Source organism: Terriglobia bacterium (assembly GCA_032252755.1).
In the GTDB taxonomy this organism is placed as follows: domain Bacteria; phylum Acidobacteriota; class Terriglobia; order Terriglobales; family Acidobacteriaceae; genus JAVUPY01.
In genome coordinates this window covers 57,672-115,342 of sequence record JAVUPY010000073.1, presented here as the reverse complement: position 1 = coordinate 115,342, position 57,671 = coordinate 57,672, and the positions used below count along the sequence as shown (strand labels likewise).

The window sequence follows — 57,671 nt, the reverse complement described above, 5'->3', positions numbered from 1 at the left end:
GGCGGGAGCTACGAAATCTGGTTCGCTCCCGGCCACGCCAATGCCATCTGGGATGCGTTGGTCTCCGGAGGCGCAACTCCGGTCGGATACGAAGCCCTCGAGTGGCTCCGTATCCTTCGTGGAATTCCGCGCTACGGCGTCGACATGACGGAACGTTATCTCCCCCAGGAAACCGGGCAGGACCGCGCCTTGCACTTCGCCAAAGGCTGCTATCTTGGACAGGAAATCGTCGAGCGCATCCGTTCCCGCGCCCTGCTCCACCGCGGCCTTGCAGGATTCATCGTCGAAGGCCCCGCACCTGCACCCGAAACCGCCATTATGGCCGGAGACAAAAAGGTTGGGGAAATCACCAGCAGTGCGGAAATTCTCATGGGCGGCTCAAAGAAGACTTTGGGACTCGGTTACATCCGAACCGAATCGAGTACCCCCGGAACCGAAGTTCGCATCAACGAAGCACGCGCCATCGTAAGCGCGCTTCCATTTACAGTTAAGGATTGACGCAGTCTATGGCAGAACAAAAGAAAAACGACTTTGTTGTAAGCGATCGTCGCAAATTTACCAGCGAAGGCGACCTCCGTCCTGAGGCAAGCGACGAATCTCCGGCAGAGACTCGCGACGCTGCCTCACCTCTGCCCCAGTCAGAGCATGCGCGTTCACAAACCGCTCAGGAATCTTCTGGTGTCAAACATTCGCCCCAGTCAGCGGCTGTGGATACTCCCACTGCTGATGATCAGCCCCTCTCCCCATCCGCCGACGAGCAGCGCGAACAGGCCGCGGCCTACAAGTCGCAGACCGCCGACATCGATGCGCGCATCCAGAAGGAACTTGATCAACGCAGCCCGGGCCGCAAGGCCTCCGATTTCGAGATGACCTTCGACAAATTCGTCGCCTCGCTCTACATGACCGCGCTCATGCAACTCGGCCTCGTACAGGAGCAGGGCATGCAGGCTCGCCCCGATATTATGGCCGCGCGCCAGACGATCGACACCATATCCATTCTGGCTGAGAAGACAAAGGGCAATCTCACCGCCGCCGAAGACACCCTGATGCAGAACGTGCTGTATGAACTGCGCATGGCTTACATCGAGGTCACGAACGCCTTTGCCCGTGCCCCGCAAGGCCCCGTTGATCCAAACGCCGGACTGAAGTAGCTCGCGTAGCGCCGGCCCGGTCCGGCCACGCTTGGCAAATGCGCAGGAGCTTGAACTTTTTTCGGGACTTTCAATGAATGCGACTCTGACCGTGCTCGGAAGCGGTACCTCGATGGGAGTGCCTACCATTGGCTGCTCCTGCCGCGTCTGCCGCTCCACCGATCCCCACGACCGCCGTACCCGCCCATCCATCATGGTCGAGTGGGACGGTCATCAAATTCTCGTCGACACTACGCCAGACTTCCGCGAGCAGGCCCTGCGCGAGCACATCACCCGCGTTGACGCCGTGCTCTACACCCACGGCCATGCCGATCACATCCTCGGTCTCGACGATCTCCGCCCGCTCAGTTTCCCGCGTATCACCGGCGGCCCGAAAATTCCGCTATACGCAAACGAAAAGACCGCCTCTGTCCTGCGCAGCGTCTTCAAGTACATCTTCCAGGACGATTACAAGTTCGGCGGCATCGCCCAGGTCGAACTCCGTGATATCAGTGGCCCCATCGATTTATTCGGAAAGACCTTCGCACCCATCCCGGTAGTTCACGGCGAAGCCGAAATCCTTGCCTACCGTTTTGGAGATGCCGCCTACATTACCGATTTCAGCTCAATCCCCGAATCTTCGATGTCTCAGTTGCAAGATCTGGACATTCTTTTCCTCGATGCCCTGCGCCACACGCCGCACCCGACGCACTCCACTGTCGCGAATTCGCTCAGCATCGTCGAAAAGCTCAAACCTAAACGCGCTTTCTTCACGCACATCTGCCACGACCTGCCCGACGCCGAGACAAACGCTTCGCTGCCCGACGGCGTGCGGCTCGCCTACGATGGCCTGCGCCTGCAATTCCAACTCTGACCATGCAGATCTTCCGTAAATTCCAGGATATTCCCGCCGATTTCGGCCCAACCGTTCTCAGTGTCGGCAATTTTGATGGCATCCATCGCGGCCACCAGCACGTGCTGAACCGCATGACCGAACGCGCGAAAGAACTCAACGCGAAGAGCCTCGTCGTCACCTTCGATCCTCACCCAATCCGCATTCTCCGCCCCGACCACGCGCCGCCGCTCCTGACGCCGCTTCCGCAAAAACTCAAGCTGCTCGAGAAAACCGGCATCGACGCCGTCCTCGTTCTGCCCTTTTCGCGCGATCTCTCCATGACGCCGCCCTTCGAATTCGCCGAGGAGATCCTCGCCTCCGCACTTCACGCCGTTGAAGTCCACGAGGGTTTCAACTTCCACTTCGGCCATAAGAAAGAAGGCAACGTCGAGCGCCTCAAGGAATATGGCCACCGCCTCGGCTTTGAAGTCGTCATCTACCAGGCCATGCACTGCCGAGGTCACATCCTCTCCAGCAGTGATGTCCGCCGCCTGGTCCAGGCCGGCAACATGGCCCGTGCGCGCCATCTCCTCGGACGCCCATTCAGCATCGTCGCCAATCCCGGCCGCGGCCGCGGCTACGGGCGCAAGTACACCGTGCCAACCATTAACCTCAGCCGCTACGATGAGCTCATCCCCAAAATCGGCGTCTACATCACGCAGATCGCCGTCAGCGGCGAAACTTTTGATGCAGTCACCAACGTCGGCGTACGCCCAACCTTCGGTCCCGACTCCTTCGCCATCGAAACACACATCCTCAACTTCCACCCCATAGACCTCGAACCCGAGACGCAGGTTGAACTCACTTTTCTCAAGCGTCTCCGCGACGAAAAGAAATTCCCTGACCCCCAGGCCCTCAAAGAACAGATTGGCAAGGACATACGCAAGGCCCAACGTTACCTGCGGCTCATGCACAGTCTGCAACGTTAGTGTTATGCACCGAAACATGGTATTCTCCGCCGGTTTGTATTACGGTAGGTACCCGGCTCACTAATGCGGGTCTGTTTAGACCGACATGGAGGAAGAAATGAGAAGTATCCGTATCGTATTTTTGCTTGCCGTTGTCCTCGGCCTTTTGATCCCCACCGTCGCTTTCGCACAGAGCGGCGCGGATACCTATAAGGCGAAGTGCGCGATGTGCCATGGCCCCGACGGGAAGAAGGAAATGCCGGCCATGGGCGTAAAACCGCTCACCAGCCCCGAGGTTCAGAAGATGACCGAAGCCGAATTGGCAACCGTCATCACCAATGGCAAGGGCAAAATGCCGTCTTACAAAGGCAAACTGACGGACGACCAGATCAAGGCCGTCGCCGCCTTCGTCAAGACCCTGAAATAATCTGCGTCCGAAGGTTTTACCGGCCCCATCCGGCGTCTCCGGTGGGGCTCTTCATTTGGAGTGGTAAGTTCCCGCGCCCTCCACATCTGCCGCATTGACCACGATGCAGGTCTTTCCTGGTTGGGATTTGCGAATCGCCGCTGGTGCCATTACCATCGTCGCAGAGAAACTTTATGCTCAAACGAACTCTTCTTCTCTGCGCAATCCTGTTCGCTTTCGGAGTTCTAACTGCCTCTGCCCAGAGCGACTCGAAGACGCTCTACGTTCGCAACTGTTCGCTCTGTCACGGAATGGACGGCCACGCCCAAACATCGATGGGCAAAGCCCTCAAAGCCGCCGATCTTACCTCGCCAGTTGTCCAGTCGAAGACTGACGCCCAGCTCAACACCCAGATCGCCAACGGTAAGGGCAAAATGGCTGGCTATGAAAATATCCTCGGCAAGAAGGGCGTCGAAGACATGGTGAAGTACGTGCGAACCCTCGCCCCGAAGAAGCAGTAGAAGCGGCACAAGGCACAAGGCACAAGGCGTCGAAACCATCGCTTTTTCTTGCACCTTGTACCTTGTACCTGTGCACCTCACTCCATCATTTCCAGCGGAATCGCTTCTGCCTTCGTCTTCTTATCCGGCACTTGTATAAGCACCGTCGCCGACAGCGTCACCACGATTCCGACGATCTGCGCTGCCGTCAGCGTCTCACCTAGCGCCAGCGCCGCGATCACGATAGCGAAAACCGGTTCGAGGCAGCACGTCACAATCGCCTTCGTAGCGTCGAGGTACTGTAGTCCCGTGAAGTAAAACGAATACGGAACCAGCATCGACCCTACCGCAAACGTCAACAGGAACACCCACTGTCCCGGCGTATAGTGCGCCGCCACAATCTTCCATGGCGGATTCACAATCAGCCACAACGCTCCGGCACCCATCATCGAATAAAGGAAGACGCGCCACCGATCGGTCTCTTCCACCAGCGTCCGCCCAAATACGTTCGTGAACGCGAACGCGAATGCCGCAGTCAGCCCCGCCGCCACGCCGATCACGTTAAAGCGCAGATCGTGCGTTCGTAGTCCGAGAAATGGCGGCGCGCTGCTCCACCGCGTCAATCCGATCGCCAGCACCGACCCCACCAGCGCCATTGCAACCCCCGAAAGCCGCTGTATTGTCGGTGGTTGCAACCGTCGCGCCAGCATGTAGATCAGCACCATCGCCGGCGCGAGATACTGAAGAATAATCGCCGTCGCCACCGTCGTCTTTTCCAGTGCCAGGTAGTAGAAGTAATTCGATCCCGCGATCCCCGCCGCCCCCAGCAGCATCGCCCGCCACAGTTCCCCGCGCGTCAGTCGGACCCCCTTCGTCCCACGCCGCACCAGCAAAATCGGCAGGAGCAGAAGAAAAGTAAACGTAGTACGGGTCTGCGAAAGAATGACGGGATCAATCGGCTGCAGCGTCGCTCCGCCCAGGTGAAATCTGCCCGTGAAGATCGCCCGCCCAAGCGTAGCGCTCGACCCCCACGAAAGTGTGGCCAGTGCAATAAAGAGATACCCACGGAGACTTCCATGGGATGGCGAGTTGGCAGGTGCGAGCGCGGCGCTAGTCTGCGAGGAGCTTTTCAATTCGGTCCGGGTCAAAGCCGATCAAAACCTCGTCGCCGATGACTATCGTCGGCGTACCCCGGCTATTGTATTTCCTGACCAGTTCGAAAACCGCCGCCTGGTCGGCGCTTACGTCCTTCTCTACAAACTGAATTCCTCGATCCTCGAGGAACGCCTTTGCGGCATAGCAGGGCGGTCAGCCGGGCTGCGAGAAGAGTATCACTTTTTTCGCTTCGCTCATGACTCCTCAATTCGATGCTCAATCCCCTGCGAACGATCTTCAAAAACATAGATGAACTGGGTGCCCATCTTTGCCTTCTTTTGCTTCTGCGGTTCCCTTCACGCGCGCCAGTGCCGCGCGATCATCGCCGGCCGACCTCCGCGGTTTCCTCCGCGTACTCGATCTCGTACGTGATCTTCGCCGTCTTCTGCAGCATGCCGGAAACCGAGCAATACTTTTCTTCTGAGAGTCCCACCGCGTCCTCAATTGCCTTCCGCGACACCTTCCCGCCGACGCGATAAATCAGCTTGATCTCTGTGTACACCATCGGCACCGTCGATGCCCGCTCCGCCTCCGCCCGCACCTCAAGGCTCGTGAAGGGCTCCCGCTTCTTCCGCAGAATGTTCACGATGTCCGACGCCGTGCAACTGCACAGCCCGATCAGCACCAACTCCATCGGGCTGTTCCCCGTCTTGTGACCGCCCGCGTCGACCACAATCGCATGTCCGCTCGATGCCATCCCTACAAACCGTTCGTTATCCGTCCACTGTGCGCTCGCGCTTGTCATCTACTCCTCCTGAAATTTGTTTTGAAGGGGCACCGCTTCAGCCGTTGCGTTTATTTGCCTGCCGCACCCCACCCCTGCGAATCCATGCCTCACGTCTGCTTACCGTGCCCCGCGTCTGCTTACCGTGCCTCGCGTCTGCCGCAGTCAGCAGACGTGGGTCTTTTCTCAGTGTATTCCATCCGTCATTCGACGTTCCTCATTCCCTCTCACTCGTCAGTGAAGGAACCGTAAATCCTCAATCTCCTGACCCGCCACTCTCTCCCGCCACCCTCGAATCGCGAGTGCCGAATGCAACACCCCCACCTCCTCATCCTTTCTAACTAGGGAAATGGCTTCCGGAAAGCCGCTTCGTGCGCTCTCAAGGGATGGCAAGGAGGTAACAAATGAAAGCTCTGCTCTGGCTCGCAATTCTGCTGTTCATCGCCTGGATCGTCTTCTGGGCCGTCGTGAAGGTCATCGGCGCCGTGTTCTGGATTCTCCTCGGTCTCGCCGTCGCCTTCTTCATCTTCCACCTGATCACCCGGGCCAGCACCGCCGCGCGAACCTGACCACCTCAGTTGCCCACTCAAGGGTCTGCTTCGAGGACCGGCTCTAGTCTCCCTGCCCCGCGTCGGCCGCAGCCGGCAGACGTGGGCACTCACCGGCTAAGCGGGTCTCCGGCTATAGCCCAGCGCTTCAGCCGATGTTGGAGGAGTACGAGCGGATTACGGGCTTTCACGAAACGAATCCGATGGCGATCTTTCATCATCGCCTCTCGCTATATGGGCCGCCTTGCGCACATTGCGGCAAGCCGCTGAGAACTCCAGCAGCAAAGGTGTGTGGTGCTTGTATGACTCCCGTTGCTCGTGGATAGGTTACGGTAAGACGAGTGCCTGTTGAAAAACTCACTTCGGTCGGGAGCACCTGAAAACCGATCGCGTCAGGATGTCCTATAAACGACGTTCCCGATTTTCGAGACATTTCTGGTCACCAAAATTGGTATCGATTTTCGATATCTGGGACGAAAAAGGACTTTTTCAACAGACACAGGCCTTCCCGTAACCTATCCAGCAACCCCGGATTGTTTATGAGAAGCCGATTTCCCGCCATCAATCACGTCGTGCTTCCACGGGAGAAGCCGCCCGTAAAAGCTCTTCGTCGCTGAAGGCCAGTTGAACAGCATGAAGTGTCAGCCAAATTTCTGCGATGTCAATTGGGAAATTCGGGGACGGGAAATTCGGGGACAGAAATTCGGGGACAGACGGGAAATTCCCCAATTTCTGCCCAACCCATCGCAATCTCACCGTGTCGCGTTCTTTGCCGGTAGAACGTGATTGTGCAGACGCAAGCATGAGAAACAAAATCGTATCCAATTACCTCTTGAGATTCACCACATTGTTTTCTGCACCCATCCACCAATTTTTCCCATTTTGAAACTCCCCGGAAATTTCCTCGCCCCAAACCGCCGAAACCCTTGACCTCACCATTTACAATAGTGCTGGACACAGTCCATCCAGCGGCGCCCCCAGTGGGCGCCGTAAGTTTTAGCTGTCGAAGTCCGTTTTCGGGTTACCCGATCATCGGTTCGCCGTGGATGTTTTTGTTGGTTTTCTACCCGATCTTCGGTTCTTCGGTTGCCGTTTCGCTCTTTTACATCCCGACATCGTCGCTGCGGTACACGGCCGCGCCGACGCTCCGCACAAGACCAAAATCTTGGGCCCACCGCCATCCGTCTTTGTTTCAGACGGATTCGCCCTTGCCTTGCTGCGGGCGACTCGGCCTTAGTTTCACTGAGAACCGCGAACCGAGAACTCGTTTTTTCGCGACTTGGGACCTGCGACTTGCGACCGATTTACGTCCGATAACAAGCAGCCCAATCGCACATTTTCCGCGCCCAAAATCCTGAAAACAAAGACCTTCATCGGCTTTTCAGATTTAAGTTCTTCCCTCTCAATATTTTACGGCCAAATTTTCCGTAACTCGTTGAAAACAGGAGGAGCGAAAACAGGGGGGTGGGTAGATCAACCGGCAACAATATCCGCAATCCGCTCCGACGCCTTCCCATCCCAAAGCGGCGGAATCCGATGCGGCTTGCGCTGACCATCGAGAACCTTGTCGAGTTCCCTGCGCAGCAGTTCGAGGTCGTGTCCGACGAGCACGTTCGTCCCGCACGTCACGGTGATCGGTCGCTCCGTGTTCTCCCGCACCGTGATGCACGGAACGCCGAGATAAGTCGTCTCCTCCTGGATGCCGCCCGAGTCGGTAAGCACCACCGCCGCTCGCCGCTGCAGCGCAAGGAAGTCAATGTAAGGTTTCGGCTCCAGCAGCAGTAACCGATCCGAAGCCGGAAGCGTCAGCCCAAGGTCGTGGATCCGCTGCCGCGTTCGCGGATGCACCGGAAACACCACCGCGATCCGCGCGCTGATCTTGCCCAGCGCCTCGAGCAGCGCCCGCAGCGACTCCGGATCGTCTGCGTTCGACGGCCGATGCAGCGTGACCAGGACGTACGCGGATGGAATGCCGTCCACCGACACTCGCTCCGCCGCCGGAAGCAGGCGGATCAGCGTATCGATCATCACGTTTCCGACCAGGAAGACTTTTTCCTTCGCGATCCCTTCCCGTTCGAGGTTGCGATCGCCATCGTCGGAAGGAGTGAACAGCAGATCCGAAAGCTGGTCCGTAACCAGCCGATTGATCTCCTCCGGCATCGTCCGGTCGAACGATCTCAGTCCAGCTTCGACGTGACCGATGCGAATCCCGAGCTTCGCGCACACCAGCGCAGCAGCAGCCGTAGAGTTGACGTCGCCGTAGACCAGCACGAGATCAGGTCGCTGCTTCTGCACCAGCGCCTCGAACCCGATCATGATCTCCGCCGTCTGCTTCCCATGTGGTCCCGACCCAACCCCAAGGTTGACGTCCGGAGCCGGAATGGACAACTGCTGGAAGAACACATCCGACATGTTGACGTCGTAATGCTGTCCGGTGTGCACCAGTACCTGCGTGACCCCGCGGCGCGCCGCCAGCGCGCGGTGAACAGGCGCAACCTTCATGAAGTTCGGACGAGCGCCCACAACATGCAGAATTTGCATAAGATTCTTTGTTTGCCAGCTCTCTTGGGATTCGTCTCAGCCTAGCACAGCACGCACGCTTCAGTGGCTGATGTCTTCGGTACGCACCACTTTGAACACGGTCATGAACAGGATCTTCAGGTCGAGCCAGAACGAGCAGTGCTGCAGATACCACGCATCAAGTTCCACCTTCTGCGGAATCGGAATCGTGTCGCGACCGTTGATCTGCGCCCATCCCGTCAATCCGGGAATGAGCTTGTCGACTCCTCGTTCGGTTCGCAGAGCAACCAGATCATCCTGGTTGAACAGCGCCGGACGCGGTCCGACAAAGCTTATGTCTCCCTTCAGAATGGAGAACAATTGCGGAAATTCATCCAGGCTGGAGCAGCGGAGAAACCCGCCGATCGGCGTAAGGTAAGCGTCAGGATCACGGAACAAGTGTGTCGCAAGTTGCGGCGCGTCGATTCGCATCGATCGGAACTTCGGCATCCGGAAAATGCGGTTATTAATGCCAACTCGCTCGCTCCAGTACAACGCAGGTCCCCTGTTGGTGAGCCGAATCAGAATGGCGATCACAATCATGGGAATTCCCATGATCAGCAACAACACCGTGGCAGCGACGATATCGAACACGCGCTTCGCGGCAAGATAGCCGCGAGTCGGCAATCGGAGATCGGCTACGGCACGGGCGGGTTGGGAGACAGTACTCATTTGCTTGCCAGGTACGCTTTCACCATCTCCTCTCGCGCTTGATCACCGTTGTCGGGCCAGACGAATCCTGCAGTCGCCAGTTTATCCGTATTCAGAGAAAACGAGTTGGTAAGTTTGCGCAGGGATTCAAGGTTGAGAGGTCCGTTAATCCCGAGCTTGGCGGCAGCGCTGAACGCAACTGCGCCGGTCCAAAGAACAGCGAACGGAATGTGCTTTGGGCGAGGACGTTTCATCCGATCAGCCAAGTCGTTGGTGAAGTCCTCAAGTAGCATCGGCGCACGATCCGCGATGTTATAGGCTTCACCCGGAATCCCTTTCTCGGCCAAGTAGACGAACGCCGCAGCTGCGGAACGAACCGACGCGAAGCTGCGCTCCACTTTGCGAGATCCAGCATGGAAGTAAATGCCGCGATCAATCGCCTTCATCAGGCTGAGCAGGTTGAACCGGACGTTCGCCCCGTAGGTGAGACATGGACGACCAATGAGGACCTCAAGTCCTCGACCGGCGAATTCATGGGCAAGATTCTCGACCTCGATCTTGGTTTCCGCGTAGAGGTTCTCGGGCGCTTGCGGCGCATCCTCTCGGACGCCGCAGCCTCGCTGGCCGTCGTAAACGTGTGCGCTCGAAGCGAGCACGACGCGACGAACCCCGAGGCGAGCAGCCGCTTCCAGCACGTTGCGCGTTCCGCCAGCATTCACGGCTCGCGCGCGCGTATGTTCCTCTTTGCTCGTAAGTGTCGTGTGCGCGACTCCGGCGAGATGGATCGCAATCTCCGAGCCGCGAAGCGCCCGCTCGACGGCGGCGGAATCGGTGACCTCGCCGGGAGCAGCGCAGACGCGGGATGGAAGCGTCCGTTCGTTGCCATTGCGCACCAGCGCTCGGACGGAGTGTCCCCGATCAAGCAGCAGTGGAACGACGTGTCGTCCGATGAAACCTGTTCCGCCGGTGACTGCAACGACCGCCATCAGAGAGCCTCGCCGGAGCGCGCCGGATTCGCTGCGAGCGGTCGGGCAACCGCACTCTTACCAGTGAGGTTCGCAAGTACATCGAGATACTGTCGTGCGGTTTGCTCACGCGACATCTTGGTGAGAATGTACGCCCGTCCATTCCGCCCGCAGCGCGCCCGCAGTTCCGGATTCGCGTACATCTCGCGGATTGCCTGAGCGATCGCCTCCGGATTCTCGGCTTCGACCGAGATCCCAGCTTCCGCGTCGCGAACAATCCTCTCTGCTTGTCCGCCAACAGCCAGCACAACCGGACGCCCGCACGACATGAATTCCAGCATTTTGGTTGGAATGACCGTCTTGAACACTTCCTGGTTCTTGAGCAATGCCAGGCAAACATCGGAGCTGTTGATGATGGCGGGGATGTTTTCACGTGGCTGCTGTCCGGTGAAGATGATGTTCGTCAGTTGCCGCTCTCGCGCACGCCGAACCAACTCTTCACGATTGCCGCCCTCGCCTACAAGTAGAAGCAGTAGCTTTGGAGAGGTCGACTGCAGTAACTGCGCGACCTCAAGAAGAGTCTCAAGTCCATGAGCCATTCCTATGGTCCCGATGTAGGAGACTACGAACTTGCCTTCAGTAACCCCGAACTTGCGCAGGATTTCGGAAGAACCCTGCGCGGGCGAGAAGCGATCGGTCTCTACGCCGTTGAGGACGATCGACATCTTCTCCACTGGAACACCCCAGACGGAGTTCAAGTAATCCTTAAAGGCGGGCGTAACAACTACTATGTGATCGCTGTGCTTGTAGAGGAAGCGAACGATCGAAGCTACTACCTTATATATGCGCGAATGTTCCGCGCCGAGTCCGACACCTTCCAGCGATTCTGGCCAGAGATCGCGCACCTCGAAGATGAATGGCACTCGCTTCAGGCGCGCGACGTTGTAACCAGCAATCGCAATCGGCAGCGGAGGCGAAGTTCCGATGACGACATCGGGGCGCTCCAGGAAAGCTCCGCGCATGGTCGCCGACACGCAGAACGAGCCGTAATTCAGAACGCGCTCGATTGGTCGGCGATTTGGATAAGGCAGCAGCCAGGTGCGGACGACATCCACACCATCCACCTGCTCGCGATAAAAGAGACGCTTGAACTTGTCGCGGTACTCGGGGATAACCACGCCGGTTGGGTGATTGGGAAACGCGGTGAGCACCGAAGCCTTATGTCCAAGCATTGCCCAGTGCCGGCTGAGTTCGGCGGCGCGGCCGGCGAGGGCGCCCATCTCGGGCGGGTAATGCTGGGACACGTAAAGAATCTTCATCTCAGTAGTAGCAAAGCTTGAACACGCTCTTGTACACCAGTGCGCGACTGCGCTTTACCCTGCTCTCCTGATAACGCTCCCAGCGCTCGGCAAATTCTTCGAAAAATGAGTCGCCGCTGAGCTTCGCCATGACGCGCAATTGAACGATGTGCAACCGGTGGTAGAACGGGCTGGCCATCATTTTCATGCGAGTGCCGGATTGTTCATAGAGCGACCAGTAACCGGTATCGTAACGAGCGAGGTTCGCCCTCAATGTCGCCAGCGAAGCTTCCCACAACTTCCGCGCTCGCTCATCGTTTGTAGCGACTACGAGGTCGTACACTCCCCAACTCGCCCACATGAAGCCGTTCAGAATGTGTGTCGGCGGCGAGACGATGTATTCCTCGATCCACCTGTGCCCTTCAGCATCGGTAAAAATGACTCCACTTTCTGCGACATCGGCAGTCATGGATTCGAACGCGCGGTTCGCAGCCTCGAGATATGCCATATTGCCAGTCTCGGCGTGTGCACGAACCAGCAGAGAAATTCCCTGTCCCTGCGCAAGACCGGAGTACCAGGGCGCGCGCAGAGGCGTCCGGTACTCGAAATCGAAATGATGGTTCCAGACCCAGAAACCCCCGGGGTTCGTCTCGAGGTTGGCGCCGAGCCAATCGGCAGCCCTGAGGAAGCGCTCGCGACGGCGGGGCTCGCCCGACTTCAAGTACAAGTTGAAGTTGCCCAGTCCATATTGCGCAATCGCAATCGGGTTGTACTGTGGACCAATTGCCCCCAAGTAGTCGAGCATGGGGATGCCGACGCGATCAAAAGTTCCGGCGTAGTCCGCCTTCTGCTCGAACACCATGTAATAGGGACCCAGGCGCGAGGGATCGAAGTTGTTGATGGCGGGGCGTTCGTGCCAGAAAGTCAACTGGCTCTGCGCTGGCGTGAGGTATGCGCCGAAGATTCGCCGGTAATAGTTCAGCCGTTTCTGCAAAATGCTCATGAGACTACGAGTAGGAAGCGACCCCTGATTTGCGCGCCTCCGTCTTTGTCGTGAGTAACTCGCGATAGATTTCTAAGATTCTGGATGCGTTGTGACGCCAAGTCAAATGCCCACAGACAAATGAACGTCCGGCGTCGGCGATTTTGTTCCGCTCATCCAGATGCCGCACTGCCCAGCGCAAGGCTTCGGCAACTGCGGTCGCAGTTCGCGGCGCGACCAGGTACCCGGTCTCCAGGTGGCGAATAAAATCCGACGGCCCCTGACCGTCACAGCCGACAGTGAACTTTCCCAACGACATCGCTTCGGCATACATGATGCCAAAGGCTTCGCGCCAACTCGGGAGACAGAAGATGTCGGCCGCCAACAGCTCGGACATTACCGATTCATGCGCGAGAGGTCCGAGGTAATGAAGATGCGAGGTTAGTCCGAGTTCGCCGACCCTAGATAGCAGTTGCGCGAATTCCGAGCCACCGCCGACGAGAACAGTCTCGATCTGTTCACGAATATCCGATTCGAGCGAAGCAATTGCTTCAATCAGCAACTCGAAACCCTTACTCGGCTCATAGTTGGAAACGGCTATGACACGGGCAGGGCGCATCCGGGGAATTCGAGTCGACGGTACGAGCTCTTGATATGCAACAAACCCGTTGTTAATGACCACGCAATGATCCGATCTGGTTGTGTATCGGCGGATGTACTCCAAGAGCGGTGAGCCTACGAGCACGACCTTGTCGGTCTCTTCCAGCATCCGCCCAATCTGGTCGCGCTTGGCTTGGCTGTCATCGAATCGCGGCGCGGTTTCGATGCCATGAATCGTGAGAAGGGATGGAATCCCCAGTTCCTCAGCGGCGGCCACAGCGACATACCCGAGTGGAATTCCGTGCGCGTGGATGACGTCTATTCTCGATTGCTCATGGATCGTTCGAACGTCGTTCACAAGCTGCGTAATGAAATGAGCGGCGTGAGTTCCCAACACGTACCGGGGCAGACTGAAGAATCTGGCGTTTGCAACCTGAAAACGTTCTGCAGCGTAAACGCTCGGATCAACCGGGCGCTTGCTGGTTCCTGCGATGGAGTTCAGAAAGCCGGGCAGCCACGGACGAGCGACCATCACAGTGACATCGCAGCCTTGTGCCGCCAGTTCGCGTACCTGGTCGAGCACGAATTTTCCCTGCTTATCGCCAGGATGCGACGGAAACAACGAAGTGAGTACGAGGACGCGTATGCCTGTGCTCGTCATTGTCGGGGCGCAGCGGCAAAGGCATGGAAGTCGAGTGCGACTGGCTTTCCGGTGCGGAGGCTTTCAGTGATGGCGAGCGTGGCCTCCGTTCCCGCGACAATCTCTCGAAACGGAATTGGCGACGCGCCGCCTTGACGGATAGACCTACTGAACGCCTGCCATTCCGCGATGTGTCCCTTATCCTGCCGCAGCGTCGATTTTTTTGTAGTTCTTCGTCCGTCCTTCACGAGCTCAAGCGTACGGAAATCGTCGAGTACAGCGACGCGACCGCCGCCGAAAGCTTCGACACGTTCTTTCCCGAATGCCTTATCACCTTCGGCGATGTAGGAAATGGATCCAATCGAGCCATTTTCAAATGTGAGGTTCACGACCACGCTGTCTGATGGATTCCCGGGCGAGGGTAATGCAGCGGCAAAAAGAGTTCGCGGCAATGAGCCAGTCAGGAAGATCAGGAAATCCATGAAATGGCAAACCTCACCGAGAATGCGTCCGCCGCCCTGCGAGGGGTCGTGTACCCAGTGATTCGCGGGAATCGCTCCCGCGTTGACGCGGTAATTGGCCGCGATTGGTCCGTGCACGGCGGAAAAAAATTGCTTCATGGCGACCGCCATTGGGGCGAACCGCCGGTTATAGCCGAGCATCAGCAGTTCTTCCCGAGCCGCTGAGTTTGCTTGCACAACCTCGGCTAGTTCCTCTCTTGTAAGACACAACGGTTTTTCGCAGAAGACGTGCTTGCCCGCATTCAGAGCCGCGACAACCTGCTGTGCGTGCAGGTGATGGCGCGTCGCAACCAGAACCGTATTGATAGACGAGTCACGAAGAATTTCGTTTTGATCGGTAGTGCAATAGCGGAATCCAAAGCGAGTCGCAGCATGCCGTCCGGTAGCACCAGTGGCGGTGCACACCCCGACAAACTCAATTCCTCCGGCTTTCTGCATCGCCGGCAACAACACTTGACCGCCAAAAAGTCCCGCGCCGAGAACACCTATTCGAATCGCTTCCTTCTTGCTGCTCGTGGATTCCGGAATCAGGTCTATTCGTCGCCGCTCATCAACGTTTTCGCGATAACGAATGAGCACGCCCATGAAACGCTCATTCTTCTTTCCAGTAATCAGGTCGTATGCTTGCGCGGCCTGCTCGATCTCGAATCGATGAGTGATGAGCGAGGACAGGGTGATCCTCGAATCGGCAACAAGTTGCAGGAACGCTTCCATGTTGCGCGACTCGGTCCAGCGCACGTACGACACCGGATAATCGTGCCCCTTTTCTTCATACTCGGGATCGTACCGTCCCGGGCCGTAGGAGCGCGAGATGCGGAAATCGAGTTCCTTCTCGTAATAAGATTTCCGCGGAAGCTCTGTCCCGACCGCGCCAACAGCGACGACGACCGCCCTGGATCGCGCGATGGTTCCGGCCACTTCAACCGGTTCGCTGCTCGTAGATGCAGCGGTGATGATGACAGCATCGGCCCCTCGATCTTTCGTACGAGAGGCAACGAGCGATTTGAATCCCTCCGCCTTGTTCGCGGTATCGTCACACCCGTTCTGTTCGGCGAGGTGACAGCGCTCGGTGTCGAGATCCATTCCGAGCACGATGCATCCGGCAGCCTTCAGCATCTGCACCGTGAGTTGACCAATCAGGCCAAGGCCGATCACGGCGACGGTTTCGCCGAGTTTCACCTCGGCCAGCCGAATCCCGTGGAGAGCGATGGCGCCGACGGTCGTGAAGGCTGCATCTTCAAAGCTGAACTTCGTCGACGGAAGCGGTGTCACCAGCATTCGCGGCACGGAAATGATTTCGGCGTGGCTCGCGTAGTTCATGCCGGAGCACGCGACACGATCGCCGACCGCGATGTCGGTGATACCTTCACCCACAGCGATGACAGTTCCGGCGCTGCTGTAACCCAGGCTGAGAGGCTGATCGAGACGGCTACTTACAGCATCGAGCGCGTTCAGCACACCTTCCCGTCGCGCCTTGTCCATGACTTGCCGGACGAGATCGGGACGCGCCTTTGCCTTTTGCAGCATGTTCTTCTCGGCGAACTCGATTACCATTCGCTCGGTGCCGGCTGAGACGAGCGACGCCGCATTTCGGACGAGCACATGTCCGGGTGTAAGGGCCGGGGCGGGAACTTCCTCGACGGTGCTTGCACCGGAGCGGACGGATTGGAACATCTGCTTCAGGACGGTTCCTCTTTAACGTATGGCGTTCTGCAATTGATTTTCTCGCATTTCGGAGATTACGAAACGCAATTTACCGGACCGGGTTCGCGCTAATCGGTCAACGTACTCTAAGTCGATGTGCATGTCAGTCCCGAGGCGCTGGGCGAATTCGCGGCGCAGTTGCTTTTCGTCGGCTTCACCATAATCGGTTCCACGTACTACTCGCAACGTAATCCTGCCTGGTTCCTGCTGCACGATTTGCGCCTCGCGGATGCGAACCATATCCTTAAATATGTGATCTAACCTTCCGATTCGCGCCCCGTTCTTCAGCACAACATAATCTTCCTGGCGCCCATCGATGGAGTCGACAATACGACCGGGCAACCCACAATCGCAGCTTCGGTCGCTCAAGGTCGCCATGTCTTGTGAATCATAGCGAAGCAGCGGGGTGGCGTAGTTGCTGAGATTGGTTCCAATCACTTTGCGCTCTCTGTGATCGCCGAGGAACTCCACGCACGCAAAATCGTCGTCTAGATGCAGGTTGCCGCGAGGGCATTCGGATATATTTGCAACGGCCTCGGCCATACCGTAGTGCTGGATCGGGCGCACGCCAAACGCTCGATGCATGGTCTCAGCCTGTTGTGGCAGCAGATTCTCCGCTCCAATCGTGACCCAGGTGGGCTGATACCCAAGATCAAAGCCAGTATCGGCGATAAATGCCGCCACCATTGCCAGCAATGACGGGTACCCGTGCAACCATGGCAGACGCCCTGAGCGTAGCTTTTCTGCGTAGAGTTTCAGATTCCCCGGCGTGAGGTGGTAGGCACTGAAGAACAACTGGTGTCCGGCGAAATTCGTCCGCCAGAATGGTGGACCGGACTGCTCGGCCGGCACCAGTGAACGCCCGCCGAAATATGCACACCAGATCCCGGGCTGAATTCCGTGCCATCGGCGGTACCGCCACCAGACCGCCCACTGCTCCTGGACGGCTTCCTGTGTGGCGAGAAAGTGCAACCCGCCGCCGGTGGTTCCACTGGTGTGGACCATCTCGCACGAATAATTCTTCGCAAGATCAGAGACAAAATCGGAACCTTGTTCCTGGACCGTTGACTTATTCAGCACCGGGAGAATCTTCAGATCATCGAGACCCCGGATGTCTTGCGGGCGAAGGCCAAGCTCACGGAACAGCTTTCGATAATACGGAACGGTACTGGCGCAGTGTGCGACGAATGTACGTAACCGGCGGTCGCGAAACTCGCGAACCTGCTCGTCAGAAAACGAGCTGCGCGTTTCGGCCTCGGCCAGTGCGCGGCGAAAACCGGAGCCGTATCGCTTCCGCTGAATCCGCAAACCCTCAATTGAACAGCCGAGATTTTGAAGGGGAATCGGGAGGCGCAGGTAGAGGCGCTCAAGATTCATCGCGCGAGAACCTCGGCTGGTTGTCGCTCCACTTGGCCTTTCCACCCGAAGTGCGGTTCGAAATGGAAAGTCGCGTCGTCAGGTACATCAACCAATGGCCCGCTCCACGCCTCGACATTGCTGATCAACTCAACATCGCGCCAGTCGTGATCGACCAGGGGGCATTGCTTAACCTGGAATGCCCGTCGGACGATCGGTATCTTTTCCGGGTCAAAGCCCATCAGCCACGCGCAAGCGGCGTCGACACTCGCCGGATTGATGCCGAAGAGCATCGTGCCCGCAGGCACAGGGTCGGGATTCAGCGGTCCTCTGCCTTCACCGGCGATGATACCGTCCACTAGAACATAGTGACGCTTGCGGTTTTCCGGCAGAGGTTCGCGCAGTCTTCCGTCAGCAATGCCATACAAAACCAACTTGTTCAGGTCGAGGCACATCCGCCAAATGGTGTCGTTTCCGAACCAGTTGCCACTCCGAATGACCTTCTGACTGTCACCGAATATCGGTATACCGAACCGGCGTGCCCTTTGCCAGAGCCACGGACCGATTCCCGGAAAACGCACTGCGATGGCGCGAAGAAGTGATGCAGTCCGACGCTCCAGGCGGTGCTTTCCGCCGGGGTGAGGATGCTCATCCCCACCATCCTTCGGGTCGCCTTCGGTGTGATGGGGCAACCAGTTCTTATCTGCATTCACTCCGACCAGGTTCTTAAGACTTACCGTGATACCGGCTTTCTTGTGCGTTTTGAGTTTGGGCAAGCTGAATACTACATCAGCCTTGATGACCGTTCCCGCGATCATGTATTCGTGGTGCCCGCCCGAGTGGTGCCGATTGACCTCGCCGGAATCGTAATCCGCTCCGTAGTAATGGCCGGTGCCGTTATGACCAACGAATTCACTTGCGTCCTTGAGATCAAGGACGGCTGTTCCATTGGGATCTCCCTGGAGCCTTCTTCGCTCGACAATGACATCGTCTTTGCTGGTCCACTCCTCACGACGGAGATCAACGAGTTCGAAGAGGAACCCCTGCCGGCGATAAAACTCTTGAATAGACTCGAGACCCAGAACGCGAACCAATCCAGTCCACGACGAATCCGTCTGCGGAGCATCAGCGAGATATAACTTGCCTGGCGAGCCAATGGCTTTCCAGATGTAGTCCGCCGCCGCACGGATCACGCTGCCATGAGTGAGGACATACTGCCAGCCCTTAGGATCACGGGGATGGGTTTCCTTCACCATGTTGGGCTTGAGAACAACCGTCTCGCCGGGATGCATCAACTCTCCGAGGGGATTCCATTCGGGTGTTCCGAAATGCGTGGCGTCGAGGCCAGCGAGTCGAAAGCATTCGCGGACGGCAGCATAGGCATGGTTCGCCGAAGCCTCAAACTCGCCAAAGGCGTATTCCGGATAGCGTTCAGAGGGGTGGAACGGTGGCAGATCGGGATACTGGGCGAATCGGCTTCGGAACGCTACGACCTGTTTGGGCATTATCGCCATAATACTGTAAGGACCAGAAGCGCCCGGACCGGATCGTCCGCCGGATGTCCTACGTCATAGTGGAGCTCTTCTCGACTATAACGGGAGGTGGCGCCTCGCCATCAGCATGAGGTCTGAGCTCGTGCAGATGCATTTTCTCCCACTCCATCACGACCCTGAATTCCACAAAGATGGCATGCATGATGCAGAAGACCAGTCCTTTGGGACCGTCCAGGAACCCGAACCGGAAGAAATAGCGATATAGAAAGTAGAAGAAAGCACGCGCGGGGAGATGGCGGAACACTTTCTCCTTAAGGAACCGACGCCGTTGGGCTTGCGATCCGAACAGGCGGGGCCGAATGCGCTCGTCGGCCCCTATGTTTCTATCGAGTTGCTCATAAGCAACGGTGTTCAGTTGCGCATAGCGAATATGCTTTGCGATCCAGTACGACATGTCGTGCAAGTCACGATGAATGATGTCATGTTTGCACTCGCTGAGCTTGCCCTCCAGGATCAGGTGCTCATCGACGGGACGGTTTTCATAACGTCCGAGGCGGTGCCTGAAGAACCGCAGCCCCCATGCCGGATACCACCCGCAATGGCGTATCCACTTGCCGTAAAAAATGAGACGCCATTTGACGTAAAAGCCGTCGAAGCCGCGGCCGTCCTCCGCCAGGATTTGTTCGACTTCCCGTTTCAGGCCGTCGGACAAGAACTCGTCGGCGTCCAGCATGAAGACCCATTCATTGCGGAACGGGAGATGATCTAGCGCCCAATTTTTCTGGGCAGAATACCCGGGCCACGGGTTCTGAACGACTTCCGCTCCCATATCGCGCGCGATTTCGATCGTCCGGTCTGTACTGAAACTGTCCACAACAAAGACCTGGTCAGCCCAACCGCAGACATTCTCCAGCACCTGCCGGATATTGATCTCTTCGTTTCCGGTGATGATAAGAACGGAAATGGGCACGCTCATCGCGACACGCCCCTAACGAATGATCCGACGCCCGTGTTGTCTATTGGAGCGAGAGCCCGGCGAAACAATGCAACATTCGCTTCGAGATTGCTCTTGCTGTTCATTACCGATCGGCCGAACTCGGAAGCCTTTTGCGACATGATGCGGTATTCCGCCTCGGGCATATGGACACACGCCTGCAGGACTCGCCGCCACTCCGCCGTGTTTTCCAATGGAATATCCCAGCCGACACACTGACTGCTCAATCCCAACCACTGGGTGCGATTGCTGATGATGATCGGACACCCGGCAGCCGCCCCTTCAATGATTACGTGACCGTAATTCTCACCCAGGGTGGGGAGAATAAAGAAGTGCCTTTCTGACAACTCTTCGAGAACACCCTGAGGGGAAACCGAGCCATGCCAACGCACGGTCACATTGGCCGGCAGCGATGCGATCTTCTGTTCGCACTCCTTCCAAAGCTCGGGGTCCTGCAACGGCCCGAAAATATCCAAACTTACTTCGCCCTGCAGTTCGCTCAATCTCTCGAGCGTGAACAGGGGATTCTTCATTCTCACGATGCGTCCTAATGTAACGAACCGTGCGGAACCGGGATGCTTTTCAGGTCTACGAATTTCGCTCAGCTTATAACCGAAACCCAGGTCAGGCGCCACGTGAACAATCTCAGGCGAGACGCCGAACGGCTCCAACTGGCTCAGTATTTCCGACTTCTCGCGATCCGAAGAGGCGTGCCAATGTAATCCGGAGTAAAGGCTGAACCCGCGAGCGACTTTCATGTACCCGCGCTTCTTCAGGATTTTGAGCCCCAGCGCACCCCCCGCGAGATCGCCGCGCGTCGCCAGCACAACGGGTACCTGCGGAAGCATTCCGCGCTTCCGCGCGAGCAGGGCGCAAATGCTCGATGTCGAGAAGAAACCGTTCAGGTAAATGATGTCAGGCTGCACTTCGTGCGCGATCCGCTGAACCGTACGCGCGTTCCACTTTGGAATGTAGAACACATCGCCGCTGCCAACTCGGTTCCATTCGCCGGTTCGGACAGTGCTGTAGATCTCCGTACTCCCCGAATCATGGTTTAGCGTAACCAGCTTCCAGTCGAAAAACGGTGCGAGTGCTTCGACCATGCAGGAGACGGTCCGCACCGGCCCGCCCGAGTTGAATCCCGGCAGATAGCAGCCGAGCAGCGCGAGAATCTTCGGCCTGGCAGCGGAAATTGATGAATTCTGTTCCGACACTGGGCACAGTGTAGCAGTATTTCAGTCGCCGGAATTCCGCAAGTACAACCTATGGCAAGTGGCGAGAAAGGGGCTAATATGAACGCCGGAACCGCTGGATGTAACCGAGAAAATCCCAGTCACCTTGCACGACACTCTCGAAATCATCGAGCGTGTACGCCCGCCGAACATCCGTCCTCGGTATCCGGTATCGGTCCGGCGGATGATCGCTGGCCCAACGATCCTGGATCGTAATCACGGCGTTTTCATAGCCAGCGCGTTGAACTGCGTCCACGGTACGGTCATTGTGGCGTCCCCAGGGATAACAGAAGCTGCTGCACGCTACTCCGAGGCGGTTTTCGATATCCTGCTTTGATCGGCGAAGTTGGTCGGCACCTTCAGGATCGGGGAGGGTGGTTAAGTCATGGTGTCGGAGCAGATGCGACCCGAATCGAACTCCGCCAGCCTGCATTTCCCTGACTTCAGTCCAAGTCAGCATCTCTTCGTTAGGATAGAGACCGTCGAATTCGTTGGACGACTTTCGGACGCCATCGCCGATGGCCTCGACGAGAAGATAGACGCTGGCGGAAAGACGCAGTCGCCGCAGGATCGGAAAGGCGCTTCGAAATACGCTCGCGTAACCGTCATCAAATGTAATCGCGCAGACGAGGCCGGAAGGAGAAGGAATCCATTCGCCCTTTATGACGGAATCGAGCTCGAGTACCGCGGCGTAGTTGCTGAGCCAGAACATCTGCTGCCGGAAATTCTCTTCCGTTACACCGCGCTCGGTTCCAATCGAGTGATATGTCAATACAAATGCCAGCGGCCGTTTGGGCGATGGCGCCGGATGAAATACCGAATAGCCCTTGCCGATCAGCCGTTTCCAACGTAGAGAGTTGTTCATGATTACGCGCGTGCGGCCGTCAGTTTCGGCGCAACTTGTACCGGCGTCCCCACCACGGCCCCCGTACGGTTCAGTGCTCCGATCGCGAGTCCAAGCGTCGCCCAGTACACGGAAACGTCGGGTCCGAATGAAAGGAACCAAGCCTCAAATTGGCCATGGAATAACGCCGCGCACAGATAACCCATGGCGATCAACGCGATCAAGCGTCGGCCGGCATCGGCACTTCGGGATGATTTCCGAAATGTGAAGAATAGCGTCAGCAAAACCCAGGAATAGAAGAATAGTCCGACGACGCCGGTCTCTTCCATGATGCCGAAGATGCTGTTCCCCTTCTCTCGTGAAGCGCTGGAGAAAGTTTCCCCTTCCTGCCAATAACGAGACATACCGACGCTGACACCAAATCCGGCTCCATACACCCCGCCCAGCTTTGCCGCATCCCAGGAAACGTCCATCTGATCTTCGCGAGACGAAAAGATCGCACTTCTCTTCTTCTCGATAAACGTGTAGTAGAACCTGTCAAAGAGTCCGGCGCCCGTAATCGCGTACGTCAGGACCAGCACCGTAACCGTCAAATAGACCAGTTTCGTTCTTCCGGTCCCGCTCACATATCGACTTGCAATGAGGCAAAGAATCAGCAGTGCAACCAGCGCCGCTCGACTGTGCGTCTCGAACATAACCAGTACCAGCGCGCCCGCCAGAAAATATATCCAGCGGCGATGCCTGGAAGAAGCGCGTGGAAGTAATTTCAATTCGTAGATTAACCAGGGCGCGGTCAGCATAAGGCTGGCGCCGAGCGCATTGGAGTTTCCGGAGTAAGAGCGAAAATTACCTTCGACCCATCCCCGCCCGGTGGCGAGCGCGAACAGAGACGTAAGCACCAGCGGAATGACGCTCCATTCCAGGGGTTCGAAAGGATTCTCGGTTCCGCCGCTCTGCCCGATTATTGCTCCCGATAACAGCAGTGCGAGCACTGTTGACCCGTAAAGCACCCATTTCGTCAGACTCAACACCAGGTTTTCGGTCCAGAAAGTAGTGATAAAGCTGTAGGTGAGGAAGAGATAGAAGGCGATCAGCACCGGGGATAGGATCTGAACCCGAAGGCGTGCAAACATCGCAAGACAGCCCGCGATCAGCAGCGCCAGCATCGGGAACCGGGCGTAAACTCCTACAAGACCTAGCGGGAAGTTCGTCGCCAGGAACGACATCACCGTGAGTATGAATACTATCCGTAAGAACTTCATCTCGAATCCAACATCTTCACGAGGGCTGTCTTGATCGTTTCTGCCTGACGCTCGATCACCCACGGTGCGATGATTCGTTGCGAGGCTTCCCCCATTGCTGTTCGCTTCTCCTTGTCGGTTGCCATGGCGGTGATCGCTTCCGCGAGTTTCACTACATTGTCGACGGGGAAAACGTAACCGTTCTCTTGATGGAAGATAAGATCATCAACGCAACCACACGCATCTGAGACGATGATGGGAAGACCGCACACCATCGCCTCATTTACGACGAGCCCCCACGGTTCGCGGCGTGAGGGCAGAATGAATGCATCGCTGGAGCGCATCCACGATATTACCCCGCGCTGGTTTTCACGACCCGGATACCATACCCTACCCGGAAACTTGCCTACGAACTTTTCAACTCGCTCCCGTTCAGGACCGTCTCCCACAATTGCAAGCCCCAGTTTCGGATCGCGTGCGGCAGCTATTTCAAAGGCCGCAAGGAGCACGTCGATAGCCTTCTGGTGGACGAGACGCCCGACAAAAAGACATACCACCTGATCCGTTGGAATTCCTCGCGCCTCTCTGAATTCACGCCGGGCCGGGGTCCTGGCGTCACGAACCCTCGCCGTATCGACCGTCATGTGCGATATAAGGATCTTCTCCTGCGGAACGCCGTAGTGGCGAAAGTATTCGGCCTGCCGGGTGCCGCCCGGTATCGCGAATGTGATCCACTTCATCCAGAGTGGGTAGACGCGGTCTTTGGTTCGTCCGCGCCAGCCGTTGCTCGTCCGAAGGGGCGTATCGGATTCCACCGCGAACGGAACACCTCGCATGCGACAAGCGAGGATCGACAGCCTAACCACCCAATGCGCCCATCCCGCGAGGTGGGCGGCTCCATACTCGCCCCGGACGATCCGGCGAACCAGCGCGGCAATGTTTCGCATTCTCGCTGCAAACGAGACTGACCGATCCAGTAATACCGGAACACCTTCCGCATCGGCATCCAAGCCCCATGGCTGGGACGCGTTCAGGAATGTGAAGTAGAGGTCCACCGAGAGGGTTGGATCGCGCTTGAGATACAGCGCGCGTGGCAAGATGTAAGGCGTAGGTTCGAGCAACAATACGAGACAACGGCGCTTGGATTCACTACCCACACTGGCGCTCGGGCTCATTCCGACCTGCCCTGGACCGCGACTGCAGCTTCCTCACCGCGCGCGAACTGGTTCCACAATGCCTGTAGCGCGAGCAGCGCAAGTCCATATACGCCCGCACCGCCGGCGATAACGACTACCACATTCACGTTGACCATCTGCTGGGCAGCCAGAATTCCGCCAATCATCGCGGCAGTCGCGATCAACGACACCACAAGCGGACGAGCGAATACCGGCTGCGGCAAATCTCGACTGAAATAAAACGCCATCGCTGCCACGATCGCCTGGGCAACAATCGTTGTAAACACTGCGGCGATGGCCCCGTACTTGGGGATGAACACCAGGTTGAGCGCAACATTCGCTACCGCGCCCGAAGCAACGCTCAACAGGTATTTCCGCTCGCGATTATTGGGAACCAGACGCGAGGCGAACAGCACCGCCGCCGATGCACTCAACAGGTTGAGCATCAACCAGCGAAGCAGATGTTCGGCGCCAGCAAAGCGAGCGCCCATGACCAGGCGACTGACGGGCTGCGCAAGAACAAAACCACCGGCGGCGATCGGCAGTGCCAGCGCAATCGAGGAATTCGCCATCCATTGCGCGTACCGCCGGTCCGCGTGCGCGTCGCGTTTCGCTGCGCCAGAAAACAACGGGAAGAAGACCGTAGCCAACACTGTGAGGAACGACATCGAGATCGCCATCAGCCGATAACTTGCTACGTACAATCCAACTTCGGCCTCGGTACGCATATACCGCAGCATGACTGTATCGATCTGGTCGTAGATCATCGACATCATGCTCGCGATTCCCAGGACGGCGCAGATGGGCAGAATCTTCGCCCATGCCTCAGGCATGTACTTCGGCAATCCGATGTCGAAATCCTTGTGTGCCCGATTCAGCAGAATGGCAGCGCCAACGGCAATCGAAACGGCAGCGGCCAACGGAACGATCCAGGCATCACCTGGCCGATGAACCCAGGACAGGATCATCGCCATGTACACCAGCTGGCCCACGATCGTCACCAGCGACACCCGCCACATTTTGGAATGACCGATGTAAAGCCACTGCACGTCGACGGCTTTAACGAGGATTCCGGCACCGGTGATCAGGAGGATAATCCTGGTAGCCTGGTCTCGGGGAGCAAATGTGAACGTAAACCCAACCAGGAGCAAGCATGAGCAGACCGCAAGCAGGATGCGTGCACTCATCAACTTCTGCACAAGCGTCCGGGGCGCCTCGGCTGCACGCGCGGCTTCTCGGACTCCGTAGGCACGAAAACCCGGTGACGCAAGCAGTCCGAAAAATCCCGTAACTGCCGCAGCGAATCCTACTTTTCCATAACCTTCCGGACCCAGCGCGTGAAGAATCCAGGGAAACGTAACCAGCGGCACGAGTTTGCTGCTGAGGTCCATCACGAACAGAGCAATGGAATTGTTAACGACGCGTTTCGAATCCATGACGCGGGGTACTCGTTTGGACGCTGATTGGTAACTCGAAAGATAGCACAGGACTGCCGCCGTCCTGTTAACGCCGAGCACACGTTCCACCGAATTCCGTTCCGGGATACTACGCTCGAACCAATAGCCCCAAAGCACATGTACCAATTCGGTAAAGCGCTGCATTAGTAACCATTTTGGGAGGCCGAAATCATAAAAAGTGCATGTTAGAATCGCGAGTTAGTGAGTGTCTCTCCCATTTGTTCCATTTTGGAATGCTGGAAAGTGAGCACAAGGATCGCGCATGAACAGTCCTGAGTCGGGTCGGTCGGAGACGACCATAGTTCCTTTCGGAACTAATCGCGCGCTCGAAGAGATCCGTTTCGCTGCTCCTTATCCGACTCCGCCTCGTAAAGAACCCACGCTGCGCGATTACTGGCACATTTTGCTTCGCCGGAAATGGGCAGTCATTTCCTTCATGTTCATTGTAATGACGCTGGTGACAATTATTTCCCTGCGGATGCAGGCGAAATATGAATCGTCCGGCCGCATTGCGGTGGCGCGCGAAACACCCGAGGTCTTTGGGCTTCATAACGACTCTACGAATGGAAATATTGCCGCTGTCGATGACATCAGTCTTCTGCTTGAAACCCAGGTCCAGGTCCTGGAGAGCGAGCAGCTGTCGCTGATGGTGGCTCATAAGCTGCGATCCGGCGCCCCTAGAGCAATACCTGAGATATCAAGTGCGACGAACTTTTTCCCTGGAGCGATTGCTCCACCTACGCCGGAAGAGGTAAGCCTCGCCGGCCGATTGCGAAGCGGTCTGTCGGTCACCATTGTTCCGCGAACGCAGATCATCGAGATCCGTTACAAAGATCCCGACCCGCAGATGGCTGCGCGTGTAGTTCAGGCGTACATCGATTCGTACCTGGAGAGCAATTTCGATTCGAAGTTCCAGTCGATTAAGCAGACCACCGAATGGTTGACGCAGCAGCTCTCAGATTTGCAGACGAAAGTCGAGGTTTCGCAGGAAAAGCTCGTTCGCTACCAGCGCGAACACAACATCGTCGGGGTAGACGACAAACAGAACATCACGACCTCGCGCCTGGATGACCTGAACAAGCAGTTAACGGACGCCGAACTGGACCGCATCCTGAAGGAGACGCGTTATCAAGGTGCGAAGAACGGCGACGCGGAACTGATAGCCAAGACGGATAGCGGCGCTCTCATAGGAAAATTGCGCGACACCGAAGCTGACCTGAACAACCGCCTGGCCCAACTGCTCGTCGTCTACGGTCCGTCCTATCCGAAAGTGCAGGAGTTGAAGAGCCAGTTGGCGCAGACGGAAAAAGCAATTTCGGCCGAGCGCGTCAAGATGCTCGCGGGGCTCCAGGCCGATTATCTTGTGGCGGCAAACCGCGAGAAGATGCTGCGCGCCGAGTTTGAAAAGCAGAAGTCGGCGGCAAATGACCTCAATGAAAGCGCGATCGAATACAACCTGCTCAAGCGCGACGTCGACACGAATCGGCAGCTCTATGAAGGGCTGTTGCAGCGCCTCAAAGAAGCTGGGGTCGTTGCGGGTCTCCGTTCCAGCAACGTAACCGTAATCGATCCGGCGCGCGTACCCAAGTACCCGGTTGAACCAAACATTCCGCGCAATCTTGCTCTCGGTTTCATGATTGGCCTACTCGGCGGAATCGGATTGGCTGGGGTCTTAGAGATGATGGACAACACCGTGAACCTGCCGGAAGACGTCGAAGCTGCCTCGGGACTTCCCGTGATTGGAATCGTCCCTGAAACCCGGCAGATCGTCGATGGAAAGTCCAAGGCGAACAATGGGCTGGAAAAGCTCGCGCTGAAAAAGACTCCGGCTCTCTCGCCGCCTCCCCTGCTCTCACACGAGCGTCCGCAGTCGCAAGCGGCAGAGGCATACCGCGCCCTGCGGACGTCGGTTCTACTCTCCTCCACGCCGCCGAAAATCATTCTCGTGACCAGTGCGCTTCCCCAGGAAGGCAAAACCACGACGGCGGTGAATCTAGCGATTGTTCTCGCCCAGCGTGGCGGGAAGGTACTGCTGATCGACGGAGACCTGCGGCGCGCGCGTATTCACAAATTCTTCAAGGGTACGCAGGCGTCCGGTCTGTCGACGCTTTTGAACGGTCAGGACGATATCAGTGCAGTCCTTCTCCCAACCCTCGTTCCCGGGTTGAATGCGGTATTTGCGGGGCCAACCCCGCCGCAACCGGCCGAAATGTTGAGTTCGGACCGGATGCGCCGGCACTTGGCGCAGTGGCGCAATGAGTTCGATCACATCGTCATCGACTCTCCGCCGGTACTCTCCGTCACCGATGCGGCGCTGCTCTCGGTCGAGTCCGATTCGGTACTGCTGGTGATCCGCTCGCGGCAAACCGCGAAAGACGCGCTGCGGCGCGCATCGGAACTTCTCGCACAGGTCAAGGCTCGTGTGCAGGGCGTCGTGGTGAACGCGATCGATATGGATCAACCGCACTATTACTACTATTACGGCGCGAACTACGGCGCCTATTATCGCGACAACGCTTAAGCGGCAGTTGAACCGATGCGCATTCGCTTGCAATCGAGGCCCGCGAAGTTCCTGGTCGTGACGGTCACCGTTGTGCTTCTCGCTCCTTACTGCATCATTGCAGGTGGACGTTACCGGGCAGCTCGTGTTGCCGAGAAGGATGACCGCGCGTCTCTGGAGCGAGCCATCGCCATGCAACCGAATGACGCTGCTTATCGCGAGCGTCTTGCGCGGTATCTTTTGTACGTAGACCAGGATGCTCCCGCCGCGCTCCACAATTACCGGATTGCCTCCGCCCAGAACCCATACTCCTCATCCGATTGGCTGGGAATCGCACAGGCGCAATTGATTCTCGGCGACGAACCAGCCTCTCTAGAAGCGACTCAACGGGCCATTGAGGCCGACCCGACAACGCCTTCCGTGGCGTGGGAGGCGGCGAACCTGTTTATCACGAACGGGCAAATCGATCCTGCCCTGCGGGAAATCCGCTTCGTCCTGGCGAACGATTCGTCAATGCTGCTACAAGGCCTTCGACTGGTTCATCGCCTCGAACCTTCGGCACCCAAAGCAGTAGAGGCGGGCCTTCCGCCAGATCCAAAGATTTACCTCACCTTCATCACGATGCTGTCGCAGGAGGGCAAGGTCAATGAGGCTAAAGCCGTCTGGCCTCTGCTCATGGGACTGCACCAGCAATTCGATCCCAAGCTGACGCTCTATTTCCTGCATGAACTCACCCAGTCGGGCGACGCCAAAACGGCCTTGCAGTTCTGGAACGACTTGGGCAAACGGTTCACCGAGATCAATCGCTTGAACCAGCCAGGAAACCTTATCCACAACTCCAGTTTTGAATATGACATTCTCAACGGCGGCTTTGATTGGGAGTTCCTTTCATCGCGGGAGGTCGATCTCAGAACAGAAACATCCGACGCGCACGACGGCCGACGCTCCCTGTTGGTGACCTTCCTCGGCGAACGAACATCGGATATCGGGATGCACCAGTACCTCGTCCTGGAACCCAACACCCGCTATCGCTTTCGCGGCTATATGAAATCCGCCCTACAGACCGCTAACGGCCTGCAATTCATCCTCGTGGACGTGGCAAATCAGAAGCGCCTCCTTGAAACCTCCGACAGCGTCGACGACCGCCAATGGAAGGAGTTCTCCGCCGACTTCGTGACCGCCCCCAACACCAGGTTATGTGTCTTCCTGATGGGACGTTCCGGAGGGACACTGGTCCGCGGCAATGCCCTCATTGACGACCTCCACTTGGAGAAGGTGACCGAGTGATGAGTTCCGCAGTACATCACCGCCCTCACCTGTCTCCCGTCGGGGAGACGGAACAAGGAACTCTCGCCCAAGTGCTGCGCTCGGCTTGCTGTTACCTGACCGTCGCGATTCTCGTGTTTGGGCCGCTGGCGTTCGGTGCCGTCGAGCCTTGGTCGATGTTCATTCTGCATTTCGGAGCGGCCGCCGCATTTATTCTTTGGATTCTCGCGAATGTCGCCTCCCCGGGAGGCAGTATAGAGTTGCAGGCCATCCATTTGCCGCCGTTCCTGTTCGCCTGCATCGTCATCGGTCAGATCTTGCTGGGTGGAACCGCCTATCACCACGAAACCGTCACACAGTTTCTGAACTACGTCGCCTATGGTCTGATATTCCTCATCTCCACCGATCTGTTTCGCAACGAACGTGAAGCGCGCCTTCTCTGCCTCACATTGGCCGTCCTCGGTTTTGGGCTCGCATTCCTTGGTTCTGTTCAGGAGTTCACGTCTCCTGGAAAACTGTATTGGGTGCGCACCCCCCGGCAGGGTGGACCAATCTTCGGACCATATGTGAACCGAAACCACTATGCCGGCGTGATGGAACTCCTGTTCCCATTCGCGGTCCTCGGCAGTTTCAAACCCGGTCCATCGCTCGGCAAACGCGTGATGATGGGTTTTGCGGCCCTGCTGATGATCGCAACGGTATTCCTTTGCGCTTCGCGCGGCGGATTCGTTTGTGTGGTCCTGCAGAGCGTTCTGGTCGGCGTCATGTTGTTGTGGCGATCCCGAAAGGTCGGATTGGTTTTTTCGATGACGCTGCTCTTCATCGTGACCGCCGCTTTTGGAATCTGGCTCGGATCCGACCAGTTGCTCGGCCGTCTCGGCCAGGTCGGCAGCGATGCCGGACGAGTACAAATCGCCAAAGACAGTATCCGGATGTTCGAGCAACATCCTGTTACGGGCTGGGGGCTCGGAACATTTCCGATCGTTTACCCCAAATTCCGAACCTTCGCCACCGACCTATTTGTTAACGAAGCTCATAACGATTTTGTGCAACTGCTGGTTGAAACCGGGGTTCTTGGTTTCGCAGCGGGGGTCGGCCTGCTCGTACTTGTTTATGTACGCGGGTTTCGCAAGATCAGCCGCTCCCTGTTCGGATCCTGGAACTCAGTGGCAGTGGGAGCCTCGCTGATAGGCGTAACCGGAATTGCCGTGCACAGCCTTTTCGACTTCAACCTGCAAATACCCGCGAACGCGCTTCTGTTCTACGTCCTGTGCGCAGTCGCAGGAAGTACATCAGAAGAAGACGCTCAAGTAGTTCGCAGGATAGATAACAACGGTACCGTTTCAGTAATCGACGTTTAATTTTTGTTCGGCAGTTGTGCTGTAGAATTCTTCAAAGAGAACCAGAGCCGTTTCTGACCACCGCTTCATTCAGATAACGAATGAGAAGCACTAACATTTCGACTCATGGCTCAAGAGAATCCGCTTCGCAAGTCGGACTGCGCCGGCTCTCCCACTTCCTTGCGGGCCTTCCTTCCGAGTTCTACCGTCGCGAGGCGCAGTTTGCCATAGACCTGGTCTCTTCCGCGATTTCACTAGTCATCGCCTACAGGTTGCGATTCGATACCGGCATCCCGCACAGCTATCGCCAAGGCATGTGGATTCTGGCGATGACATTTCCCGTCGCGCGCATGGCATCCATCCTGCTCGCTCGCGGTTATGAAATTATTTGGCGATACTTCAGTTTTCGTGATGCGCAACTGATCGCTCTAGCCTCGATCCCGCCTTCGCTGATTCTCCTTGCACTCCGGCTTCTGCCAATTTCCGACCGCCTGAGACCGCCAATCGGGGTCATCGGAATCGAGTACTTCTCCTTCCTCTTCCTTGCCGGAGCCGCCCGAGGTTTGCGGCGACTTACATACGAGAATGCCCGGCGCAAAGAAGGGCGCCACGCCGCAATCGTGCTTGGCCCTGAAGATGCTCTGCCCGCTGCCCTCTACCAGGTGGCTCAGCACGCAGAGATTCACGTCATCGGTCTACTCACTCTGACTCCCGATATGAAGGGCAAGCTCATCCAAGGATTCCCCGTTCTCGGGTCCCCTTCGGATCTCGCCGCAGCCCTGGTACAGCACAATGCCTCATTGATACTCGTCGCCGACGCCAGCATGGAAGAACTCAGCGAGTGCATGTCCGTGGCGTCGGAATTTGGCGCTGAAATTCGGCTGCTGCCTTCTGCCTCGAATGTCATGCGTGGCGATGTAAGAATCGCGGCACGACCACGGCCGGACCTAGTGCTTGCCAAGCCGCAGGCCGCCACCACCCAGCGTCCTGAAGTCATAGAGGCCTTCCGCAATCGGACGGTTTTGATCACCGGCGCTGGGGGATCCATCGGGTCTGAAATTTCCCGGCAGGTTGCGAAATTGCCCGTTCGCCGGATCCTTCTGCTCGATCACGACGAGAACTCGATTTTCGAAATCCACCAGAAGCTCCGAGCATTGGAAACCGCGCCGGAGTTGGTACAAATTGTTGGGGACATTCGCAATCGCGAACAGATGCGCCGCATCTTTGGAGCTTATCTCCCCGATGCGGTCTTGCACGCCGCCGCCTTTAAGCACGTTCCCGTCATGGAAGTGAACCGCAGCCAGGCGGTACTGAACAACGTAATTGGCACGCGCGAACTTGCGGACTTATCTCTTGAATTTGAAGTAGATCGCTTTTTGATGATCTCGACGGACAAGGCAGTGCGACCATCGAGCATCATGGGGGCTACGAAACGCCTCGCCGAGATTCTCGTCCAGAATCGTGCAAACGAGACCCATTGCAGAACCAAGTTCGCGTGTGTTCGTTTCGGAAATGTGGTCGGCAGCCGCGGCAGTGTTATCCCGATCTTCCTTCGCCAGATCGCCGAAGGTGGACCGGTTACGATCACCCACGAATTGATGACCCGTTACTTCATGACCATACCGGAAGCCGTACAACTTGTATTACAGGCTGCCACTCTGGCAACAAGCGGCGAACTCTACATGCTTGATATGGGTGATCCCGTCAGGATCATGGATTTGGCGCGCAAGTTGGTCGAATCGGCGGGCCTGCGACCGGGTCGCGACATCGAGATCAAGATCACCGGGATCCGCCAGGGCGAGAAACTGCACGAACAGTTGTGGCTTGAGGACGCAAACGTCAGCCGGACAAGATTCGATCGCGTCCATCGTGTCCTGGCAGCAGATCCACCCCCGGACTTAACGGCGAGGGTCAGCGATCTGGAGAAAATCGCACTGTGCGGAGCGGACGATGACGTGCTGGCCGCACTTAAGGAACTTCCGATCGAGTGGCGTGGAACCGAGGGAGTTCTCACATCGGCAGAGGCATCGGCGGTATAGGGGATCATTATCAGTTCGAAGACACCGAATCCGTCTCCAACGAGAAGGTCCGTCGAGCTTCCATCATGTACTGTTGTCGTCTGTACTCGGCAACGCCCTGTCGAGCTACGCCGATGCCTTGAATCCCTCTGCCGTCTGAATTACTCCCGGCTGAGCATCCTCGTGGTTGAGAACGATGCCGCCCCAGGAGACGCCGAGCAAATCGCGCGGGAGTACGGAGCGTCGTATCGTCTCTGTACTTACCGCGGCTTGAGTGCGGCCCGCAACCTCGGAGTACGAAGCTGCTTTAGCGACCTGCTCGCTTTCATTGATGACGACGCTGTCTGCGACCCGGATTGGATCCGCAACGCGGTTTCGCTATTTGAAGATGAACGGATCGACATCGTTACCGGGAAAGTCATCTTTCACTCCGATCCAGCGTGCACATCAGCCGCAACCCACGAATTCGATCCCGGCGATCATCTCGTTGATCGAAAAACCAAGGATTGGTTCGGTATGACTGTTTTTGGCGGCGTCGGTCTTGGGGGCAATTTCATTGTTCGCCGCGACTGCATGGAACAGATCGGCGGCTTTGACGAGCGCCTCGGACGCGGAGCACTGATGCATGCCAGCGAGGAAAACCTCTTCGTTTTTCGGGCTGTCGACGCCGGATGTCGGATAGGCACATGCTCACGATCGCTTGTTCGGCATCCGTTTCATGACAGCAACAACTCTGACGCTCCCATCCGTTCTATCGCAATTTCTACCGCTATGGTCGCGCTGTTGGCTCTGGAGCATTCCCGGCATTTCGGAGATCTCTGTCGATACCTCTGGGGCGCAATCCGAAGAACACCTCAGTCATGGCGGCAGAGACCAGTTCACCTTTTGGAAGGAATGGCGAAGTCGCGCCTGAAGGTCTATTTCGCCCTGTTCGCCGGACCGTTTTTATACGCTTTTACGGCCATAACACATCTTATCGGGGGAACACCGAATTTCCCTGCAAAGGGAGTCAGGGGTGTTGAAGAGATTGCGGCGCAGAGCGCGGCCCCCAAAATGCGTGCGTAGCAATTTCACGATTACCTTTTTACTACAATCCAGTACCACACGATGAGCATCAGCAGCACGAATGCCGCGAAGACCGCCGCCTGTCCTAATAGCCGGCGCTGCGCTCGATGAAGATGTAAGTGATGATGTTTCGTTCTCCTTCGCCTGCGGTGAATCTCGGGCTCAATATCAATCTGCGCTTTCTGGGCAACCGGTTCTTCCATAACGCTTCCTTGTGTCTCTTGAGCCCCTGAACAAGGTATTCCTGGACCATGATGGCGCGAATCTCGGGCAGTCACCGTAGTATTGTTACTTTGGTGAGCCAAATAGCAAGTTCCACGCCCGGGTTCAGTCCAAAACTCGGGCAGCTCACGCTACAATACTTGTTCCCCCTTTCTTATATTTGGAGTTGCCGCAAACATGAGCTCAAAAGCGCAGTCTGTCCAAACCTCGTTGTTTCTCGAAAAAGTAGCGAACCGTACGGCAAAAATTGGGATTATTGGCATGGGGTATGTCGGACTTCCCCTGGCCCTGCTCTACAGCAATCAGAAGTTTGCCGTGACCGGCTTCGATATCGACCAGAAGAAAGTCGACACCCTGACTGCCGGAGGAACCTACATTGTCCGTATTCCCGGCGAGGAGATACGGGAGGCGAAGAAGAGCGGCTTCAACGCGACTGCTGACTACCGCAGGATCGCGGAAATGGACGCCATCATCATCTGCGTCCCCACGCCTCTGAACGAGTATCACGAGCCGGACATGACCTACATCGTCGATACCGTGAAGGCCATCGCTCCGCATGTTCGCAGCGGTCAACTTATCGTGCTCGAGAGCACCACCTATCCGGGCACGACAGAAGAAGTTGTCATTCCGCTGCTTGAGAAGGGCAATCCACGCGGCCTTCGTACGGCTCGCAGCGAAAACGAAGATGGTTTCTTTGTTGCTTTCTCGCCCGAGCGCGAAGATCCCGGCAACGACACGGTCGAGCGTCACGACATACCGAAGGTTATTGGCGGCGTCGGCGAAACTGCGACGCGGCTTGCCGCCGCGCTTTACGGAACCATTTTCAGGCGCACAATACCGGTTTCCACGCCCGCGACGGCCGAAATGACCAAGCTGCTGGAGAACATTTACCGCTGCGTGAACATTGCATTGGTAAATGAACTCAAGCTGCTCTGCCACCGCATGAATATCGACATCTGGGAGGTCATCGAGGCGGCCAAGACGAAGCCTTTCGGATTCCATCCCTTCTACCCCGGCCCCGGTCTCGGTGGGCACTGCATCCCTGTCGATCCCTTCTATCTCTCATGGAAAGCAAAGGAATTCGACTTCCACACGCGCTTCATTGAACTGGCAGGCGAAATCAATACCGCCATGCCGTACCACGTCGTCAGCTCCGTCGCCGATGCTCTGAACGCACGCAAGAAGGCCTTGAACGGCGCCAAAGTGCTAGTGCTCGGCGTGGCCTACAAGAAGGACATCGACGACCTCCGCGAATCGCCTTCTCTGACCATCATCGAGCAATTGCAGAAGGCCGGCGCCGAGGTCCGGTACAACGACCCGTTCTTCAAGTTCGTAGGCAGGGGCCGCAAATACGACCTGCAGATGACCAACACTCCGCTCGACGACCTTGGCCAGTACGATTGCGTGCTCATCGTCACCGACCACTCCGATTACGACTACAAGAGAATCGTGCGCGAGTCTCAGCTCGTCATCGATACTCGCAACGCAACTAAGGGAATCGCAGCCGCAAATCTCGTGCGCTGCTGACAGGGGACCGCAATGGCGCTCTATCTCATCACTGGTGCGGCCGGATTCATCGGCTCGAACCTGGCCCGTGCCCTGCTCGCGCGCGGCGAAAAAGTGCGCGGCATCGACAATTTCTCCACCGGTAAACGCGACAATCTCGTCGGTCTCGAAGGCATGGACCTCGTCGCCGGCGACATCAATGACACTGGGCTCATGAACCGCATTTGCGCGGGGGTGGACTACGTTTTCCACGAGGCCGCATTACCTTCCGTGCCGCGGTCCGTGAAAGACCCCGTCAGTTCCCATCAGGCCTGCCTGACTGGAACCCTGAGCGTACTGCTCGCGGCCCGCGATTCCAAGGTTAAGCGCCTCATTTATGCCGGCTCTTCGTCCGCATACGGCGACACCCCAACTCTTCCCAAGCATGAGGAGATGTTGCCCTGTCCAATTTCTCCTTATGCCGTTGCCAAGCTCTCCGGAGAGCTGTATTTGCAATCCTTCTGGCGTGTCTATGGACTGGAAACCGTAACCCTTCGCTATTTCAACGTGTTCGGACCTTACCAGGACCCGACTTCTTTCTATTCCGGCGTACTCGCCAAGTTCACCACCCAGATGCTACGTGGCGAACAACCAACCATCTTTGGTGATGGTGAACAGAGTCGCGATTTTACGTACATCGATAACGTGGTCGAGGCGAATCTGTTAACCTGTATAGCGCCGGCAGAGAAGGTGGCCGGGCGGGTCTTCAATGCCGCCACCGGAAGCCGTATCACGTTGAATGACACATTCCGCGTGCTCTGCGATCTCACCGGATATAAGGGCGTTCCGATTTACGCTCCTGTGCGCGAAGGCGACATCAAGGATTCCCTCGCCGAAATCTCGCGTGCTCGCGAAGCATTCGGATATGTCCCCAAAATCGATTTCCGCGATGGGTTGCGCCGTACGGTGGAATGGTACCGTACACAACCAGCCGCAGTTGCGACTCGGGCCTAGCCATTAATCGCCTGGAAGCAGGGCACTCGCGGACAAGGGTCTTGAATGCGTGTCCTGATTACCGGCGGAGCCGGATTTATCGGCTCACATCTAACGGAGACATTTCTTTCCCTGGGACACCACGTGTCCTGCGTCGACGACCTTTCCACTGGCAGCCTCGATAATCTCTCCAGCGTTCGTGAGCACCCGAATCTTCTTCTCTACGAAGACACCATTTTCAACACGCGGCTCACATCTGAACTCGTCGATGAAGCCGACGTCATCTTCCACCTCGCTGCGGCCGTTGGCGTGAAGAGAATCGTTGACTTTCCCGTCCAGACTATCGAGACCAATGTAGAAGGAACGGAAATTGTCCTCGATGCCGCTGCCAAAACAGGCAAGCGCATCTTCGTGGCTTCCACGTCGGAGGTCTACGGAAAGTCGACCAAGATTCCCTTCTCCGAAACCGACGATCTCGTCCTCGGCTCAACCTATAATTCGCGCTGGGCTTATGCCTGCTCAAAGGCGATGGACGAGTTTCTTGCCTTTGCTTATTTCCGCGAGCACAATCTGCCGGTTACTATTGTCCGGTTCTTTAATACGGTCGGCCCGCGCCAGACTGGCCGTTATGGGATGGTCTTGCCGACGTTCGTTCGCCAGGCCTTGTTGAATGAACCGCTGACGGTCTACGGTACCGGCGCTCAGAGCCGATGTTTCGGCCACGTTGCCGATATCGTGAACGGACTGTTGTTGCTTCTCGAATGCGACCGTGCTCCGGGCGAGATATTCAACCTCGGCAATACTGAAGAAGTCACAATCGAGCAACTCGCACGCAAAGTCATCGCTGCTTGCGAGTCCAACAGCGAGATCGTTCACATTTCTTACTCCGATGCATACGGTCCCGGATTCGAAGACATGTTCCGCCGCGTTCCAGACCTCTCCAAGGCACGCGAATGGGTTGGCTATCAGCCACGCTACTCCTTGAACGACATTATCCGTTCCGTTGTTGACTATGAACGCATGGTGATGGCTGCGCGACAGGTGGCGTGATTCCGCTGGGTTGAGGTGTTGGATCTCGCTCCACTCTGAACCAGTTCACCGTTCATCCCGTTGTGGGAAGACTCTCTGCGGGGACCATTCTGGAATGCCAATTCGAGCAATAATTCATTACTGTACTCTTCCAAGCAACGATTCCTGCTACTCTCCGGTTCGTATACAGTAGTGCTCTCTGGCCGAGGCTCATATGTCAGGAAGAAAAACCATCCCTTTACAGCTTGGAAAAGATTGTTCGCCGGCAACTCGCGTCCTCCTTCCAGCACGAGGAAATCGACGCGATTCTGCTCGAAGCCGAAAGCGATAGTCCATCCGCAGAATTTATCGTCGGCCGCGCACTCGAGGCCGCTAACGAACATGACGAATCTGTGAAGTGGTATCGCCGATGCGCCGAACAGGGATACGCTCCCGCCCTGGAGCGCCTTCGGCGCGACTCACCCAATGCCGCTTAGTGGTTGCTTTGACACAGCGCTGACCTTATGACGTTTTCGGGACTACGGGCATCCGCGCCCAAAACAGGAACTCGCATCGACCACTCGCCTCAGATATCGTCCAGGCGGCGTCTTCGTCTGTGCTAATACAGCGATGATGGCCCTCCATTCTCAAGCCGGTGCGGAACAGGCCACCGCGCTTCGTCCGACTCTGCGTTACATCGCCAAGCAGCCAATCCTCGACGCGCATGAGCATGTCTGCGGATACGAACTGCTGTTTCGTGACGGGCCTCAGAACCTGTTCTCCAGCGTAGACGCTAACCACGCCTCGCTCAGCACCATGGATTATTCCCTGGCGTTCGGAACCGGCCCTGTTGCAGGCGAGAAGCTGGCATTCGTCAACTGCACTCGAGAACTTCTCGTCACGCGGCTCGTCACCCTGCTTCCGTCTGACAAAACGGTTCTCGAAATACTGGAAGACGTTGCTCCCGACCTGGAGGTGCTGGAAGCCTGTCGCCATCTCAGCAGTCTCGGATACCGCTTTGCCCTCGATGACTTTCTCGAAAACGATCTCGGGTCTCCGTTCCTCGAACATGCCACCTTTGTAAAAGTAGATATCCGTGCCAATAGCACAATGGGACAGGCCAGAATCGCGCGGGAACTTGCTCGGCGCGGACTTCGACTACTCGCGGAAAAGGTCGAGACTCGCGAGGAGTTCGACTTTCTGCACGACCACGGCTATCAGTATTTCCAGGGATACTTTTTCTGCCGGCCGATCATCCTGCAAACGCAGGACATCCCTGCAGCACAACTGAATCGGCTAAGACTTCTGCAGGCAGTTTCCGATCCTTCGCTGAACCTGAAACAACTTGAAGAGATCATTCGGCCCGAGGTCTCGCTTTCATACCGTCTCTTGCGCTACTTGAATTCCGCTGCATTCGGGCTTTACCCGGTGCGTTCCGTCATGCATGCCCTCACATTGCTCGGCGAGCGAGAGGTCCGAAAATGGATCGCCCTGGTCACGGCGGGGATCCTCGGCCAGGACAAAACGCCCGAGTTAGTGCGCATCGCAGTGGTCCGGGCCAAATTTTGTGAGAGCTTCGCTCCTTCGGGAAGGTCCGAACACTACTTTCTCACCGGCCTCTTCTCGCTCCTCGATGCCATGCTCGACAGACCGATGTCACAACTCGCCTCCGAATTACCGATCTCCGGGGAGTGCCGGACCGCACTCCTGCGCGGTCAGAACTTCCTCGCAGATCTCCTGCGGAAGTGCGAACAATGCGAGCGCGGAGAATTCGACTGCGCCAGCACCCAGGGCGAACCCGTCTGCCGCTCGTTTCGCGATGCGACGCTGTGGGCTGATGCCGTCCTTGAGGTGCAATGAGCGAGGCCGCCGGCGCTCCTATCCGCTGGCTGGTTCGTTGAATATTATTATGCAGGTTGATCTTTCCGAAGGCGCTTCAATCCTTCGGTTCATCCGATGTTCGGGCTTTCGATTGCTTTTCCTTCCCCGGCAGGGCTGCCGGGTTCTCATGCACTCGCTCGCGGAACTTCGCCGTCAGTCCACTCCCCAAAGAAACCGCGCGCTCCCCAAACTTGTCGCGCAATTTGTCCGCAGCGGCCAGTGCTTGTGTCATGCGCGCATTGTTCTGCTGCTCATCCAGCAAATTCATCTGCGGGTCGGGTTCGTCAAAGTGACTCGCCTGAACACCAACCAGACGCACCGCCTTTCCCTTCTTCCAATTGCTGCGAAATAGTTCGCGAATGACATGGAAGACCTCGCTATCAAGTTGTGTAGCGTGGCCGAGCGTCCGAGCCCGGGTAATCGTGGTGAAGTCCTCGTAGCGAAGTTTGAGTTGGATGCATCGCGCGCGAGCACTGGCTTCGCGAATCCTCCGGCATACCATCTCCGATAATCGCGCCAGCATCGTCTCGATTTTCTCCGCGTCCGCCGTATCCTCGTTGAACGTGTGTTCGTGGCTAATCGATTTTGCCCCATCGTGATCGCCAATCTCGCCCTCGAACCACGCTCCGGCGTCGAGCCCTCGCGCCTTTCCGGCCAGAGTCAGCGCCCACTCACCAAACTCAGCCCGCAGCCACATCTCGTCACGCGTCGCGAGATCGCCGACCGTATGGATCCCCAGCGCGTTTAACTTCTGTTCCGTCACTTTCCCCACCCCGGGAATCTTTCGCACGTTGAGTGGCGCCAGGAAGCTCTGCTCGCAGCCCGGAATGACGAACAACGCCCCGTTCGGCTTAGCCTGATCGGAGCAGACCTTCGCGACCAATCTCGACGTCCCGATCCCGATGGAACAGTTGAGATCGGTCTCCTTCTTCATCAGGTCGTGAAGCGCTCGCGCGGCCCGCAGCGGTGGCCCATGCAGTCGCTCGGTTCCAGTCATATCGAGGTAAGCCTCATCGATCGACACCATCTCAACCTTCGGAGAAAACCGGCAAAGCACTTCGTGAACCTTATGCGAGTAATCGCGATAGCGCTCCGGGTGGCCTTCCACGAAAATGGCCTGCGGACAGATCTTTGCCGCCGTTCGCAGCGGCATCGCCGAGTGCACCCCGAACTTCCTCGCCGCGTAAGAAGCCGCCGCGACCACCCCACGTTCGTTCGCCTTTCCGCCGACCACGACTGGTTTGCCTTTCAGCGACGGATCGAACAGCTCCTCGACGGACACAAAGAACGCGTCCATGTCGACGTGGAAGATGATGCGCTGGTGTTCCGCCTGCACATGGCGGATTGTATCGCACTAGTCGAAGATAAAGCGAAACCTCATTCGACCGGCCCTCTTCCAGAGAGACAAAATTTCACCTCGGTCGTCCGAATTTTGACTATAATCCTCGCACTCTTTGCCGGGCGTGGGGACCGGCAATCCGTCTGGCCGGACCTATCCTCAATTCAACTTCGGATGAAACCCAGCATGCGTTCTTCTGCAGCTCTTTCGCAGGTTCCAGATGCTTCTCGCCTGGCTGTTGTCTCGCCCGACGAAACCGCATGGTCGCAATTGGAGAGCATTCTCTCGCGCAGTTTCCAGTTGCGGCGCCTTCTCGCGTGGGAACACGTCATCCCCGTCATGGCCGAGTTCCCCATGGACGGCCTCGTCGTGGACATCGACAATCTGGGTCGACCGCAAATGGAGGTACTCGCCTCGCTCGAGGAACTGCGCCGTGCCAATCGCGACATCGTTATTGTTACGGTGACGCGACTTCAGGACCGCAGCCTCCGTCTCCGTGCCGCCGAGATCGGTTGTGATGAATTCTTTGTCGCCCCTATCGATCTCGAAGAGATGCGCATCGTGCTCGAGCGTTCTCTCGGAAAACGCTTCCTTGAGATCGAGAACCGCCGCGCCACGGAACAGATCTCCGGGGGAAGGTACGGTTTCAGCGAAATCATCGGTCGCTGCGAGCCCATGCTGCGCGTATTCGACACCATCACCCGGGTGGCCCGCAGCGACACCAGCGTCGTCATTCGTGGCGAAAGCGGCACGGGCAAAGAGTTGGTCGCCAAATCAATCGTCGCCCTCAGTCCCCGCAAGGACAGAGCCTTCATCAGCCTCAATTGCGCCGCCCTGCCCGATTCGCTGATCGAGTCCGAACTCTTTGGTTATGAGAAAGGCGCCTTCACCGGCGCTCACGCCCCGAAACCGGGGCAGATCGAACTGGCCAACGGCGGAACCCTCTTCCTCGATGAAATCGCAACTCTTGGCACCGAGCTGCAAACCAAGCTCCTCCGCGTCCTGCAGGAACGCTCTGTTCAACGCCTGGGAAGCAAGTCTTCCCGCAAGATTGATTTCCGCCTGCTGACCGCCACGAACGAAAATCTCGAAGAGATGGTTCGAACGGGCAGATTCCGCGAAGATCTTTATTACCGCATTCACGTTGTCCCCATCTTCATGCCGCCCCTGCGGGAACGTCGCGAAGACGTCTCTGTCCTCGCCAACCATTTTCTCCGAATCTACTGCGGCACTAACCGAATCGCCCTCAAGCGCCTCGATCCCGAGGTCCTCAATATCTTCGAGGATTACGCCTGGCCCGGCAATGTCCGCGAGATGGAAAACCTCATCCAACGTCTCATCCTGATGGTAGAAGGTCCACTCATCCGCGCCCGCGATCTCCCCGACCAGATGCTCCTGTCCAGTGCCGCCAGCCACGAATCGCTCCTGATTCCCGAAGAGGGCATCGACTTCGACGACGAGATCGCGCGCATCGAGGTCGCCTACCTCGAGGCCGCCCTGCGTCGAACCGCCGGGAGGAAGGTCGCCGCGGCAAAGCTTCTGCACATCAAGCAGCAGAAAATGAAGTACCTCTGCCGCAAATACAAAATTAAAGGTTAATAATTGACCATATGGTTTGATTTTTGACCGAATCGCCGGAGCATGCATCGTAGGGCACTCTGCATCGTTCCCAAATTGCTGTATCTTCGACAAATATCAGCCACTTACGACAGTTTGGCAGTGGGACTCGATTACTACCGGCAACCCCGCGCGACACAATCGCTACGTTAAAAATTTAAACCACGAAGGTTTATTTTTTGACCTCCCCGGGCGGCTCACATTGTACTGTGACGCATAACCACAGCTGATGTTCACTGAAAACAAAGGTCTTGCTCTGTAGCGGCGCGGGGAGCGGACTTTGGCACGACGGGTGCACTGGTACATGGCGTCAGTCAAACGACAAAACGGAGAGAGAAAATGCAGAAAAAGTCCTTGATCAAGAGCCGCGCCGCCACAAAGAAAGCCCTCATCGCTTCCCGCAAGGGCACTGCCGGAAACGTTGCGACTGGTAAGGCTGTTGCAGCCAGAGTACCCAATGCCAATGTAGCCCACGGTAACGTGGCGAGCGGCGCAGTAGCCAGCGGCGTCGTAGCCAGCGGCAACGTAGCCAGCGGCAACGTAGCCAGCGGTAACGTAGCCAGCGGCAACGTAGCCAGCGGTAACGTGGCCAGCGGCAACGTAGCCAGCGGCAATGTAGCCAGCGGGAGCGTAGCCAGCGGCTGCATCGCCAGCGGCAGCGTTGCACGGTAGTAAGATTTCATGGTGCCCGGGCCACACTTCGGGGGAGGGGTGGCCAGGATCGCAACATGGGGCTGCGTCCGATGGGCGCAGCCGTTTTTATTTACCAGATTCTGCGTGCGAGTGCGTGGAATATGGGTCGGAGCACGAAGTCGGCGATGCTTCGCCGACTTCCGAAAATTTTCGCCGTTCCCGTCATGCCGTACGCGAGAGTGGCCGAGGGCGGAATTGCGACATCTACCGCGAAGTAAGTCGGCGGGTGCAGCCCTGAGAAAGCTTCAGGCGGAATTAACCCGGGCTCGACTGCTGCCGCTGCGGGAGATATCTTCAGGAACTTCCCTTCCACTGGCATCCATTCCGAACTGGCTAACAGCGCGACATCATGAATCGACCGCAATTTGTGCAACTCTGATTCGGAAACATAGACTCGCGCCCGCATTGACGTCGGGTCTATCACCTCTGCGATTACCGTTCCGGGCTTGAGATAGGAACCCAGCAGGTCCCTTACACGGTGCGTCACGACGATGCCGGAAATCGGACTCATCACCTGCAACATCTTGGCTTCATCCTGCACGGTGCGCTCCGCCTTGACCATCCGCACCCGCTGAGATTCTGCTTGCCCAAAGTCACCGTAATTAAGTTGCGCCGCAGTTGCATTCGCTGACGCTAGCTTCAGGTCGGCGGATGCAGCCGACGCCCTTGAGGCGAGATTGACGTCGCTGAGCTGCGCTATCGGCGCGCCCGCCTGCACATGCTGCCCTTCCTCCACGAAAATCCCTGTAACGGCGCCGGGCACCTGCGCGCGCAGCACCGCTCTCTGCGCTGGCTCGATCACGAACGGTTCTTCCACAAATTCGCGTCGGATGGGAAGGACCAACAGCAGGAAGACTGCGACTCCCAACGCCAGGATCGTTTTTCGCTGCTGCAGCAGCCATTCTTTTTTATCGATATAGAGTTCTTTCATAAACTGCCCCAGCTTCTTGATTCGCGAACGAAATATTCCTAACGTCAGCACGGTCGCGGGAACAAAGGCCCACTCTGGTGAAAATCGGTAAGCAACGTTGTAAAGGATCTTCACGAAAAACAGCATCAGGCTATAGCAGTACACGCCCGAAAGAATTGCATATGTAGCAAAACCAATCTGCCGCAACCGCGGCAGCGGCGGCACCGTCGCCGGCATATGAAATACGTTCTTGCGCACCCATGCGTTTAGAAATGACGATGAAAGGCCCTTAAGATCCCAGAACCGGAACAGTTCGCAAAACAGGTAATACCCATCCATCTTCGACAGCGGATTCCAGTTGATGAGCACGCAGAAGATTCCGCCACTCAGGATCAGCTTGTAGCAGAAGCCGTGGATCCAACTGCCCGCCGGCGTTAGCCACCAGATCACGGTGAAGTATTCGCATAACAGGATCTCCGACCAGACACCCGCAAGGACCGTGAGTATCCGGGCGCGCCGGTTGCCATAGACATACACCTCCTGGACCTCACAGAAAACGCCCGGCACCAGGTAAACCATGAAGAATCCCATCCGGTGTGAATCTCCGCCGAAGTGCTTGCAGGTCATTCCGTGCGCAGTCTCATGGAACGCCCCCAGCAGGAAAAAAATCGCGAAGAACTCGAAGACATCTTGGAACGACTTTGCGGTGAAGTTGTAGAACTGGACGCTGTCCGACCAGAACTCTCCCCAGTGTGCGCTCAAAAGAAACAGCGCCACGCCAAGCATGAAGAATGACCATGCCGTAAACCAAGGCGTGTAGATGAACTTCAATTTCTTGTGAATCCATGTGAGATAGCTGTTCGGGTCGAAGTAGATCAGTTCGATGACGGACAAGTCGCCGAAATCACGTTTCTTCTTGATCTTCTTGCGGCGTTGATCGATCAACTGCTCGCAAAACTGAACGCTCTGCTCCTGTGGCGTTCTGTACCAGAAGTCGCTCTTATCCAGACCCTCGGCGAATTCCCGGACGTTGTCGGCCGTGAGGACAATCCCTGTTTCCTCGTGAAAAGTTTCGGCGACCTGTTCGTACGAACGTTCCCCGTCGAACTTCGTCGCCAACTTGTATTGCAGAGGATTGAATCGAAAAAAACAATTGGGGCCGTCGGGCACCAGGACCATGACGAGGGGCCCGTCCCGTTCCTGTTGCTCGCGCGCTACGTGCCGCGGATGGATGCGCGGGAAACCCTTCCTCTCGCGCAATGGCGGAGTGTCGGGCAGCGCAACTTCCAGTACCCGCGCCAGATTCATTGCGCTCTCTTCACTGCCACCGTGACCGTCATTCCCGGACGCAAATTGCCCGCCGGTTCAGCCACTCGCGCTTCAACATCGATCGTACCGCTCGCCGGATCTACCACGGGACTCAGCAGCATGATCGTCGCTGCGTATTTGTGATTGGGCTCATCCGGCGAAAATACCCCCACTGCGTCGCCCACTTTGACTTTGCCCACGAACTCCTGCGGAAGTGTGAATCGCACGTTCATCGGCGACGTTTCCGTCACCCAGAACATTCGGTCGTTGACGGCGACCTTCTGGCCAAGCCGTATGTATCTCCGGGCAACAACACCATCGAAGGGCGCAAGGATCCTGGTCTTGTCCAACTCGATTTCGATCGCGCGTAACTCATCCCGAGCTGTCTGTGCGTGGTTAATTTCGCGTTCCACTTCGAATTTGGCACTGACGACTTTCGCCCGCGCGTGCTCCACCTGCTCTTTCGTGATCAGGCTCGCATTCCACATGGCTTCCGCGCGTGTGAGGTCCGCTTTGTCCATGTCCAGTTCTGCCGCCCAATTCTTCTGATCTGCCTCAATGGCCTTTACTTTATCCGCCGCCACGTCGCGGTTCGCCAACAACTCACGGTTGTCCAGTTCGGCCAGTACCTGACCTTTGCGAAGCCGCGTCCCAACATCGGCAAGTATTTTCGAGACGATGCCTTCCCGCTGCGCTTCGACATCAACCTCGTGCTCCACAACCAGCGGGCCGGAAACGTGGTATTCGTCCGAAGGTTGCGCAGTAGTGTTCGCCGGTAGAACTGCCGTTTCAGCTTTGACCGGCGGCGGTGCCGCACTGGCCGCCGTCGGTTCGCTTCCCGAGCACCCCGCCAGCGTCAAGCTGGCGCCAATCGCTAAATAGAACAGTTCCCGCCTGAACACGTTGCTTCTCCTTACCAACCGAACCAGTTCCACAGTTTCGACCAGATCCACATCGCCGGCGCGCGCAGGAAGACGTAGCCCATGGGACGCCACCCTATCGTGACTTTCCCAACCCCCTGCATGCCGGGCCTTAACAAACCGCTCGAGTTCGGAATCTCGACTCTCGCAAAGAACAGTCTCCGATCTTCGCTAATACTGCTCATAGGACTCACTCGCTCCACGTCGCCACGAAACTTCTGCATGGGGAAGCTTTCCAACTTCACCGCCGCGTAATCGCCGGTCCGAACCAGCGGAATGTCGGTTTCATCCACGCCAACGTCAACTCTCGCCTTCGAGGTATCGACAACTTCGGCAAACGTGTCCCCCGCCTCCAACTTGCGCCCCGTAAAGGTTTCAATGTGCGGCGTCGACACCACTCCATCTATTGGCGATCGCAATTTCGTGTGATCCAGGCGCTCCTGCGCCCGTGTGACTTCTGCTTTCCAGTAATCCGCCTGTATTCGCTGAACGCCAGCCTCTGTTCCATCGTTCCCAGCCAGCGCTTTATTCATCGCTGACAGCGCCGAGGCATACTTCGCTTGTGTCGCCGCCAGCGCGGTTCGAAAATCCCAATCGTCCATTTCTGCGAGCACCGCCCCCCTGGAGACGTGATCGCCTTCATGCACCAGCACCTTGCCCACAACCCCATCGACCTCCGCCTGAACCTTCGAGATCGTCTGGGGCGAAATGTTCGCATCGCCTACCACACGCATAGGGATTGGCAGTAGCAAAAGGAATAGTGCGACCGCGACGGCCGCGCCCACGTACTTTCGCTTCCGGGCCTTGTCCAGGCGTTTGAACTGCTGTTTCTTTTGCAGCAGCGGCTCCCAGAAGCTGATGAATGGCACCTCGGTGTAGAGCGAAGCATTGCGCAGCGCGACCGTCGCCTGGCTAGCCAGTACACGGATAAATTCGAATTGCGTTTCCGTCAGGAAGTCCCGTTGCGCGCTCTCGAAAGACAACACCCCAAGGCGCCCCTGATCGTCCATCAGTGGCAGCGCATAAAAGGATCGAAACCCCGTTTCGCTGAAGTACTGCCCGAACTTGGCCAGCGTCTCCTCGCGATCCGACTTGACCCGGTCACCCTCGCAAGTAATGTACGTTTCCGTGTCCGAAATTAGCGACCACTCGAGGATATGTTTAAGACGCTTGACTTCCGGATCACTCTGGATCACCTCGGTCTTGCCGGAGATCGCCTTGATCTGAATGCTTCCGCCATGCTCCAAGGCAACCGCTGCACGGTCGTAGCTCATGATCTTCTGCGGCCCGTTCACAATTACCTGCAGGACTCTCTCCAGGTTAAGCGTCGAGGTGATCTCGTTACTGACTTGCACGAGAGTTTCGAGCAGTTGGATCTTGCGTTCGGCTTCGAGCAGGCTGGCATTGTGGAGCGCGCTCGCCGCCGTCTCTGAAATAGTGCTCAGGAAGAACAGGTCATCTTCGTCGAAGGGCGTGCCATCATCCCTGTTCACCGCCTCCAGGACGCCTACAATGAATTCTCCGTCGCGGATAGGGACCGCAATCAGCGATCGAACTCCGCCATTCTCCATGGCGCCATTCCGCGCGGCCAGCCTCTCGTCCTCGGCGCTCGCGATGAGTACAACCTCGCCGCTATCGGAGACCGCATTCGCGATCGCGTCTTCGTACCGCGTCTCCATTTCTGTCGTGGGATCTTCGCCGTCGCGGCTGGTCAGCAGAAGGTTTTCATCCTCCACCATGTAGAGGTTGATCGCCTGCACCGGCAGAATCTCCCGAATCTTTCTCGGGATGATGTTCAGAAGCGAATCCATCTCCAGGGTAGAGTTAAAGACCCGCTCGAGGTCATAGAGCTGGGTAACCCGCGTGATCGACTGTAACTGCGTGTTCCTCTCGCTCTCGTATTCCAGCGCCGAAGCGAACGCGATTGCGGAAACCCCGGCAACCTCCTCTACAGACGCCAAGTCTGCGATTGTCAGTGCTGTATCGAAGCTGATGATCTCAATCGCACCGTGAAGCGTCTCCTCAGAAGCAACCGGCACAACTGCCAGCGATTTCATCGTTCGCCGAACGTTCAGGTGGGCAAAATCTTCGCGTGTCAGAATCGAAGGATCAAATACCAGGGGATTGCGCGAATGCGCCAGTAAACCAAGGACTCCATGTTCGTACGCGACCTCGTACTCCGGCGTTACTTCGCCTTCGACCGCCTTCAGCCGCCACACCGGCGCATCTTGATCCTCGATGACGTAGACTTGGACGGAGGTTCCCGGCAGCAGATCTCTAACTTGACGGGCTGCTATTCTTGAGCGTGGACCTAACTCGCGTTCCGCGAGCAAGGAGGCAGCATATTCCGCAATTGGAGCCGAAAAAGCAGGCCGTTGAGTTGCCACGCAACTCGCTCCTTACCTGGGTAAGCTGAAGTTTGAGAACTGGTATTATGCCCACACGTGGGAGAATGCTTGAAAAAGGCCCTAGGTTCCCGTAAGTTGTTGGCGACTGTATCAAAGCTAGCCAGCGCTGTCAACGCATCTGCAGGGCTTATCCCTGTCCCAGATATGCCGCGTTGAGCAGATGTGGGTATAACCCAAAGGCCTCAACCCAGGGAGGGTTCGTGGATATCGACGTTCGCAAGCAGTCGAATAGCAATGTCATTCGTCTTAGAGGCGACCTCAAGATCGGCCAGGCAGCCGAAGATCTTCGCAAAACATTTGAGGAATTCTTTGCGCAAAACGAAACCCGGTTCGTCGTCAACATGCAGGAAGTCAACATGGTTGATTCCAGCGGAATCGGCGTCCTCGTCCGCTCTCTTACCAGCGCCAAGCAGCGCGGCGGCTCGTTGAAACTGGTGAACCCCTCCAAGCTGACTCTGCAGACCCTGAAAATGGTCGGACTCCTACCATTATTCGATATCTACTCTGAAGAATCGCAAGCCGTCGCCGCATTCGCCTGATCGGAAGCGGCGAAACGTACATCCAGATTATTCAATCAAGATATGTCGTTTGTAATCTTGAGGTTGTGAAAACTTTTTCGCGTTTTCATGCAACCACACCACCTTTGTGCTAATCCATTCTCTTAGACGTTCAGAGTTCCCGAACGCCTTCCTCCCGCCTTGCGCGGAATCTTCTTAAGGAGAACTGGATGTTATCCAAGCGTCTTTTCTCTATTGTCCTTCTGTTCTCGTTCTTGACCGTGACCGCTGTTGCCTTCGCCGCCGACGCTGGCACCGCGGCCACTCTGGCCAACTTGCAGACTGCGTTCAACGGCGAGAGTAATGCTCACGCGCGCTATCTCGCATTCTCCAAGAAAGCCGACGCTGAAGGCTATGGCGAAGTCGCCAGCCTTTTCCGCGCTGCTGCCCGGGCTGAAGAAATTCACGCCAACAACCATGCCGCTGTCATTAAGAAACTCGGTGGAAAACCGGAAGCCAAAATCGAAACTCCTGCCGTAAAAACCACGAAGGAGAACCTGGAAGCCGCCATCAAGGGTGAGACCTACGAGCGCGACTCCATGTACCCGGAGTTCCTGAAGCAGGCTCGCCAGATTCGCAACACCGACGCGATCCAAACCTTCAACTACGCCAAAACCGCCGAGGCCGAGCACGCAAAACTCTACACTGCGGCGCTCAACAACCTCGAAAAATCCAAAGGGACCAAAGCCAAGAACTACTACGTTTGCGGGGTGTGTGGGTATACCGTCGAGAAGATTACTTTCACAAAGTGCCCTTCCTCGTTCACTCCCATAGACAAATACGAAACAATCGGCTAATTCCTGCGCCGCCGTCCTCCGGGACGGCGGCAGAATCCTGGAGCAATCGACCTTATGAGCTACTTCCCCCCGGCTCCAACATGGGACGGACTACATCCACTCATCGTCCACTTTCCCATCGTCCTTCTGTTGGTTGCGCCGCTCTTTATCGTCCTTGGAATCCTTATGCCCAAATCCGGACGCACGATGTACTTGGTCGCACTCGTGCTCATGGGCCTCGGAACTGGCACTGCTTTGGTCTCCTACGCAACGGGCGAAGCGGCGGGCAAACTAGCGGAGCGAACGCCCGAAATCAGCGCCGCTATCGCACGTCATGAAGAGCTCGCCGAAACTACGCGACTGCTATTCTCGATCCTGACTGTGATTTTCGGCGGCATACTCTACCTCCCCAAGTTCCTCAAATTTGATCTTGGACGCAGAGCCCAGGCGGTCGGCGCAATTGTATTTCTTTTCTTTTACTTGTCAGGGACATTGGTGCTCGTCAACACCGCGCACCAGGGCGGGATGCTCGTGCACCAGTACGGAGTTCATGCGCTCGTATCCCCGGATGCTAACAACCCGCCCCCAGCCACTCCTCCCAGCGAACAGGGCAACTGAGTACACAAACGAAAGCCCGCCGATTCCTCGACGGGCTGCCTACCACAACACAATGTTCCGTAACCCGACGTCTGCCGTAAGTTAGCAGACGTGGGGACATCGTCACTTCACCGGTGTGTTCAGCGAATAGCTGTTCAGTACCTTCATATAATTCGCCCGTTCAAAGGCTGACGGGTGAGCCACATTCTTCTGACTCATGCTTCCCTGCATCTGCTCGATCGAGTCGTACTCGTGCTTCTCCAGCCACCCCGCAAGGTCAGCGCTGAGGGTCTTCAGGTAAGCGATGCCGTGCTCCAGCAACACTGATGTCATCATCGCTACTTTCGCGCCGGCCATCATCGACTTCACGACATCTTCAACGACATGCACGCCACCGGTAATGCCGATATCCGCACGGATTTTGTCGTACAGGATTGCCGTCCAGTGCAGTCTCAGCTTGAGTTCATTGCTTCGACTCAATACCAGGTGCGGCACGACCTCGAGCGCTTCCAGGTCGAAATCCGGCTGGTAGAAGCGGTTGAATAATACGAGCCCATCCGCCCCGGCCTTCTCAAGTTTGACTGCCATGTTCGCCATCGCGCTGAAGTACGGCCCGATCTTCACGGAAACCGGGATCTTCACGTTCTGTTTTACCGACTTCACCAGGTCGGTATACATGGCCTCAACATCGCTGGCGTTCTGGTTGGGATCCGTCGGCAAGAAATAGATATTCAGTTCCAGTGCATCCGCACCGGCCTGCTCCATATCCTTCGCATATCGAATCCAGCCGCCCTTAGAAATTCCGTTGAGGCTGGCTATTACCGGGACCTTGACTGCCTGCTTCGCAGCCCGAATATGCTCCAGGTACTCATCCGGACCGATCTTAAACGTCTGGAAATCTGGATAGTAGTTGAGCGCCTCCGCCGATACGTCGGCGGCCGACCACAGGAAATGATCGAGTTCGTTGCTCTCGATGTTGATCTGTTCCTCGAACAACGAGTGCAGCACCACGGCCGACGCCCCGCAGTCTTCCAACTGCCGGATATTCGCGACCTCCTTGCAGATCGGCGAGGCGGAGGCAACGAGCGGGTTCTTGAGGTTCAGTCCGAGATACTTCGTCGATAGCTTAGTCATTGCTCGCCTCCTTGCTCATGGCCTTCTCTTCCGTGGTTTTGGTCGCTCCTTCGGGCGGATTGAACGGCATCTTCGACCAGTGTTCGTACACCTTCCAGCGCTCCACCACGTCTTCCTGCGCTTCCTTCAGCAGAAGTTCCGCCGCCTTTGGATTGCTCTGCCGCAGCATCGTATACCGCGTTTCGTTGTAGATGTACTTGTCGAGCGAAATCGTCGGTGCTTTCGAATCCAGGACGAAGGGATTCTTGCCTTCCAGCGCCAGCTTCGGGTTGTAGCGGAACAGTGGCCAGTGTCCGGCCTGCACAGCCAATTTCTGCTGATCAAGTCCATGGACCAGGTCGTATCCGTGAGCAATGCAGTGGCTGTATGCGATGATGATCGACGGTCCGTCCCACGCTTCGGCTTCCAGGAACGCCTTCACCGTCTGCATGTCGCTCGAACCCATCGCGATTCGCGCGACGTACACCGAGCCGTAGTTTACGGCCATCATGGCGAGGTCTTTCTTCGCCACCGGCTTGCCACCCGCCGCAAACTTCGCTACCGCGCCGCGCGGCGTGGCCTTCGACATCTGGCCGCCCGTATTCGAATAAACCTCGGTATCGAGCACCAGGATGTTCACGTTTCGCCCGCTGGCAAGCACATGATCGAGCCCACCGTAGCCGATGTCGTATGCCCAACCATCGCCACCGACAATCCACACCGCCCGCTTCACCAGCACATCGGCGAGGCTCAGTAGATCCTTTGCTTCCGACGTGTTCAGGCCCTGGAGCATCTTCTTCAGTTCCGCCACACGTCCGCGCTGCGTCTGGATACCGGTTTCATTCGACTGATCCGCCCCGAGGATTCCCTTCACCAGTTCTTCCCCAAGCTTCCCAGCCAAGCGGACGACGAGCTCCTTGGCGTACTGGTTCTGCTTATCGATTGCCAGCCGGATACCCAACCCGAACTCGGCATTGTCTTCAAACAGTGAATTCGACCAAGCCACTCCGCGCCCGTCCTTGTTGAACGTGTATGGAGTCGTCGGCAGGTTGCCGCCGTAGATCGAAGAGCAACCCGTCGCGTTCGCGATGACGGTGCGATCGCCGAACAACTGCGTCATCAATTTCACGTACGGTGTCTCGCCGCAACCGGAACACGCGCCGCTGAATTCGAACAGAGGCTGCATCAGTTGAACATCCTTAACCTGCGTCACGCTCAGAACCGTGCGGTCGACTTCCGGCAGTTCGAGGAAAAAGTCCCAATTCTGGGCTTCCTTCTCGCGCACCGGGGGCTGCGCAATCATGTTGATCGCGCGATGCTTTACTTCCGTCTTCGACTTGACCGGGCACGCCTCAACGCACAGCGCGCAACCCGTGCAGTCTTCCGGAGCCACCTGCAACGTGTACTTCTGGCTTGCGAAAGTCTTCCACTTCGCCTCCGCCGACTTGAATCCCTCGGGAGCCTTCGCCAGCACCGCGCCGTCGTAGACTTTTGCGCGAATCACCGCGTGCGGGCAAACCAGAACGCACTTGCCGCACTGGATGCACAGCTTCTCATCCCATTCCGGAATTTCGAGCGCGATGTTCCGCTTCTCCCACTGTGCCGTTCCGGTCGGGAACGTTCCGTCGATCGGCATCGCGCTCACCGGCAAAAAGTCGCCGTCGCCAGTGATGATGGGCGCGATCACGTTCTGCACGAACTCCGGAGCGGCTTTCGGCACCGCCGGGTGCACATCGAACGTGCTCGTAACAGCGGTTGGAACTTTCACTTCGAACAGGTTCGAAAGTGCCTCGTCTACCGCTGCGAAGTTCTTCTGCACCACGGCTTCACCGCGGCGTCCATAGGTCTTCTTGATTGCGTGCTTGATGGCTTCGATGGCTTCTTCTCTCGGCAGCACGCCTGAAATCGCGAAGAAGCACGTCTGCATGATCGTGTTGATACGTCCACCCATGCCCGTGTCACGTGCGACTTTAACGGCATCGATCACATAGAACTTCAACTTCTTCTCGATAATGTCCTTCTGCACCTGCCGTGGCAGGTGATCCCAGATCTCGTCCTTGCCATAGGGCGTGTTCAGCAGGAAGGTTGCTCCTGTATCGGCGCCCTTCAGCACATCCATTCTTTCGAGGAACGTGAACTGGTGGCAGGCGACGAAATTCGCGCGCGTAATCAGGTAACTCGAGCGGATCGGCTTCGGGCCGAACCGCAGGTGCGAAGTCGTCATCGACCCCGACTTCTTGGAGTCGTAGACGAAGTACCCTTGCGCGTAATTGTCAGTCTCTTCGCCGATGATCTTGATCGAGTTCTTGTTCGCCCCGACCGTTCCATCCGCACCCAAACCGTAGAACAGTGCCCGAACCGTCTTATTGTCCTCGGTGGAGAACGCCGGATCGTAATCAATGCTCGTGTGCGTGACGTCGTCCTTGATGCCAACCGTGAAGTGGTTCTTCGCGCGTTCTTTCTTCAACTCATCCAGCACGCCCTTCACCATCGCCGGCGTGAATTCTTTCGACGACAATCCGTAACGTCCGCCGACGATCCGCGGGAAGCCCTTAAATGGCAGCGCCCCGGCTGCCAGGCCCTCTTGGATCGCCGTGACCGCATCCTGGTACAGCGGCTCGCCAACCGCGCCCGGCTCTTTCGTCCGATCCAGTACGCCGATCGACTGGACTGTCGCCGGCAGCGCCTTCAGGAAATGCTCGACCGAGAACGGCCGGAACAGGCGAACCTTGATCATGCCGACCTTCTCGCCCTTCGCCACCAGGTACTCGATCGCTTCCTGCGCCACTTCGGCGCCCGAGCCCATCAGGATGATTACGCGCTCGGCATCGGGCGCACCGACGTAATCAAACAGCCGGTACTGCCGCCCGACTACCTTTGCGAACTTGTCCATCGCGTTCTGCACGATGGTCGGCGCCGCCAGGTAATACGGGTTCACCGTCTCGCGTGCCTGGAAATAAACGTCCGGATTCTGTGCGCTGCCTCGCAGTACTGGCCGATCCGGCGAGAGTGCCCGCGCCCGATGCGCATGCACCAGTTCGTCGGAAATCAGCGCCCGCATGTCATCCATCGTGAGCTGTTCAACTTTCGCGACTTCATGCGAGGTCCGGAAACCATCGAAGAAATGCACAAATGGAACACGTGCCTCCATCGACGCTGCCTGCGCGATCAGCGCAAAGTCCATCACTTCCTGGATCGAGTTCGACGAAAGCAGTCCCCAACCCGTCTGCCGCACTGCCATAACATCCTGGTGATCGCCAAAGATCGACAGTGCCTGGGCGGCAACGGAGCGGGCCGCGACGTGCATCACGCTCGACGTAAGTTCGCCCGCAATCTTGTACATGTTGGGGATCATCAACAACAGGCCCTGCGATGATGTAAATGTCGTTGCGAGCGCACCACCCTGCAGCGCGCCATGGAGAGCGCCGGATGCGCCGCCCTCACTCTGCATCTCGATGACAGTCGGGATCGTCCCCCAGATATTGGGTTTACCCTCTGAAGACCACTGGTCCGACCATTCGCCCATCGGCGACGATGGCGTGATCGGGTAAATCGCGATCACTTCGTTGATTTTGTGAGCAACATAAGCCGCAGCTTCGTTGCCGTCGATAGTTACCTTCGCTCTTGTCATTTTTTTATAATTCCAGTCACATCGCGTATGAAATTGACTGCGGCGTCCCACCTACCGGACGTCAGGGCGGGGTGGGTCATCCCCTCTTCACCCACCTTCCCTCGGGAAGGCCTCTAACGCACTTTCCAGCCGGGTCGCTACCTCCGGCACGCGCTCACCGGAGACGGCCAAATCGCTCGCAACCTACGCGGCTTAAAGCACATAGAGCATGTTCTGATTAGAATTCCGACACGCCCAAAGGGGCTGTGATTGACCTCACAAGAATCGGTGACGCTTGACCGTGTGAAACAGCGGTCAGTAATCAGCATTCGGCTCAGCAAAAGCTTCAGAGAGATCCAACGCTTGGCGGAATTTTGAAGTTTTGTGGATGGCGGATTGCGAATGAAGGGTCGTGGACGGCCATTTTGGATTTTGCGAATAGCGAATGGGAAACCGCGAATTGCTAATGGCTAATGCCACATTGCTGCTTCGACTGAACGCTGACTGCTGATTGCTGAATGATTTAATCCCGCCTCATTCTTGAATCGGTACTGACACTCCGATGCCGCCTTCTGCACGTCTGCGTAGTCCGGATACTTTCGGTAGGCTGCGAGGGCCGGGTCTTTCTCCAGCGCCTCAGCGGCGCAGTAGTTCTGCTGAATAGCGCTCTTGATCAGCTTCGTCGCGACGTCCATTTGCCCGCAGTAAGCCATCAGGCTGCCCTGGTAATAGCGAAATTCGGGATCGAGTTGTGCCATCAATGCCTTCTCGTTCTGCGCCACCAGCACGTTCATATCGCCAGCAGGCCGTCCATCCAGGCATCCCTGCAGAATTCGGCCGAACCAGGTGGCATCATTCGTCATCGCCTGCGCCGCCACACGCGCTTCGTCCGTCTGGCCCGCCCGCAGTAGGATTCCCGGCTCGACGTTCCGTGCCCACTCCGATCCGGCGTCCAGCGACAGGAACTGCATCGCGCGATCCGTATCGCCCTTCTCGAAAAAAGCGAATGCGCATGAACGGTACAGGTAATCGCCCGGATCCAGTTGAATCGCCTTCTCACACTCGTTGCCGGCCTCGTCGAGCAATCCGGCATAGCGCAGCACGTATGCCATCGTGAAATGCGCCTGCGCATTGTCGCCGCGACGCTGCAGTAGTTCCTTCGCCTGCTTGTACGCCAGGCTCAGTTCGCCGCGTTCCACATGATGCCGCACCAGGTGCGCCGCCCCCTGGACATAGTTCCGATCCAGCGCAACCGCCCGTTCATAAGCATCTCCCGCTCGCTTGTAAGCCTCTGGTCCCCCTCCGCCATACTCCGCGTCGTAGTAGTAGCGGAATCCCAGCGCATCCCATGCCGGAGCGTAAGTCGAATCGAGCCCAACAGATCGCTCCAGCATCTTGATCGCAACCCGATTTGGCGCCGGGTCATGCGAAACGGCAGAGCTGCGCAGGTACAGATCGTATGCTTCGGCGTTCTTCGGCCGTGTCGCCGTCTCAATCGCCGATGACCTACCCACCAGCATCGGTATCAAGCCGCGCCGCAGATCTGTCTCCAACTCCTTCTGCATCGTCGTCAGGTCCTGCACCGGCATCTTCAGCGCTTGTTGCCAAAGTAGCCGGTTCTTCCTCACATCGATCGCTGACAACGATACCTGCAGCGTATTGCCTTGCTTCAGATACTGCCCCGTAACCACCGTTCCAACGTGCAACGACTTCCCCGCCTTCTGCGGATCGACATTACCGATATATTGACGTGTTGACGTAACCGGGCGGACCTCAAGATTCGGCGTGTACGTCAGGATGGTCGCGACCTCGTCTGCCAAGGCATAGCCGAGATAGTCGCTGTTGATGTCCGTCGGGTTCATGCTCTGGAACGGAAGAACCGCAATCGTGGTTCCCGCCAGCGATGCGCGTGTCCTATAGAAATAAACTCCAAAAACAATTACAAGCATTAGCAGGAATGCCGATATCCCCGCGAGGATGTACGTCGTCTTCGCTCCCATCCGGCGGAACACCCTCCCATGCCGCGCCTTCATGAGCCGGCTCAGCGCCGGCAGTTCTGTTGAATCC

Annotated in this window: 47 protein-coding genes and 1 pseudogene (2 of these 48 cut by a window edge); 22 read left to right on the top strand and 26 right to left on the bottom strand. The window is 57.1% G+C overall.

Going from position 1 to position 57,671, the window contains the following annotated elements:
* The 6 genes from ROO76_19315 to ROO76_19290 form a co-directional block, all read left to right on the top strand.
* Positions 1 to 498: the end of an aminomethyltransferase family protein gene (locus ROO76_19315; GenBank protein ID MDT8070323.1), read on the top strand. 564 nt of this gene lie to the left of the window's left edge; only the last 498 of its 1,062 coding nucleotides appear in the window; its start codon lies beyond the left edge, outside the window; its stop codon occupies positions 496 to 498.
* Positions 499 to 506: 8 nt separating this feature from the next.
* Positions 507 to 1,151 (top strand): DUF1844 domain-containing protein, encoded by a 645-nt coding sequence (locus ROO76_19310; GenBank protein MDT8070322.1) that lies wholly within the window; start codon positions 507 to 509, stop codon positions 1,149 to 1,151.
* A 73-nt stretch (positions 1,152 to 1,224) separates the two neighbouring features.
* Positions 1,225 to 2,004 carry an MBL fold metallo-hydrolase gene (locus tag ROO76_19305; protein MDT8070321.1) on the top strand — a complete coding sequence of 260 codons (780 nt, stop codon included), beginning with the start codon at positions 1,225 to 1,227 and terminating at the stop codon, positions 2,002 to 2,004.
* Positions 2,005 to 2,006: 2 nt separating this feature from the next.
* Positions 2,007 to 2,954 (top strand): bifunctional riboflavin kinase/FAD synthetase, encoded by a 948-nt coding sequence (locus ROO76_19300; GenBank protein MDT8070320.1) that lies wholly within the window; start codon positions 2,007 to 2,009, stop codon positions 2,952 to 2,954.
* 97 nt (positions 2,955 to 3,051) lie between these two features.
* Complete coding sequence (locus ROO76_19295; protein MDT8070319.1) at positions 3,052 to 3,360, top strand: cytochrome c; 309 nt, start codon at positions 3,052 to 3,054, stop codon at positions 3,358 to 3,360.
* A gap of 173 nt (positions 3,361 to 3,533) precedes the next feature.
* Entirely contained in the window at positions 3,534 to 3,860 is a 327-nt protein-coding gene (locus ROO76_19290) for a cytochrome c (GenBank protein ID MDT8070318.1), read from the top strand.
* 77 nt (positions 3,861 to 3,937) lie between these two features.
* Here ROO76_19290 and ROO76_19285 read toward each other — a convergent pair whose 3' ends face one another.
* The 3 genes and pseudogenes from ROO76_19285 to ROO76_19275 all read right to left on the bottom strand — a co-directional run bounded on the left by ROO76_19285 (position 3,938) and on the right by ROO76_19275 (position 5,739).
* Positions 3,938 to 4,987: a DMT family transporter gene (locus tag ROO76_19285; GenBank protein ID MDT8070317.1), complete on the bottom strand. Its 1,050-nt coding sequence runs from the start codon at positions 4,985 to 4,987 to the stop codon at positions 3,938 to 3,940.
* A pseudogene (locus tag ROO76_19280) lies at positions 4,950 to 5,135 on the bottom strand (glutaredoxin domain-containing protein). The gene ROO76_19285 and the pseudogene ROO76_19280 overlap by 38 nt, the downstream one beginning before the upstream one ends.
* Before the next feature lie 178 nt (positions 5,136 to 5,313).
* A complete protein-coding gene (locus ROO76_19275; protein MDT8070316.1) occupies positions 5,314 to 5,739 on the bottom strand; it encodes an OsmC family protein in 426 nt (141 codons plus the stop codon).
* Between the two features lie 383 nt (positions 5,740 to 6,122).
* On the opposite strand from ROO76_19275, the gene ROO76_19270 reads away from it, so the two are divergent.
* Positions 6,123 to 6,287 (top strand): hypothetical protein, encoded by a 165-nt coding sequence (locus ROO76_19270; GenBank protein ID MDT8070315.1) that lies wholly within the window; start codon positions 6,123 to 6,125, stop codon positions 6,285 to 6,287.
* A gap of 1,452 nt (positions 6,288 to 7,739) precedes the next feature.
* Here the strand turns inward: ROO76_19270 and wecB are convergent.
* From wecB to ROO76_19195, 15 genes are all read right to left on the bottom strand, one after another.
* Positions 7,740 to 8,807, bottom strand: coding sequence for a UDP-N-acetylglucosamine 2-epimerase (non-hydrolyzing) (wecB, locus tag ROO76_19265; protein ID MDT8070314.1), 1,068 nt, complete (start codon positions 8,805 to 8,807; stop codon positions 7,740 to 7,742).
* A 60-nt stretch (positions 8,808 to 8,867) separates the two neighbouring features.
* Positions 8,868 to 9,497: a sugar transferase gene (locus ROO76_19260; GenBank protein ID MDT8070313.1), complete on the bottom strand. Its 630-nt coding sequence runs from the start codon at positions 9,495 to 9,497 to the stop codon at positions 8,868 to 8,870.
* Positions 9,494 to 10,462, bottom strand: coding sequence for an NAD(P)-dependent oxidoreductase (locus ROO76_19255; GenBank protein ID MDT8070312.1), 969 nt, complete (start codon positions 10,460 to 10,462; stop codon positions 9,494 to 9,496). Before ROO76_19255 ends, ROO76_19260 begins: the two co-directional genes overlap by 4 nt.
* Positions 10,462 to 11,745: a glycosyltransferase family 4 protein gene (locus ROO76_19250; protein ID MDT8070311.1), complete on the bottom strand. Its 1,284-nt coding sequence runs from the start codon at positions 11,743 to 11,745 to the stop codon at positions 10,462 to 10,464. The genes ROO76_19255 and ROO76_19250 overlap by 1 nt, the downstream gene beginning before the upstream one ends.
* A gap of 16 nt (positions 11,746 to 11,761) precedes the next feature.
* Complete coding sequence (locus tag ROO76_19245) at positions 11,762 to 12,742, bottom strand: D-glucuronyl C5-epimerase family protein (GenBank protein ID MDT8070310.1); 981 nt, start codon at positions 12,740 to 12,742, stop codon at positions 11,762 to 11,764.
* A 4-nt stretch (positions 12,743 to 12,746) separates the two neighbouring features.
* Positions 12,747 to 13,982 (bottom strand): glycosyltransferase, encoded by a 1,236-nt coding sequence (locus tag ROO76_19240; protein MDT8070309.1) that lies wholly within the window; start codon positions 13,980 to 13,982, stop codon positions 12,747 to 12,749.
* Positions 13,979 to 16,156, bottom strand: a complete 2,178-nt coding sequence (locus ROO76_19235) for a bi-domain-containing oxidoreductase (protein MDT8070308.1) — start codon at positions 16,154 to 16,156, stop codon at positions 13,979 to 13,981. Before ROO76_19235 ends, ROO76_19240 begins: the two co-directional genes overlap by 4 nt.
* A gap of 21 nt (positions 16,157 to 16,177) precedes the next feature.
* Positions 16,178 to 17,563 carry a hypothetical protein gene (locus ROO76_19230; protein ID MDT8070307.1) on the bottom strand — a complete coding sequence of 462 codons (1,386 nt, stop codon included), beginning with the start codon at positions 17,561 to 17,563 and terminating at the stop codon, positions 16,178 to 16,180.
* Positions 17,560 to 19,047 (bottom strand): DUF362 domain-containing protein, encoded by a 1,488-nt coding sequence (locus ROO76_19225; GenBank protein MDT8070306.1) that lies wholly within the window; start codon positions 19,045 to 19,047, stop codon positions 17,560 to 17,562. Before ROO76_19225 ends, ROO76_19230 begins: the two co-directional genes overlap by 4 nt.
* Before the next feature lie 58 nt (positions 19,048 to 19,105).
* Positions 19,106 to 20,011: a glycosyltransferase family 2 protein gene (locus ROO76_19220; protein ID MDT8070305.1), complete on the bottom strand. Its 906-nt coding sequence runs from the start codon at positions 20,009 to 20,011 to the stop codon at positions 19,106 to 19,108.
* A complete protein-coding gene (locus tag ROO76_19215) occupies positions 20,008 to 21,243 on the bottom strand; it encodes a glycosyltransferase family 4 protein (protein MDT8070304.1) in 1,236 nt (411 codons plus the stop codon). Before ROO76_19215 ends, ROO76_19220 begins: the two co-directional genes overlap by 4 nt.
* A 73-nt stretch (positions 21,244 to 21,316) precedes the next feature.
* Positions 21,317 to 22,126: a polysaccharide deacetylase family protein gene (locus tag ROO76_19210; protein MDT8070303.1), complete on the bottom strand. Its 810-nt coding sequence runs from the start codon at positions 22,124 to 22,126 to the stop codon at positions 21,317 to 21,319.
* Positions 22,127 to 22,128: 2 nt separating this feature from the next.
* Entirely contained in the window at positions 22,129 to 23,367 is a 1,239-nt protein-coding gene (locus tag ROO76_19205; GenBank protein ID MDT8070302.1) for a hypothetical protein, read from the bottom strand.
* Positions 23,364 to 24,521, bottom strand: coding sequence for a glycosyltransferase family 4 protein (locus tag ROO76_19200; protein MDT8070301.1), 1,158 nt, complete (start codon positions 24,519 to 24,521; stop codon positions 23,364 to 23,366). The genes ROO76_19205 and ROO76_19200 overlap by 4 nt, the downstream gene beginning before the upstream one ends.
* Positions 24,518 to 25,957, bottom strand: a complete 1,440-nt coding sequence (locus ROO76_19195; protein MDT8070300.1) for a flippase — start codon at positions 25,955 to 25,957, stop codon at positions 24,518 to 24,520. The genes ROO76_19200 and ROO76_19195 overlap by 4 nt, the downstream gene beginning before the upstream one ends.
* Before the next feature lie 283 nt (positions 25,958 to 26,240).
* Here ROO76_19195 and ROO76_19190 point away from each other — a divergent pair, with 283 nt between their 5' ends.
* From ROO76_19190 to ROO76_19170, 5 genes are all read left to right on the top strand, one after another.
* Entirely contained in the window at positions 26,241 to 28,499 is a 2,259-nt protein-coding gene (locus ROO76_19190; GenBank protein ID MDT8070299.1) for a polysaccharide biosynthesis tyrosine autokinase, read from the top strand.
* Positions 28,500 to 28,514: 15 nt separating this feature from the next.
* Positions 28,515 to 29,765, top strand: a complete 1,251-nt coding sequence (locus tag ROO76_19185; GenBank protein ID MDT8070298.1) for a carbohydrate binding domain-containing protein — start codon at positions 28,515 to 28,517, stop codon at positions 29,763 to 29,765.
* Positions 29,765 to 31,105, top strand: a complete 1,341-nt coding sequence (locus tag ROO76_19180; protein ID MDT8070297.1) for an O-antigen ligase family protein — start codon at positions 29,765 to 29,767, stop codon at positions 31,103 to 31,105. Before ROO76_19185 ends, ROO76_19180 begins: the two co-directional genes overlap by 1 nt.
* Positions 31,106 to 31,185: 80 nt before the next feature.
* A complete protein-coding gene (locus ROO76_19175) occupies positions 31,186 to 33,123 on the top strand; it encodes a nucleoside-diphosphate sugar epimerase/dehydratase (GenBank protein MDT8070296.1) in 1,938 nt (645 codons plus the stop codon).
* Between the two features lie 3 nt (positions 33,124 to 33,126).
* The gene (locus tag ROO76_19170) at positions 33,127 to 34,167 is read left to right on the top strand and encodes a glycosyltransferase (protein MDT8070295.1); all 1,041 of its coding nucleotides are present in this window, start codon (positions 33,127 to 33,129) and stop codon (positions 34,165 to 34,167) included.
* Between the two features lie 11 nt (positions 34,168 to 34,178).
* Here ROO76_19170 and ROO76_19165 read toward each other — a convergent pair whose 3' ends face one another.
* A complete protein-coding gene (locus ROO76_19165; protein ID MDT8070294.1) occupies positions 34,179 to 34,370 on the bottom strand; it encodes a hypothetical protein in 192 nt (63 codons plus the stop codon).
* A gap of 196 nt (positions 34,371 to 34,566) precedes the next feature.
* On the opposite strand from ROO76_19165, the gene ROO76_19160 reads away from it, so the two are divergent.
* The 5 genes from ROO76_19160 (at position 34,567) to ROO76_19140 (ending at position 39,735) form a co-directional block, all read left to right on the top strand.
* Positions 34,567 to 35,916: a nucleotide sugar dehydrogenase gene (locus tag ROO76_19160; GenBank protein MDT8070293.1), complete on the top strand. Its 1,350-nt coding sequence runs from the start codon at positions 34,567 to 34,569 to the stop codon at positions 35,914 to 35,916.
* Positions 35,917 to 35,928: 12 nt separating this feature from the next.
* The gene (locus ROO76_19155) at positions 35,929 to 36,888 is read left to right on the top strand and encodes an SDR family oxidoreductase (GenBank protein MDT8070292.1); all 960 of its coding nucleotides are present in this window, start codon (positions 35,929 to 35,931) and stop codon (positions 36,886 to 36,888) included.
* Between the two features lie 45 nt (positions 36,889 to 36,933).
* Entirely contained in the window at positions 36,934 to 37,917 is a 984-nt protein-coding gene (locus ROO76_19150) for a GDP-mannose 4,6-dehydratase (protein MDT8070291.1), read from the top strand.
* A 224-nt stretch (positions 37,918 to 38,141) separates the two neighbouring features.
* Entirely contained in the window at positions 38,142 to 38,372 is a 231-nt protein-coding gene (locus ROO76_19145; protein ID MDT8070290.1) for a hypothetical protein, read from the top strand.
* Positions 38,373 to 38,505: 133 nt separating this feature from the next.
* Positions 38,506 to 39,735 (top strand): EAL domain-containing protein, encoded by a 1,230-nt coding sequence (locus ROO76_19140; GenBank protein ID MDT8070289.1) that lies wholly within the window; start codon positions 38,506 to 38,508, stop codon positions 39,733 to 39,735.
* A 76-nt stretch (positions 39,736 to 39,811) separates the two neighbouring features.
* On the opposite strand, the gene dinB is transcribed toward ROO76_19140, so the two are convergent.
* Positions 39,812 to 41,092 (bottom strand): DNA polymerase IV, encoded by a 1,281-nt coding sequence (gene dinB / locus ROO76_19135; protein MDT8070288.1) that lies wholly within the window; start codon positions 41,090 to 41,092, stop codon positions 39,812 to 39,814.
* 189 nt (positions 41,093 to 41,281) lie between these two features.
* Here dinB and ROO76_19130 point away from each other — a divergent pair, with 189 nt between their 5' ends.
* The gene (locus tag ROO76_19130) at positions 41,282 to 42,694 is read left to right on the top strand and encodes a sigma-54 dependent transcriptional regulator (protein ID MDT8070287.1); all 1,413 of its coding nucleotides are present in this window, start codon (positions 41,282 to 41,284) and stop codon (positions 42,692 to 42,694) included.
* Between the two features lie 357 nt (positions 42,695 to 43,051).
* Positions 43,052 to 43,384: a hypothetical protein gene (locus ROO76_19125; protein ID MDT8070286.1), complete on the top strand. Its 333-nt coding sequence runs from the start codon at positions 43,052 to 43,054 to the stop codon at positions 43,382 to 43,384.
* Between the two features lie 91 nt (positions 43,385 to 43,475).
* On the opposite strand, the gene ROO76_19120 is transcribed toward ROO76_19125, so the two are convergent.
* From ROO76_19120 to ROO76_19110, 3 genes are read right to left on the bottom strand one after another with little or no spacing between them, the layout of a single operon-like run.
* A complete protein-coding gene (locus tag ROO76_19120; protein ID MDT8070285.1) occupies positions 43,476 to 45,623 on the bottom strand; it encodes an HlyD family efflux transporter periplasmic adaptor subunit in 2,148 nt (715 codons plus the stop codon).
* Positions 45,620 to 46,525 (bottom strand): efflux RND transporter periplasmic adaptor subunit, encoded by a 906-nt coding sequence (locus ROO76_19115; protein MDT8070284.1) that lies wholly within the window; start codon positions 46,523 to 46,525, stop codon positions 45,620 to 45,622. Before ROO76_19115 ends, ROO76_19120 begins: the two co-directional genes overlap by 4 nt.
* A gap of 11 nt (positions 46,526 to 46,536) precedes the next feature.
* Complete coding sequence (locus ROO76_19110; protein MDT8070283.1) at positions 46,537 to 48,930, bottom strand: efflux RND transporter periplasmic adaptor subunit; 2,394 nt, start codon at positions 48,928 to 48,930, stop codon at positions 46,537 to 46,539.
* Positions 48,931 to 49,151: 221 nt separating this feature from the next.
* Here ROO76_19110 and ROO76_19105 point away from each other — a divergent pair, with 221 nt between their 5' ends.
* The 3 genes from ROO76_19105 (at position 49,152) to ROO76_19095 (ending at position 50,902) form a co-directional block, all read left to right on the top strand.
* Positions 49,152 to 49,490: an STAS domain-containing protein gene (locus tag ROO76_19105; protein ID MDT8070282.1), complete on the top strand. Its 339-nt coding sequence runs from the start codon at positions 49,152 to 49,154 to the stop codon at positions 49,488 to 49,490.
* Positions 49,491 to 49,678: 188 nt separating this feature from the next.
* A complete protein-coding gene (locus ROO76_19100; GenBank protein MDT8070281.1) occupies positions 49,679 to 50,305 on the top strand; it encodes a ferritin family protein in 627 nt (208 codons plus the stop codon).
* Between the two features lie 54 nt (positions 50,306 to 50,359).
* Entirely contained in the window at positions 50,360 to 50,902 is a 543-nt protein-coding gene (locus tag ROO76_19095; GenBank protein ID MDT8070280.1) for a DUF2231 domain-containing protein, read from the top strand.
* A 102-nt stretch (positions 50,903 to 51,004) separates the two neighbouring features.
* On the opposite strand, the gene ROO76_19090 is transcribed toward ROO76_19095, so the two are convergent.
* From ROO76_19090 to ROO76_19080, 3 genes are all read right to left on the bottom strand, one after another.
* On the bottom strand, positions 51,005 to 52,015 hold the full coding sequence (locus tag ROO76_19090) for a dihydroorotate dehydrogenase-like protein (GenBank protein ID MDT8070279.1): 1,011 nt from the start codon (positions 52,013 to 52,015) through the stop codon (positions 51,005 to 51,007).
* Positions 52,008 to 55,625, bottom strand: coding sequence for a pyruvate:ferredoxin (flavodoxin) oxidoreductase (gene nifJ / locus ROO76_19085; protein MDT8070278.1), 3,618 nt, complete (start codon positions 55,623 to 55,625; stop codon positions 52,008 to 52,010). Before nifJ ends, ROO76_19090 begins: the two co-directional genes overlap by 8 nt.
* A 449-nt stretch (positions 55,626 to 56,074) precedes the next feature.
* Positions 56,075 to 57,671, bottom strand: partial view of a protein kinase gene (locus tag ROO76_19080; GenBank protein MDT8070277.1) — the 3' portion only. It continues 887 nt past the right edge of the window; the window shows 1,597 of its 2,484 coding nt (coding positions 888-2,484); its start codon lies off the right edge, out of view; it ends in the stop codon at positions 56,075 to 56,077.

Bases quoted from the DNA above. Each gene is read 5' to 3' on its own strand.
- ROO76_19205 (MDT8070302.1), bottom strand. From the start codon at position 23,367: ATGAAGTTCTTACGGATAGTATTCATACTCACGGTGATGTCGTTCCTG.
- ROO76_19310 (MDT8070322.1), top strand. From the start codon at position 507: ATGGCAGAACAAAAGAAAAACGACTTTGTTGTAAGCGATCGTCGCAAA.
- ROO76_19155 (MDT8070292.1), top strand. From the start codon at position 35,929: ATGGCGCTCTATCTCATCACTGGTGCGGCCGGATTCATCGGCTCGAAC.
- ROO76_19190 (MDT8070299.1), top strand. From the start codon at position 26,241: ATGAACAGTCCTGAGTCGGGTCGGTCGGAGACGACCATAGTTCCTTTC.
- ROO76_19165 (MDT8070294.1), bottom strand. From the start codon at position 34,370: ATGGAAGAACCGGTTGCCCAGAAAGCGCAGATTGATATTGAGCCCGAG.
- ROO76_19090 (MDT8070279.1), bottom strand. From the start codon at position 52,015: ATGACTAAGCTATCGACGAAGTATCTCGGACTGAACCTCAAGAACCCG.
- ROO76_19220 (MDT8070305.1), bottom strand. From the start codon at position 20,011: ATGAGCGTGCCCATTTCCGTTCTTATCATCACCGGAAACGAAGAGATC.
- ROO76_19175 (MDT8070296.1), top strand. From the start codon at position 31,186: ATGAGAAGCACTAACATTTCGACTCATGGCTCAAGAGAATCCGCTTCG.
- ROO76_19210 (MDT8070303.1), bottom strand. From the start codon at position 22,126: ATGAACAACTCTCTACGTTGGAAACGGCTGATCGGCAAGGGCTATTCG.
- ROO76_19275 (MDT8070316.1), bottom strand. From the start codon at position 5,739: ATGACAAGCGCGAGCGCACAGTGGACGGATAACGAACGGTTTGTAGGG.
- ROO76_19290 (MDT8070318.1), top strand. From the start codon at position 3,534: ATGCTCAAACGAACTCTTCTTCTCTGCGCAATCCTGTTCGCTTTCGGA.
- ROO76_19270 (MDT8070315.1), top strand. From the start codon at position 6,123: ATGAAAGCTCTGCTCTGGCTCGCAATTCTGCTGTTCATCGCCTGGATC.
- ROO76_19160 (MDT8070293.1), top strand. From the start codon at position 34,567: ATGAGCTCAAAAGCGCAGTCTGTCCAAACCTCGTTGTTTCTCGAAAAA.
- ROO76_19230 (MDT8070307.1), bottom strand. From the start codon at position 17,563: ATGAATCTTGAGCGCCTCTACCTGCGCCTCCCGATTCCCCTTCAAAAT.
- ROO76_19195 (MDT8070300.1), bottom strand. From the start codon at position 25,957: ATGGATTCGAAACGCGTCGTTAACAATTCCATTGCTCTGTTCGTGATG.
- ROO76_19225 (MDT8070306.1), bottom strand. From the start codon at position 19,047: ATGCCCAAACAGGTCGTAGCGTTCCGAAGCCGATTCGCCCAGTATCCC.
- ROO76_19255 (MDT8070312.1), bottom strand. From the start codon at position 10,462: ATGGCGGTCGTTGCAGTCACCGGCGGAACAGGTTTCATCGGACGACAC.
- ROO76_19305 (MDT8070321.1), top strand. From the start codon at position 1,225: ATGAATGCGACTCTGACCGTGCTCGGAAGCGGTACCTCGATGGGAGTG.
- ROO76_19245 (MDT8070310.1), bottom strand. From the start codon at position 12,742: ATGAGCATTTTGCAGAAACGGCTGAACTATTACCGGCGAATCTTCGGC.
- ROO76_19100 (MDT8070281.1), top strand. From the start codon at position 49,679: ATGTTATCCAAGCGTCTTTTCTCTATTGTCCTTCTGTTCTCGTTCTTG.
- ROO76_19180 (MDT8070297.1), top strand. From the start codon at position 29,765: ATGAGTTCCGCAGTACATCACCGCCCTCACCTGTCTCCCGTCGGGGAG.
- ROO76_19140 (MDT8070289.1), top strand. From the start codon at position 38,506: ATGATGGCCCTCCATTCTCAAGCCGGTGCGGAACAGGCCACCGCGCTT.
- wecB (MDT8070314.1), bottom strand. From the start codon at position 8,807: ATGCAAATTCTGCATGTTGTGGGCGCTCGTCCGAACTTCATGAAGGTT.
- ROO76_19300 (MDT8070320.1), top strand. From the start codon at position 2,007: ATGCAGATCTTCCGTAAATTCCAGGATATTCCCGCCGATTTCGGCCCA.
- ROO76_19295 (MDT8070319.1), top strand. From the start codon at position 3,052: ATGAGAAGTATCCGTATCGTATTTTTGCTTGCCGTTGTCCTCGGCCTT.
- nifJ (MDT8070278.1), bottom strand. From the start codon at position 55,625: ATGACAAGAGCGAAGGTAACTATCGACGGCAACGAAGCTGCGGCTTAT.
- ROO76_19125 (MDT8070286.1), top strand. From the start codon at position 43,052: ATGCAGAAAAAGTCCTTGATCAAGAGCCGCGCCGCCACAAAGAAAGCC.
- ROO76_19235 (MDT8070308.1), bottom strand. From the start codon at position 16,156: ATGTTCCAATCCGTCCGCTCCGGTGCAAGCACCGTCGAGGAAGTTCCC.
- ROO76_19200 (MDT8070301.1), bottom strand. From the start codon at position 24,521: ATGAGCCCGAGCGCCAGTGTGGGTAGTGAATCCAAGCGCCGTTGTCTC.
- ROO76_19185 (MDT8070298.1), top strand. From the start codon at position 28,515: ATGCGCATTCGCTTGCAATCGAGGCCCGCGAAGTTCCTGGTCGTGACG.
- ROO76_19120 (MDT8070285.1), bottom strand. From the start codon at position 45,623: ATGAATCTGGCGCGGGTACTGGAAGTTGCGCTGCCCGACACTCCGCCA.
- ROO76_19150 (MDT8070291.1), top strand. From the start codon at position 36,934: ATGCGTGTCCTGATTACCGGCGGAGCCGGATTTATCGGCTCACATCTA.
- ROO76_19240 (MDT8070309.1), bottom strand. From the start codon at position 13,982: ATGACGAGCACAGGCATACGCGTCCTCGTACTCACTTCGTTGTTTCCG.
- ROO76_19130 (MDT8070287.1), top strand. From the start codon at position 41,282: ATGCGTTCTTCTGCAGCTCTTTCGCAGGTTCCAGATGCTTCTCGCCTG.
- ROO76_19260 (MDT8070313.1), bottom strand. From the start codon at position 9,497: ATGAGTACTGTCTCCCAACCCGCCCGTGCCGTAGCCGATCTCCGATTG.
- ROO76_19095 (MDT8070280.1), top strand. From the start codon at position 50,360: ATGAGCTACTTCCCCCCGGCTCCAACATGGGACGGACTACATCCACTC.